Consider the following 57671-nt stretch of genomic DNA (forward strand, 5'->3'; position numbering starts at 1 on the left):
CAATGTCCGCGATCGCGGCGATATCGGTTACGGCCCAGGTCGGGTTGGCGATCGGCTCGACGATCACCAGCCGGGTGCGTCCCGGCTTCATGGCGGCGCGAACCGCCGCCGGATCGGTCGTATCGACCCGATCGACGGTCAGCCCGAATGCGTCCTTGAACGTCTCAAGCAGCGCCGCCGTGCCATAGTAAAGGTCGCGGCCGATCACGACATGGCCATTCTGGCCGGAGTCGTCGGGTCCGGCAATCGCCTGAATTACGGCGGAAATCGCCGCAAGGCCCGACGCAAAGGCGAGGCTTGCGGCCCCACCCTCCAGACCGGTCATCAGCGCTTCCACCGCGTCATAGGTCGGGTTATCAGGCCGGCTATAAACCCGTCCTGCCCCGATCAGCGCGTAATCGGCATCGCGGGCATAGGTCGTGCTGGCATGCATCGGCGGCACCACCGCCCCGGTCTGGGGATCGTGGCCGCCACCGGCCTGGGCCGCCAGCGTCGCCGGCCGCAGATCAGAGTTTCTTCTTGAGGATGTCATTGACCATCGCCGGATTTGCCTTGCCTTGGCTCGCCTTCATCACCTGACCGACGAAGAAGCCGAACAGCTTGTCCTTGCCGCCACGATATTGCTCGACCTTGTCGGCGTTGTTGGCGAGCACCTCGTCCACCACCGATTCGATGGCCCCGGTATCGGTCACCTGTTTCAGGCCTTTTTCCTCGACGATCGTGCCGGCGTCCTTGCCGGTTTCGAGCATCTCGGCGAAGACATCCTTGGCGATCCGGCCCGAAATCGTGTCGTCGGCCATCAGGTCGAGCAGGCCACCAAGTTGATCGGCGCTGATCGGGCTGTCCTGAATGTCGTGGCCACCCTTGTTCAGCGCGCCCAGCAATTCGGTGATCAGCCAGTTCGCCGCCTGCTTGGGGTCCCGCCCCTCGGCCACACGCTCGTAGAAATCAGCGCGCGAGGCCTCGGCGACCAGCACGCCAGCGTCATAGACCGACAGACCATAGTTCTCGATAAAGCGCAGTTTCTTGGGGTCGGGCAACTCCGGCAATGTCGCGCGGATGGTCTCGATAAAATCGACCTCGAGATCGAGCGGCAGCAGGTCGGGGTCGGGAAAATAGCGATAGTCGTGGGCTTCTTCCTTGCCGCGCATCGACCGGGTGGCACCCTTGCCCGGATCCCAAAGCCGGGTTTCCTGAACGATGCTGCCACCGTCTTCAAGGATCTCCACCTGTCGGGCGGCTTCGAATTCGATCGCCAACTGAACGGCGCGAATGGAGTTGACGTTCTTGACCTCTGCCCGCGTGCCGAATTCCGTCGTCCCCAGCGGCCGCACAGACACATTGACGTCGCAGCGCATGGAGCCTTCTTCCATGTTGCCGTCGCAAGTGCCGAGATAGCGCAGGATCGACCGCAGTTTGCGCAAATACGCAGCCGCATCTTCCGGTCCGCGCAAATCCGGCTCGCTGACGACCTCCATCAGAGCGACGCCGGTACGGTTGAGGTCGATGAAACTGCGCTTGGGATCCTGATCGTGCAGCGATTTGCCGGCGTCCTGCTCCAGATGCAGCCTGGTAATGCCCACCTCGCGCGTTGAACCGTCGGGCATGTCGAGGATGATCGTCCCCTCGCCCACGATCGGCTGCGAATACTGGCTGATCTGATAGCCCTGAGGCAGATCGGCATAGAAATAGTTCTTCCGGTCGAACACCGACCGGCGATTGATCTTGGCGTTCAGGCCCAGCCCCGTCTTCACTGCCTGCTCGACGCAATACCGGTTGATCACCGGCAGCATGCCGGGCATCGCCGCATCGACGAGGCTTACCTGTGTGTTCGGCTCCGCCCCGAAACGGGTCGATGCCCCGGAGAACAGCTTGGACTCCGAGATCACCTGTGCGTGAACTTCGAGCCCGATCACCATTTCCCAGGAGCCGGTTCTGCCTTCGATCACTGCCTGTGTCGTCATGACGTCAAATTCCCATCACTTCTCGCCGGGTCCGGGCAGCCGCAATCTGGCCGCGACCGGAAGCACCGGGATCTCTTATGCAGCCAGGCTCTCACGCGGCCAGAAAGGAACGGAAGCCCGCGGCGGATTCCAGCACGCCGCCGGCCGTCAGCACCGTCTGTTCGTCGAACGGCTTTCCGATCAGTTGCAGGCCGAGCGGCAATCCGTCCGAGCCCAATCCGGCCGGCACCGAAATGCCCGGCAGACCGGCGAGCGAGGCCGGGACCGTGAACACGTCGTTCAGATACATGGCCACCGGATCATCCTGCTTCTCGCCCTGAGCGAAGGCCGTCGACGGCGCCGTCGGCGTCAGCAGCACGTCGCATTTCTCGAACGCCTGGGCAAAATCTTGGGAGATCAGCGTGCGGAGCTTCTGTGCCTTGAGGTAATAGGCATCGTAATACCCGGCAGAGAGCACATAGGTCCCGATCATGACGCGGCGCTTGACCTCGCGCCCGAAGCCGGCTTCGCGGGTGTTCTCGTACATTTCCAGCAGGCTGCCGCCGGGAACGCGCTGGCCATAGCGAACGCCGTCATACCGGGCGAGATTGGACGAGGCCTCGGCGGGCGCGACAATGTAGTAGGTCGGCAGCGCGTATTTCGTATGGGGCAGACTGACATCGACCGTTTCGGCCCCGGCCTCGTGCAGCCACTCGATGCCCTGGCGCCACAGCCGGTCGATGTCCTCCGGCATGCCCTCGACGCGGTATTCGCGCGGGATACCGATCTTCATGCCGCGAATATCGCCGGTCAGCACCGATTCGAAATCCGGAACGGCCATGTCGACGGACGTGGAATCCCTGGGATCGAAGCCGCACATGGAATTCAGCATGATGGCCGAATCCCGCACCGTGCGGGTCATCGGCCCGGCCTGATCCAGCGACGACGCGAACGCCACGATGCCCCACCGCGAGCAGCGGCCATAAGTCGGCTTCATGCCGACGATGCCGCAGAAGCTGGCTGGCTGGCGGATCGAGCCGCCGGTGTCGGTGCCCGTGGCGCCAGCCACCAGCCCGGCCGCGACAGCCGCCGCCGAACCGCCTGACGACCCGCCCGGCACCATGACCTTGTCCGGGTCGTCAGCGCGCTTCCATGGGTTGGCCACCGGGCCGAAATGGCTGGTGATGTTCGCCGATCCCATGGCGAACTCGTCAAGGTTCAGCTTGCCCAGCATGACCGCGCCGTCACGCCAGAGATTGGCCGACACGCTGCTTTCATACTGCGGCACGAACCCTTCGAGGATGTGGGAACCGGCCGTTGTCTGCACGCCCTCGGTGCAGAACAGATCCTTGATCCCCAACGGAATGCCCTCAAGCGGTCCCGCCTCGCCGGTCTTGCGGCGGGCGTCGGAGGCGCGGGCCATATCCAGCGCCCGGTCCGGCGTTTCGGTGACAAAGGCATTATGGGCGCGGCCGGCCTCGATCGCGGCCAGATAGGCCTCGGTCAGGGCCACGGACGTGGTGTCGCCGGCCGCAAGCGCGTCGCGCGCCTCGGCGATCGACAGTCGGACGAGTTCACTCATTATTCCACCACCTTGGGAACCGCGAAGAAGCCGCCGACTTTTTCCGGCGCATTGGCCAGCACCTTGTCCTGGATGCCGCCGTCGGTGACCACGTCGTCGCGCTGTCTGAGCGTGTGCGGGGCGACGGATGTCATCGGCTCCACCCCGTCGGTGTTCACTTCGTTCAGTTGCTCGACGAAATCGAGCATCCGCGACAGTTCCTTGGCCATCGGCTCCAGTTCCTCCTCCGGGAGGCGGATCCGGGCCAGATGCGCGATGCGCGCGACTGTGGCCTTGTCCAGCGACATGATGTACGTCTCTCCGTCCGCTGCATGTAAAAGAAGCCCGTCTTCATAGTAGGCCGTCCACGATCGTCACGGCGCCGATCGCGACCGCCGAGCCCGGCCGAAACCGCCCCGGCAACCTGCTCGGCGACAGCATACCAATGACTGCGGGTCGTATTGGCTCGGAAAATGGCGCGGAAGGTAGCACCCGGCATGCCGCTTCGCAAGATTGAGGACATCCCCCCGCTTCTCCCCCCTGGCGGCCGTATCATGGCCCTGGATCTGGGCGAGCGCACCATCGGCATGGCCGTGTCCGACAGCGGCCTGATGCTGTCGACATCCGTCGGCACGATCCGCAGGCGCAAATTCGGCGTCGACGTCGCGGCCCTGTTCAAGGAAATGGACGAACGGTCGGTTGCCGCGCTCGTTGTCGGGTTGCCTGTCAACCTGGACGGAACGGAGGGGCCGCGCTGCGACGCCACACGTTCGTTCATCCACGAGTTGACGCTGCGGCGCGATCTGCCCGTCGCGCTCTGGGACGAACGCTGGTCGACGATGGCGGTCGAACGCGCCATGATCGCCGCCGACCGCACCCGCGCCAAGCGGGCGAAGCATATCGATACCGCCGCGGCGACCTATATCCTGCAGGGTGCGCTCGACGCCATGCGGGCGGCTCCAGCCGGTAACGACACCCCCGAATGACGGCGACCCTCACCGCGGCACTCGTCGCCCTGACGCCGATCTTTCTGCTGATTGCGCTGGGCTATGGCATCAGGCGGTCCGGCCTGGTGACCGATACCTTTTGGCCGGCGGCGGAAACTGTCACCTACTGGGTGTTCTTTCCGGCGCTGCTGATGGGCACGCTGGTGCGCAGCAACATCGTGCTGGCCGATCTGATCGGCATGGCCTTTGCCATGTCCCTGCCCATTCTGATCCTATCGGCAGGGCTTTTGGCACTGCGGCCGATGCTGCGCGGCCTGGACGGCCCGGCATTCACGTCTGTGCTGCAATCGGCGATTCGCCCGAATACCTATGTCGGTCTTGCAGCGGCGACGGCACTGTTTGGTCCGGACGGCCTGTCGCTGATCGCCATCGGCATCGCCATCGTCGTGCCGACGGTCAATATCATTGCCGTCTGGGTGCTGGAGCGATTCGGCAGTTCCCCTGCCCGGCGCGGCGGTGTACTGCGTGGTCTGGTGACAAACCCGATCATACTGGCCGTGGCCGGCGGATTGATCCTGAAACTGGGCGGCGTTTCGTTCGAGGGCCACCCGATAGCCGAGGCGACTGGCGCCTTCATCGGCATTCTCGGCCAGCCGGCGCTGCCGCTGGGGCTGCTGGCGGTCGGCGCCGGGCTCGACCCCCGCGCCGTGGGCCGGGCCGGTGCTCGTGTCGGCGCCTCGACCCTGCTGAAACTGGTCGCTGCACCGGCCCTCACCCTGGCCTGCGGATTGGCGATCGGGATCACGCCCCTGCAATTGCAGGTCGCCGTGCTTTACAATGGTCTGCCAGTGGCGGCATCCGCCTATGTGCTGGCCCGTCAGATGGGTGGAGACGCCCCGATGCTGGCGGGAACGATCACGGCAACAACCATGTTCGCGGCGATCACGATACCCTTCTGGATGGTACTGGTCCTGTGATACCACCCGCCGCAAATTGCCGGGCCGGGCCGACCAGGCCCGCACCACCAATGGGATGATGCGATGGGACCGCCCTTTCAGACCGCGACGTCACTGGCGCAGCCTCATCTTCTGGCGATCGAGGATCTGAGCGCCGGCGAGATCTCGCTGATCCTCGACACTGCCGACGGTCATGTCGACGCGATTCGCGCTCGCGAAAGCCGCCGCAGCCGGCTTGCCGGTCAGACGGTCATCAATCTGTTCTTCGAAAACTCCACCCGCACCCGGACATCGTTCGAATTGGCCGCCAAAAGGCTGGGGGCCGAGGTCGTGAACATGGATGTTGCCGTCAGTTCGATCAAAAAGGGCGAGACCCTGATCGATACGGCGATGACGCTGAACGCGATGCATCCCGATGCCCTGGTGGTGCGCCACCCCGACAGCGGCTCGGTGAAGCTGCTGGCCCGCAAGGTCGCCGCGAGCGTGATCAACGGCGGCGACGGCAGTCACGAGCATCCGACCCAGGCGCTGCTTGACGCGCTGACCATCCGCCGGCGCAAGGGGCGTCTGGACGGGCTGACCGTCACGATCTGCGGCGATATTCTGCACAGCAGGGTCGCGCGGTCGAACATCCACTTGCTGACGATCATGGGCGCCCGGGTGCGTGCGGTGGCGCCGCCGACGCTGTTGCCCGGCGCGCTCGACCGGCTGGGGGTGGAGGTCTTCACCGATATGACCGCCGGCCTGGCCGGGGCGGACATCGTCATGATGCTGCGTCTTCAGCAGGAGCGCATGCAGGGGTCCTACGTGCCCTCGACACGCGAGTATTTCCACTTTTTCGGTCTGACCTACGAGAAGCTGGCAGCGGCAAAGCCCGACGCGCTGATTCTGCACCCCGGCCCGATGAACCGGGGCGTGGAGATCGACAGTGCCGTCGCCGACGACATCAGCCGGTCGGCGATTCTCGACCAGGTTGAATTGGGCGTCGCCGTCCGCATGGCATGCCTTGAGTTGCTGCTGAACGGACGAAACATCAGCCCCGGTGGGCCGGAACAGGGCCCGGTGGAGGAAAATCGATGAGCGCCAACCGAACCAACGGCGCCGAAGCACCTGTCGCGCTCGTCAACGGGCGGGTAATAGATCCGGCAGCCCAGATCGATGCGCCCGGCGGCGTACTGAGCGCCGGCAGGCGGATCGTGGCGGCCGGACCGGATATACGCACCGACACCATCCCGGCCGAGGCGCGGGTGATCGATGTCGGCGGCGCCGTGATCGCGCCGGGTCTGGTGGATATGCGCGCGGCACTGGGCGAGCCGGGGCACGAGCACAAGGAAACGCTGGCGACCGCCAGCCGGGCAGCACTGGCCGGCGGCATCACGGCAATCGCGTGCCTGCCGAACACGATCCCGCCGCTCGACGACGCGCCGGCGATCGAGTTCATCGCCCGCCGCGCGCGCGAGAACAAGGGCGTAAAGGTCTTTCCCTATGCGACCGTAACACGGGGAGCGGAAGGCCGCGACCTGACCGAGATCGGCCTGCTGCGCGAAGCCGGCGCCGTCGCCTTCACCGACGGAACCCGGGCGGTGGCCGACCCGTTGGTCATGCGCCGTGCGCTGGCGTATGCCAAGGGATTTGGCGCCTTGATCGTGCAGCATCCCGAGGAACCGCGGCTGTCGCCATCCGGCGTGATGAACGCCGGCGAGATCGCGACCCGCCTCGGCCTTTCCGGGATCGCGCCCCAGGCCGAGGTGATGATGATCGAACGCGACCTGCGGCTGGTCGAGATGACCGGCGCGCGATACCATGCCGCCCATATCTCCACGGCAGAGTCGGTGCGCGTGATCGCTGCGGCCAAGGCGCGCGGCCTGCCCGTGACCTGCGATACCGCCCCACCCTATTTCGCACTGACAGAAGTCGATGTCGGCGACTACAAGACCTTTGCCCGCCTGTCCCCGCCGCTCAGGCGGTTCGAGGACCGGATCGCGATCGCCGAAGGGGTAGCCGACGGCACCATCGATGCGGTGGCATCCGACCATCAGCCCCAGGACGAGGACGCAAAACGGCTGCCCTTCGCCCATGCCGCCCCCGGCATGATCGGGCTGGAAACGCTGCTGGCGATCACGCTGCAACTTCATCACCAGAACGACATGCCGCTTCCGGCCATCGTGCGCCGACTTTCGACCGATCCAGCGGCAATTCTGGGCCTGCCGACCGGAAATCTTTCGCCCGGCACGCCGGCCGATATCACGGTCTTCGACCCCGATTCTCCGTGGAAGATCGAGGCTGACCGGCTGAAATCGAAATCGCGCAATACCCTGTTCGACGGCCGCCCCGTCATGGGGCGGGCGATCATGACCGTCGTCGACGGCCGCATCCTGCACGAGGAAGGCTTATGTTCCTGATCGACCCCATAAGCTGGTCTTTCGCCTGGCCCTATCTGGCCGCCGCCCTCGCCGGTGGTTACCTTTTAGGCTCCATCCCGTTCGGCATCGTCCTGACGTCGCTGGCCGGGCATAGCGACATCCGCCGCGAGGGCTCCGGGAATATCGGAGCGACCAACGTCCTGCGGGTGACGGGCAGCAGGCTGCTCGCAGCCGCGGTGCTGATTCTCGATGCCGGCAAGGGGGCCGCCGCTGTACTGGTGGCGGACTTCCTGTTCGGCCAGGAGATCGCAGTCGTCGCGGGCGTCGGCGCCATGGTCGGCCACATCTTTCCGGTGTGGATCCGATTCGCCGGCGGCAAGGGCGTGGCAACGGCGCTGGGCACGCTGCTGGCGATCGTCCCGGCTGTTGGCGCTCTTGCCTGTCTCACCTGGCTGCTGGTCGCAGCGACGACGCGCTATTCGTCGCTTGCGGCGATCGTGTCGCTGGTGCTGGCGCCGATCTATGCCTGGATACTGTCCTGGATTCCGGTGAACGGCGCCTATCTCGCCGATCCGCAGCTTCGGGATCTGGCGATCGTCATTGCCGTGCTGGTGCTGATCCGCCACGTCGGCAATATCGTCCGCCTGCTGCGCGGCACTGAGAGCCGCATCGGACAGAAATCAAAAGTCGGTCCCGGTTCCGAAACGTGACGCTACCCGTCTATTTCCCGTCCTGATCGTATCTTCGTCTTGAATATTGCCCGTATTGCGGGTATTCGCCATGCTCACGAATGCCGGCCCGGTCGGCCCCCCATTGTGACGCAAGGCGAAGACCCGACGATGAGTGCCAATCCGCAGAAGCTGCGTACATTGCCGCGAAACGAACGACTGGCGTGGCTGCGCCTCTGGCGGTCGGACAGGGTCGGGCCGATCACCTTCGATCATTTGCTGCGGCAATTCGGCACGGCCGAACGAGCCGTCGCACAGTTGCCGGAACACGCGCGCAATGCCGGGCTCAAACATGCCGGCGCCTGCACGAGAGCCGCCGCCGAGCGGGAACTTGACGCCGTGGAACGTCTGGGCGGCCGGATCGTCGCCATGCCGGAACAAGACTATCCGCCGATGCTGCGCCGGGTTGCGAACGCACCGCGAATGCTCACCATACTTGGCAACGCTCATGTCCTTCGCCGGCCGACGGTTGCGATCGTTGGCGCCCGCAATGCCTCGTCGAACGGGCTGAGCCAGGCCCGGCGCCTCGCGGGGGAGCTTTCCGATGCCGGCTATCTGGTCGCTTCGGGTCTGGCGCGGGGGATCGACACCGCCGCTCATCGCGGCGCCCTGACCGGTGGCACGGCCGCCGTCGTCGCCGGCGGTGCCGACGTAATCTATCCACCGGAAAACGAGGCACTGCATGCCCAGATCATCGACATGGGCGCCGTCATTGCCGAAATGCCGGTGGGACTCAAGCCCCAGGGCCGCCATTTCCCCCGGCGGAACAAGATCATCGCCGGCATGGCCGTGGGCACGGTCGTCGTCGAAGCTGCAACGCGCTCGGGTTCACTGATCACTGCAAAAGACGCCGTGGAAATCGGCCGCGAGGTTTTCGCCGTGCCCGGTTCTCCGCTCGATCCGCGCAGTGACGGCGCCAACGATCTGATCCGCAACGGCGCCACTCTGGCCCGCAATGCCGCAGACATACTGGAGGTGCTGGCACCGATGTCCGAGAACGGTCTGAACGACAATGCCCGCGACCTGTTGAGCGACCCGGTGGATGCCCTGCTGCCGCCATCGGACGATGCCGTTTTCGCCCGCGCCGTCGACCCTTCGGCTCTGGCCGATGTCCGCAAGACGGTCGCGTCGTTGCTGTCGCCGTCCCCGACGCCGGTTGACGAACTGATCAGAGACTGTCAATTCTCTGCAGCCGAAGTGCACACCGTGCTTTCCGAGATGGAACTGGCCGGCCGGGCGGAATTGTTGGCCGGTGCGCGGGTTATGTTGATAAAGGAACCGGATGTTTTCTGAATCCCCCAGAGCGATGACGATCCGGGTCGTCCACAACAGAAACGGGCGCTGATCATTGTCGGGCGAAAATCTCGTTATCGTTGAATCCCCGGCGAAAGCCAAAACGATCAACAAGTACCTCGGCAGCGGGTACAAGGTCCTGGCCAGCTATGGCCATGTCCGGGACCTGCCGCCGAAGGACGGGTCCGTGCGACCGGACGACGACTTCGCCATGGAGTGGGAACTCGGCGATCGGTCGAAGAAGCACGTCTCGGAAATCGCCGAAGCGGCGAAGGGCGCGGATATCGTCTATCTCGCGACTGACCCGGATCGCGAAGGCGAAGCAATTTCGTGGCACGTGCAGGAAGTCCTGCGGAGTCGGCGCGGCCTGGCCAAGACATCGTTCAAGCGGATCGTCTTCAACGAAATCACCTCCAGCGCCGTCAATGCGGCGATCGCAAATCCGCGCGAAGTGAACCAGGAGCTGGTCGAAGCCTATCTGGCCCGGCGCGCACTGGATTACCTCGTCGGCTTCACGCTGTCGCCGGTGCTGTGGCGCAAGCTGCCCGGCGCCAAGTCGGCCGGCCGCGTACAGTCAGTCGCCCTGCGGCTGATCTGCGAGCGCGAAGCCGAGATCGAGGACTTTCGGCCGCGCGAATACTGGAGCATCGAAACGCGCCACACTACGGTCGAGGGGCAGCCGTTCGGCGCCCGATTGACCCATGCCGACGGCAAGAAGCTCGACCGGTTCGATATACCGGACGAGAAAACGGCTACCGAACTGACGGAACGCCTGCGCGCCCAGAGTTTCGGCATCGCCAAGGTCGAGCGCAAGGAAGCCAAGCGCAACCCCTACCCACCATTCACGACCTCGACCCTGCAGCAGGAAGCATCCCGCAAACTGGGATTCTCCGCCAGCCAGACAATGCGCGTAGCGCAGCGCCTGTATGAGGGCATCTCCCTGGATGGCGAGACGGTCGGGCTGATCACCTATATGCGGACCGACGGCATCCAGTTGGCCCAGGAAGCCATCACCCAGACCCGGTCCGTCATCGCCAGGAGTTTCGGCGACAATTACGTCCCGTCCAGCCCGCGGGTCTATAAATCCAAGGCGAAAAATGCGCAGGAAGCGCACGAGGCGATCCGGCCAACGGATCCGGCGCGCAGCCCGGACAAGGTCCGGCGATTCCTCGATTCCGACCAGGCACGCCTCTACGATCTCATCTGGAAGCGCACGATCGCCTGCCAGATGGAAAGCGCCATCCTGGATCAGGTGGCCGTCGATCTGATCTCCGCCGACAAGTCATTGACGCTCCGTGCCACCGGATCGATCGTAAAATTCGACGGCTTTCTGCGCGTCTACACCGAAGACCGCGACGACCCCGCCGACGACGAAAAAGAGAACGACGAGCGCCGCCTGCCGCCGATGGCCGAAGGTCAGGACGCGCCGCTCAAGGCCGTCGACCCGAACCAGCATTTCACCCAGCCGCCCCCCCGATACACCGAAGCAAGCCTGGTGAAGCGGCTGGAGGAACTTGGCATCGGCCGCCCGTCGACCTATGCCAGCATCATCCAGGTGCTTCAGGACCGCGATTATGTGCGGATCGAGAAGAAGCGCTTCTATCCCGAAGATCGCGGCCGGATCGTCACCGCCTTCCTGCAGAGCTATTTCCACCGCTATGTGGAATATGACTTCACCGCGTCCATGGAAGAGCGTCTGGACGATATCTCGGGCGGGCATATCGACTGGAAAACGGTTCTACGAGAATTCTGGGTCGAATTTCACCGGGCGATCGAACAGACCAAGGACCTGAAAGTCTCGGACGTCATCGATGCCCTGGATCGCGATCTCGGCCCCCATTTCTTCCCTCCACAGGAGAATGGCGCGGATCCGCGCCGCTGCCCGAGCTGTGCCGACGGTCGGCTCGGTCTGAAACTGGCGCGGACGGGCGCCTTCATCGGCTGCTCCAACTATCCCGATTGCAGATTCACCCGGCCGCTGGAAGTCGTCGATGCCGAAAAGATCGCCGAGGGCGAGGCGTTCCCGCGTCATGTCGGTACAGACCCGGAATCGGGCCTCGACGTCACGGTTCGCAAGGGCCCGTTCGGCTTTTATCTGCAACTCGGCGAAGCAACCGAAGATCAGAAGCCCAAGCGCGCGTCGCTGCCGAAAAACTACGAGCCGCTGACCGTCGATCTGGAAACCGCGCTGGCCCTGCTGGCCCTGCCGCGCACCGTCGGCAACCATCCCGAAGATCAGAAGACGATTTCGGCCGGTATCGGCCGCTTCGGACCTTATGTCCGTCACGCAGGCACCTACAAATCGATTCCCGCTGACGAAGATGTCCTGACCATCGGGATGAATCGCGCGGTCCAGCTTCTGTCCGAGGCGACTCCCCGCAAGCAGGCCGAACCGTTGCGCGAACTGGGCGCCCATCCCGAGGATGGCGAACCCGTCGGGATCTTCAAGGGCCGCTATGGGCCCTATGTGAAGCATGGCAAGGTCATGGCATCGCTGCCCAAAGGCACTGAGCCCGATGAGCTGACAATGGATTCCGCCGTTACCCTGATTGAGGCCAAACGGGCATCGGCTGGCAAGGGCAAGGCAACGAAGTCGAAAGCAGCCAAAACGGGGACTGCGAAAACGGGGACGGCCAAAAAGGCCGGAACCAGAACGGCAGCGACCAAGACGGCGGCGACCAAGACGGCGGCGACCAAGACGGCGGCGACCAAGACGGGGGCCGCCAAGAAGCCTGCGGCAAAGAAAGCGGCTGGCGCGAAAGCGGGAAACGTAAAAACCGCAGCCAGCAAAACGGGGGCCTCGACAGCCGGCACCAAAAGCGCCACCTCCAAAAAGACGGCAGCGAAACCGGGTCCGGCCCAGGCTGGTGGCGATGCGGTCAGCGCCGACACCGAAGAGAGCTAAGCATCATCGAGAGTTCCCGGGAGAACGGACGGCACAGGTCGCTTTTCGGCTTCCCGACAGATTAGGATTACCGTTTTGACAACCGACGGGAACGGATTCCCGACACGCGAGCAGATCATCGACTTCGTCACCCGAAGCAACGAGCCGGTAACGAAGCGTGAGATCGCACGCGCCTTCAATATCCGGGGCGACGACCGGCGAACGCTGAAGGCGACGCTCAAGGAAATGGAGCGCGATGGATCGCTGGACCGAACCCGCGGCAAAGCGCTGTCGACACCCGGGCAACTGCCACCGGTCCTCGTCGCTCTGGTGGAATCAATTGACGCCGACGGGGAATTGATCGCCCGGCCGATGACATGGAACCAGGAAGGCCCTCCGCCGCGCATATTCCTGTCGCCGGACGGACGCGGCCACGCGCGGCTTTCCAAAGGCGACAAGGCGCTGATACGCATCCGCGAGTTGGAACCGCCCCCGGAAAATGGCGACTCTACCGACGAGACCCCCCTCTACGAAGGCAGTGTGATCCGGATTCTGGCGGATTCACAGGCATCGCGCGACGTGGTCGGCATATTTCACGCCTCGCGCGAGGGTGGCCGGATATCACCTGCGACGCGCGGACGGGCCGACGATCTTGCCGTATCCGAGCGCGACCGATTGGGGGCCGAGGACGGCGATATCGTCGTCGCCGAAATCCCGACAAGTGGTGGCATGGGGCGGGAACCAGGTCGTCGGCCGCGACAGGCGATTGTCCGCGAACGGCTCGGCCACCGCGATGACCCGGCGGCAATAACAGAGATCGCGATACGATCGGCGGAGATTCCCACGGCGTTTCCCGACGCCGCGCTCCGACAGGCCTCGGATAGCGCCGTTCCACCGCTGGAGGGCCGGACCGACCTGCGGACCCTGCCTCTGGTGACGATCGACGGTGCTGACGCGCGCGACTTCGATGATGCCGTTCATGCCTGTCCGGACGACAAGCCGGACAATCCCGACGGTTGGCTCATCACGGTGGCAATCGCCGACGTCGCCGCCTATGTTCCCGCCGGTTCGCCACTGGATACCGAAGCGTTCAACCGTGGCAACAGCTGCTATTTCCCCAACCGGGTGGTCCCGATGCTGCCGGAGGCGCTGTCGAACGGCGTCTGCTCACTGGTACCCGGCGAAGACCGTGCCTGCATCGCCGTACGCATGCGCATCGCTTCCAGCGGCAGATTGCTGGACCATCGCTTCATGCGCGGGCTGATGCGATCTCAGGCCCGCCTGACCTACGAACAGGTCCAGTCGGCCCGAAACGGCCTGCCGGACGACACGACATCATCGCTGGGGGAAAGCGTGATCGATCCGCTCTACGGAGCATTCAGCGCGCTGGCCGCCGCGCGTGATGCGCGTGGAACGCTCGATCTCGACCTTCCCGAACATGTCGTCAGCATTGTCGAGGATGGACCAGCCGCCGGTACCGTTGCCGGTATTGGTCTGCGCGCGCGTCTCGACAGCCATAAGCTGATCGAGGAATTCATGATCGCGGCGAACGTCGCGGCGGCAGAGACGCTGGTCGGCAAGCGCGTGCCGTGCCTGTTCCGGGTACACGACAGTCCCGACCAGACACGTCTGGAGGCATTGCGCGAGTTTCTGCAGCCTCTTGGCTATTCTCTCAAGGCGGGACCGGTTGAACGGCCGGGGGCTTTTGCCCATATACTTTCACAGGCGTCGGGCCGGCCCGAAGCCGATGTCGTCAACCAGATGATCCTTCGCAGTCAGGCGCAGGCCAATTACAGTCCCGACAATATCGGCCATTTCGGCCTCGCCCTGCCCCAATACGCCCATTTCACGTCGCCGATCCGCCGCTATGCCGATTTGACCGTCCACCGGGGTCTGATCCGGGCGTTGGGCCTGGGCCCGGACGGAGCGCCCGACGCAGAACTGGAGCGTCTGGAACCCATCGGCGAGCACATTTCACTCACCGAACGGCGTGCTGCGCAAGCGGAACGCGATGCCGTGGATCGCTTTGTCGCCGCCTATCTCGGCGACCGGGTCGGCACCGAATTTGCCGGCCGCATATCCGGCGTCACCCGATTCGGCCTGTTCGTTTCGCTGCAGGATACCGGCGCGGATGGGCTCGTACCGATTTCGACTCTGCCTGACGACTACTACGATCATGATGAGCACGCTCACGCCTTGATCGGCCGACGATGGGGACTGATATTCCGTTTGGGTGCCTCGGTGAAGGTCAAGCTGGTCGAGGCCGACCCGATGACGGGTTCGACGCTCTTTTCGCTGATGGATGCCAAGGAAGGGGCGGACCCGTTCGAGGGGGTCCTGCCGACCCCGTCGCGCCATGCTCCCGCTGGCCGCCGGGCTGCGACAAAAAGGCCGATCAAGCGCAGCGCGAGTCGCACGAAACGGCAACCCGGAAAACGTCGAAAACCGTAGTGTGAACCGCGTGAGGCGGCAAATGCGCGGCCAATCCGCGATTCGGCACGATAACGTGCACGGGCGGCAACTGGCGGCCATGGGCGGTTCGCCATCCGGTCGCGTCCCGGGCCGTCGATTTTCGGTCCCGTCGAATTACGAGACCACTTAACCTTTTGCAGCTAAGATACTAAACTTATTATTGGATGGTTCAACGCGAACCGCCCCTACAGATGGGTTGAGCACCGTGGCCAAGCATCGACTATTCGCCGGCCTCCTCGCTGCTTTCGCTCTTAGCGGTTGCATGGGGATTGCCGACCGCAGCGGCCTGTCGGCGGCGTCCATGCAACGCGCCGACCGAGATTATGGTTCTGCCGCAGTGGCGTCTGCGGACGGTCGTGTCTACGGCGACGTGTTCGAGGTCGGGTACCAGCAGATCCGGGATATCTATGTCCGGGACGTCGATCTCGGCGTTCTGACATTCGACGGTTTGCGAGGACTTGCCGATCTCGATGACCGCATTTCCGCCGACCGGGTGGACGGTTCGATCCGGGTTCGGGTCGCGGGCGAAGAGGTCGGCGATTACGAGACGGCACGGACGGAATCTCCCCATGATTGGGCCCGGGTGACGACCAGCGCCATCGACGCCCTGCGGTCCGTCTCCATCGACTTGCGTGACGCCTCGGCCGACGAAATCTACAGCGCCGTCTTTAACGCGATCACCGACGATCTCGACCCCTATTCGCGCTATGTCGATCCCGGACAAGCGCGCAGCGAGCGGGCACGCCGGGATGGCTATGGCGGCATCGGCGTCGTCCTTGATATCGATGTCGACGGACATCCGGTCGCTCAGGAAATATTTCCAGACAGTCCGGCAGAGCGCGCGGGGATGATCGCAGGATCACGCTTCGTCGCCGTCGACGGCCGGCCGGTGTCGGGTCTTGAAATCAACGATCTCGGCGATGCTCTGCGTGGCCGCGTCAATACCGCGGTTCGCGTGACGATGGCGCTTCCTCAGGGTGGGGAACGAGACTACACCCTGCGCCGCGAGCGGGTCATACCAAACGTCATCGAAGCCCGGATTGAGCAGGACATTCTCGTGCTGTCGGTCAGCCGGTTCAACGCCGCTACCGCGGCGCAGCTTGCCGACGAGATAGTGGACGGCATGCGAACCCTCGGTCCAGCCGCCAAGGGGGTTGTCCTTGATCTGCGGGGCAATCCGGGCGGGCTGCTCGATCAGTCGATCATCGTCGCCGACATGTTCCTGCCCCGTGGCGAGATCATCCAGACGCGCGGCCGCCATCCCAACAGCTTCCAATACTATCCGGCCGAATCGCATGACATACTCAGCGGACTGCCGATGGTCGTGCTGGTCGATGGCCGGTCCGCATCCGGCGCCGAAGTCGTGGCGGCGGCGCTCCAGGACAGCGGCCGTGCGGTTGTCATCGGTGCGGCTTCGTACGGTAAGGGCAGCGTCCAGACGGTTACCCGGTTGCCCAATGACGGAGAATTATTCCTGACATGGAGCGAGATTTACACGCCGCTGGGCTATACGCTTAATCAGCAGGGCGTTCTGCCGACGATATGCACCGCTGGTGTGACACCTGATGCCGGCGAGGTTCTGGACCGGTTCCGACGCGGCGAAATGGCGGCTCCGGCCGGATTGGCGACATGGCGGCTGGAAGCATCGACCGATCGTCAGGCATTGGATCGGCTGCGCAATTTGTGCCCCTGGCAGAGCCAGGATGCGTCGATCGACCTGAACCTGGCCAAGCTGCTGTTGCTCGATACGGAAATGTACGATCGAGCGCTGGCATCTACGATGAGCGTTGTGCGCGAGACAGGTTGGGCCGCGACCCAAACCGTCGATACGGCCACGCCATAGGGCCGTTGGCTCGAATGGCTTGACACTGTGGACGAGCGCGGTATTTTCCGCGCACGCGACAAAGGCATCCGAAGGGCCCCTTTAAGTGGCGGGCCGCGAGGACGGTTTCAAATCATAGGTGTCGTCCGGTCGCAGGATCGGACAGACGCGGCAATTCCGGGATCGGACAACCGATACCGGCAAACGATAGTGGGAAGTCATGGCTAAATCGAACACGATCAAGATCCGTCTCGTCAGCACAGCGGATACCGGTTATTTTTACGTCACCAAGAAGAACCCCCGCAACATTACGGAAAAGCTGACCTTGCGGAAGTTCGACCCCGTGGCGCGCAAGCACGTCGAATTCAAGGAAGCGAAGATCAAGTAGCCTCCGGGGTTTCCCGGATCCGATGGTCCGGATTCCGGGGCGGTTTTCTGAATGAAATTGGCGCCGCACAACCGATGGTTCGTCCAGAGCGCCGGTGTGTGGCGCTTTCTGTTTGGCTGCACCAATTTGCCCTGGAGCGCCCGAATGGAACATGTCGCCCGGCATCTTGTAATCACCGGTCGCGTTCAGGGGGTCTGGTACCGCGGTTGGACGACGGAAACCGCAGAGGGGCTTGGACTGTCCGGCTGGGTGAGGAACCGCTCTGACGGATCGGTCGAGGCGGTCATTGCCGGTCCACGTGAAGCCGTCGATGCCATGATCGAGCAGTGCCGCGAGGGCCCGCCGCTCGCTCGGGTCGTCGACGTAACGGTCGCCCCGACAGCCGAACCCGCGACCGCCGGTTTCGAACAGCGGCCTACCGTATAGCGTCTCTGGCTACCCCGGCCGGGTGAACCCCGCTTGCTTTTCGCACGGTTGACGTTGCGGCGCCCGGTCCCGCGCCAGCAGCGCGTTACTTCGTGACCGCGTAGAGCGCGGGAACTGGGGATGGTGGAAACGGTCCCCCGAGCGTCCCCGAGCCGGCGGTCCCCCGAGCGTCCCCGAGCCGGCTGCCTCAGCGCTCGGCGGCGGACAACGCAGGTCCCGACACCCAGCGGCGGCAATGGCCGCGCAGTTCCAAAGCGAACCGCTCAGCGCTGAACAGCCTTGCGCGCCCGGCCAAATGTGCTCTCACCTCGTCGCGCAGGTCCGGATCCTGCGCCAGAGCGGCCAGACGCGCCACTGCCTGATCGTCATCCCCATAGGTCAACCGCGGATCGCCGACGATCTCGCACGGGCCGCCCGATGCATGGACCACTGTCAGGCAGCCCATGCGTATGCCCTCGGCGACGGCTATCCCGAAATGCTCATCGATCATCAGATGCAGGGCATACCGGCACCGCCCAATCAAGCCTATGAGTTCTTCGCGCGTCGATCCGACATGCAGATGAACCCAGTCGGAGTCGGCATGAGCCGCCCCTTTGACCCGTTCCAGATACGCCTCATTCGCCGGCAATCCGCACAGATGCAGCGAAAGCGGGTATCCGGCCTCACGCACCCGGCGCACGATGTCGATCGCTTCCAGGGTCCGCTTTTCCGGCGAGAAGCGGCCGACCACCACGACCGCATCCTCGCGATCCTCCCAGGAGCGTCCGGTCGTTTCAATCGGCACCGGCGGATAGAGGGTCACCGGGCGCCGGCCGTATGCCCGGCGGAATATGGCGCCTGTCCAGTCGGAGTTGACGAGACTGAGGTTCTCGGATTGCCGGCCCTGATCGAAGCGACCGATGCGCATGGCCATCCGGCGATAGAGTGCAACTGCCCTGGCCGAATGATACCAACGCAATTCGGCCTCGGGCCGGGGCAATGCGATCCACGGATAATGCACGTACTGAATTATGGGTCGGCCGACATCCATTTCATTGGCGGTCGAAACCACTATGGCGGGCTCGTGCGCGGCGATCCAGGACCGGGCAACCCGCATCAGGAACATCGATTTCAACAAAGAGCCGCGCGTCGGCAATAGGCCTGCCAGCATCAGGAGCGGCTTTGCGACGGTCACGACGTCGATCTGCGGCATCTCTGCGAGCCGGGTGCCATAGTTGCGGTCGAGATCGGCCAGCGGCCGCGGCCGCCAACTCAGCACAGTGACGTCGAAGTCGGCCGCCAGCGCCTGTACCGCCCACAGCCCGACCATCAGCCCTCCGCCGGTTTCCCTCAGATCGCCGATGATGATCAATGCGCGGCTCATCAGTTTCCCTTTTGGGCAAGATGCTGCAGAAGTGCCGGCCGTGCCACGCGATCCCAAACATCCGGCCAGGTTTCGGCCCGTGGGCTTTCAGGCGAAAGGATTTTGGGCGGCGGTTCCCCCGGCAGCGTCGGCAGCGCCCGCAGGTGTCGCCGCAGCCCTGCGCTGTCGGAGAACAGCCCGACCCGCGCCAGATGGGCCACACCCTGACGCAGGACGGGCCCATAATCGAACGCCAGCACAGGCATGCCGGCCGCTTCCATATCCACGATCTTCATCGGAAAATCCAGCTTCGATGACGATGTGTGCAGGCAGATGCCGACCGAAGCGAGGTGCAGCATGCGTTCATAGTCGTCCTCGGCCAGCCATCCGGTGGCAACGCGCAGTCCTGGCCGCCGCAGCATTGACACCCGGCGCTCGAAGGCGGCTCGGCCAGGCCCTTTCCCGGTGATGATGACGGCGAGGCCGTTGCCGTCCTGCATTTCCAGTTCGGCCAGCGCGTCGATCAGCATCTCCATGTCCTCGTCCAGCCCCCAGCTGGTCGGGCTGACGGCGAGGTGCCATCGGCGATCCGGGGGGCGCTCGGGGTCAAGTCCCTCACCGCCCAGCTGGCGGATCAGATCGTCGATGGCGACCGCCGACACTTCGCGCGGAGGATCGGTGGGCTGGTGGGCCGGGCGATCCGGCAGCACGAGAATTTCGCGGTCGAACCGCGCATGCAGGTGATCGGCCATGGCAGCAGTGACAGCGAATTGAAGGGTCGCCCGACGGCCGATCCAGCTTTCCACCGCCGATAGCCCGCGCACCACCAGATGTCGGCGGCCGACCGACAGTGCCGCCATTGACGCGGAAAGATTGTGCCAGTCGATCGCCACCGGAATACCGCGACGGCGCGCCATAGCGACGGCCATGGCGACGGCGGGTACGACCGGCGGCACGGCGGCCAGAACCATATCCGCACCGTTCATCGCCCGCCGGAGAACGCCGCCGAGGCGCCATGCCGTGGCGCAGAAGCGTCCGGCAGCGCCAATCAGCCGTCCCGACCGGGAAGACCGGACGGTTCTGGCCCGTCCGGCGCCGCCAATGGCCGTGACCGCGACTTTCGGGTGAGCAAAGGGGAACGCAATGGCGTCGCCGTGGCCAACAACCCTGACCTCGGCGCCGGCCGCCACAAACATTTGGCACTGCGCGACCATACGCGGCGATTGCTCCAATGGACCGGGCACAAGCAGTACGACAGTCTTGCCCTCGAAGTCGCGTTTGGCCCATGGTGCGCTGCTCACCGTTCCCAGTTCTCGCTTGTTCCGGAATTTATTTGATGCGTCAGTTGATTGTCGGTCTGGCCGGTGGTTACACGGCCGGGCACGTCATGCCAATGATTGCGGTCGCGGAGGCCTGGCAACGATCCTACCCCGAAGACCGCGTGCATTTCTATGGCTCAGGCAGCGAGATCGAAACATTGCTCATGGACCAGCTTCGCATGCCGCTGGAGATTCTGCCGGCGGCCCCGGCTTTCGGCACGACCCGCCTGGGAAAATTGAAGGCCTACGGCACGGCCATCAGGGCGGGACTCGCCGGACGATCCAGCCTGCGGGACAAAGGCGTCGATCTGATGATCTCGTTCGGCGGATACGCCGCCGCTGGGGCCGGCATGGCCGCCGCCAGTCTCGGCATACCGCTGACGGTGTTCGAGGCGAATGCCATCCCCGGCCGGACGAATACCCTGCTCAGCCGCGCCGCGCGGCTCAAGATCGTCGCGATGCGCGAAGCGACGAGCCACGCCCGCTGGCGCAATGCGTCGATTCTGGGCCTGCCCCGGCGCAGCGGGCACTGCCCCAGACCGGAGAACGAGTGCCGCCACGACCGGCGGCCGCGACTGCTGGTGACCGGCGGAACCCTGGGCAGCGACACGCTGAACCAGGCGGTGCCGGCCGCCATCGCCCATCTCGCCCGGAACGCCAATGTCGTCGATGTCGTCCATCAATCCGGTCTCGGCAACAAGGAGACGGTCGCTGCTGCTTATCGGCGGTTCGGCATCGACGCGACAGTGTTCGATTTCGACCTCGCGATCTGGGACCGATGGTGCTGGGCCGATGCGGTCTTGTGCACAGCCGGTGCTGGCACACTCTCCGACGCCGTGGCCAGTGGTGTGCCGACCATTGCCGTCCCGGTCGTCGACGTCGCCGATGGACATCAGGAAGCCAACGCGAAAGCCATCGCGGCGCATGACAACATCGCCGTTCTGCACGAACCGGAACTCATCTCCGAAACGATCGCAAGCCGCCTGACGGCACTATTGCGGGCGCCGCGCACCCCAGGTCCTCCCGGTTCGGATGCCGCGGCACGAATGGTCGAAGCAGTTCGCGCCGGATGCGTGCGGCGAAAGATCACCAGAACCGGTCTGTCATGAAATCAGAACAGCTATCCGCTCCGCAGCGATGACGGCTTCTCTGCGCCCCGTGCTGCCGATCCTGCTGGCACTGCTGCTGATTGCCGCTGCGGGCGGGGGTGTGCGGTACTTCCACTACACTCTGCCATATGCCGAGATCTGGGCTGAAGGTGAGTCCGGCCCGGATTTACCTGCCACACAGGACGAACGGGCCGACGCCTATCGTGCCGCCTATGGTTTTCGGGACGAGGCCGGGCGGTGGACGTCGCTGCCGGTCGGCCATGACTCATACTATTTTATGCGGATGGCGCGGCGGATCGCGGCGACGGGCACGCCCTGCACGCCGGGTCTTGACGGTTGCCACGACGATCTCGCCAGCGCACCGACCGGTCGGCCAGTGCTGGACGCCTGGTCGCCGCATCCTCATGCCATTGCCGGTGTGCACCGGCTATGGACGGCGATCGATCCGGCACGGCCGATTCTGGATTCCGCCCGCGTGCATGCCTGGCTGATGATGACGCTGGGCGGCCTGACGGCATTTTTCCTGGTACGATCCGCGGTCGGGCGCGGCTTTCCCGGCTGGGCGGGCGGCGTCACCGCCGCGATTGGCCTGTGCCTCAATCCGTTGATCATTCAGCGCACGTTCGGCGCTGATGACGATGTCTGGATCCTGGCGCTGATGCTGGCGGGCGGGCTTTGCGCCGTGCGGGCCTTTGACCCGGCAGGAGCGGGAATCCGCCGTGCTGCATGGGCCGCCAGCGCCGGCGCCATGGCGGGAACGCTATCTCTGGCCTGGGGCGGCTGGCCGTTTCTGGCCGTCGTCATGACCGGACTGGGCCTGACGGCGATGGTATGGCCGTTCATCAGGCCCCGCCCGTTGAGGGCGTGGCGCGAGGGAGCATGCGCAGTGCTGCTCGTCGCGGCGATGATTCTGGTAATGGGCGCGATTGCAGCGGTGCAAATCACGGCCGACGACCTGCGCGCATTTCTGGCCATTGCGGCGAACACGGTCGGCACGGGCGCTGAGCCGCCGCCGGTGGACGCCACACCCGTGCCCGATGCCTTCGCCAGCGTTGCGGAATTGACAGAACCGGCGTGGAGCGACATTGCCCGGACGATCGGCTGGGTCATGGGCGGGCTGGCCGTGGTCGGTCTCGCGGCCGCGGCGTGGAAGATCGTTCGGCGCATCGGAGGCTGGTTTCCGGCCGCCTGGATTCTGCCCGTCGTCTGGCTGCTTGCCGGGCTTTCCCTGGCCGGTGATGCCGAACGGTTCGGCATTCTGCTTTTTCCGCCCGTAGCGATTCTTTCCGGGGCCGGATTGGCGGTGGTGCTGTCGTTGCTCGCCGGGGCCCAGCGTAACCGGGGCGCGACACAGACCAGACCGGCGATCGCCGCGACGGCCATGACCTGCATCGTGGTCCTGGTCCCGGTCCTCGTCTGGGGGGCGGCTGTCTGGCGCGGGATAGAGACCGTCTCCGGCAACCGGCCCGCCCTGGACCAGCGATGGGTGTCGGTGTTCTCGCAGCTCCGGGACGACAGTGCCGAGGATGCCGTTCTCATCGGATGGTGGGATGTCGGGCATTGGGCGACGTTCTGGGCGGAAAGGGCCACGGTCCTTGATGGCGCCACCATCGGCAGCCCCCGCACGCCGGCCGTCGCGCGGCTGCTGGGCGCCGACGCCGATGGTCCGATCGGCGCACTGGTTGCGTCCTCGGCATGCCCTGATGGCGAAAACCCGATCGGCTGCGGCACGCGCGAACTGTATCTGCTGACCTCGTCTGACCTGCTTTCCATCGACGGCTGGATGATCGCGGGCTTCTGGGATGCCGAGCGGGCCCGCCTGCTGGATTCGTTCGCCGCCGGGGATCGGACCCAGAACCATTCGCCGGAGATGCAGTCGGAAATGGCCGGCGTCACGTCCCGGCGGCAGCGAGCGCTGTTCGCCGCACCCCAGGCGCGCATCTGGTCGCGCGACTGGCACGACTGCACCGTCGATGAAAACGGGCGCTATGACTGTGGTCTCGATATCGGCAGCGCCGATGGCTGGCGGCTGGTGTCGTTCCGGTTCGATCCCGCCGCGCCGGAAGAGTCGCATCTGATATTGCAGCCGCCAGAGTCGGGCGATGGGACCTCGGGCGATCGGACCACGGCGCGCCCGGCGATGCTGCGGGTCGCCACGGCATCGTCTTTGATCGAGTTCCATGCCACACCGGGGTCCACGAGGCCGGGAGTGCTGGTGGACACGGCCGAACAGCGGGTTTTTGTCGGCATGCAGCCGTTGCTCAAGTCACTGGTCGCGCGGCTGGTGCTTCTGGATGGCCGATTCGACGATCACAGGGCCACATCCGTCGCCCAAAGCACGGGGCTGGAGGGGGGCACCGTGCGGGCATGGCGCCTGAGACTGCCTGAATCCCCGGACGAATCGTTGGACGAAACGGGCCCCAACTGACCGGATGGCATGCGCGCCGGCATCAGGGAAAACCCGTGACCCTCACCCTCCCCGGCGCCCTGCCACACCACATCCCAACGACCCGGCCGGCCACCCCGGCTGCGCACCAGTTCCAGCCGCCAGGCCGAGTATCCGACGCCGGGCACGGGGCCCAGCGGCGTCATCTCGGGCAGGGACGACAGGCTCGTCACCAGCCACCGGGTATGGGCCGCGATCGGCACCGCACCGGCATCGCTGCCGTCATTGCGGGTCAGCCGGCGGCGCAACAGCAGTGCCGGCGTGCTTCCGGCTTCCGCCGCCAGTTGCAGGCGGCGGCTGGCGGTCAGATCCACACCGTCGCATTCGGCCACGACAGCGGCGGCGGCGGCGGAACGAAGCGCCTCCTCCAGCGCCCATAAAAGCGCCTTGCCGCGCGCCTTGACCCGGATCAGGGCATTCGCCGCCAGTCCGAACGGCGCGAGCGCCGGGGCAAACAGATCGTCATGGGGCCCGACCCAGATCACGATCCGGCTCCGGCCGATTTCTTTTGCCGCGCCCGCCTCTCCGGCGCCGACGAACCGGCCCGCCAGCGCCAGCGCAAAGCCCATCGCCGCGCCGTCCCCCCGTCCGTCCACCGGGCCCGCCACCTCGTGCAAGCCGACGCGGCTGATTCCGCCGCCGGGAAGGCTCTCGTCGATCGCCGACAGGCCGAGCGGGCAAACACCATGCCGCCCGCTGTCGGCTTCGCCGTGTTCGAGATGGCGGATACGCGCCCGCAACGCGGCGATCGTGCCCGTTTCAGCACCCTTCTCCTGCGCGTTTTTTGCCGCTGCCATCGAGTCTCCACCACTTTCCCGTTCCGCGAGGTGGAGTTTACGTTCTCTTTTTGTTCTATTCAAGACTCCCCTGCGTGGATAGTCGCCAATCACGGATCAGGAGGACGAATGAATATCCGCGACCATGCGGATTTCCCGCAGCGGCTTCACGATTGCGGTTGATTCCTGGTACAGCGGGTGCGCCTTGAAGGCCGCCAGGGCGTCCTCGTCATCGAATTCGCCATAGACGACGACATCGGTGGTATCATCGACCCCGTCGAGTTCCAGATTGCGCGCAATCTCGACCCGCCGCGCATGGGGAATCCGGGTCAAGCGGCCCAGACCGTCCAGAATGGTCGGCAGGTCGGACTTATCCGCCGCCGAGAAGAATACGATATGCCGGATCACCAGAGACCGTCCGCTCAAAGCTGCAGGAATAGAGGCGACCCACGCCGCCTGAATTTTTCTCGACCAAACCTACTCATGCCGCGCAAAACCGCAAGCGATACGAACCGCCTACAGCAACTCCGTCGCAAGCCCGAAGCCGGTCAGTTCCTCGTCGGTCAGATAATACATCGACAGGGGCGGCGTCTCCAGGGCGTGAACCCAGACTCCCGGATCGACGCCGGACCGCTCGAACAGCCGGATCACGGCCCCGTTCAGCCGCTGCACGTCGTAAACGGCCAGATCGGTACCGAAAAGACCGCCGGTATCCTCGACGCCCTCGTCGGCCAGAAAGATCTGATGTACCCCGACCCAGGCATCGGCCGACACCAGACGCTGCCGGCCCGCCGCCAGAACGACCGGACAGGTCGAGGCGCAAAGCCCGTCCCCCGTGACGATCGTCGTCAGTTCGCGTTCGTGGATCACGTCGGCCAGTGTCATGCCTTCCTGCAGCGCGCCACCCGGCGAATTCAGCACCAGGGCTTCGATGTCGGGATGGGCGTTGAGGAACCGTTCCACCTCTCCCGCCGTGCCGGGCAGAATGGCCCCGGCGGCAAGCGCGGTCACCATGCCGGCCACGGGCACGGTGCGTTCCACCGTCATGCGCCCCCGCACCGGTTCCATCGGCGGGCCGGACGGCAGATCCATGCCGGCGGCATCGTCGCGAATGCGGCGCGGCCACAGGCGCGGCGAATAGGGCCGGACCTGATCGCCCGGCGTCGGCGCCGCGGTCGGATTGCCGACGGCGTCCCCGTTTCCGGGCATTTGCCCCCCGCCCGGCGACAGGGCGCCGCTTTCCACGACGTCGAGGACAAGCACCAGCGCCGCCATGCCGAACGCGCCGCGAATGATCCAGCGCGCCCCTTCCCGAGACCGGGTCGCCGCCGCCCAGCGCAACAACCGGCCGCCGCTGGCATTATCCGTTGGGGTGTTCGACTGTGTCTCCGTGTCTGCCATCGCGGTTCGCCGCCTATTCCGCCGCCCGGCGGTCGGCGCCAGTTCCCGTGTCCCGGATGTCGGGCGTAGAAGGGGCATCGGTACCCGCCGAAGCATCCGTCGCAGCGATGGCATCGTCCTGCCCGGCCTGATCGGCATCCACCGCCCGGTTCGCGGACGGCCGGCGTTCCAGCGCATCCAGGGCGGCGATGGCCAAACGCATGTCGCGCAGCGTTATGCTGTCATCCGGCGGCATCTGGTCTTCCTGATTGCGGATGGCGCCGTGAACGACCATCAGCACCAGAACCAGCACGCCGGGCAACAGGTCAATCGCGATCGCGCCCGCCCAGCTCGGCACGAAGGCGCCGGCATAGCGGATGACCGCTTCGGCCGGTGATAGTGGCGTGAAGCGGAACGGCGCCACCGCCGGGCGGTCGAGTATGTCACCCGCCGCCGTGCTCAGAGCTGCGGATGTTTCCGATATCGTGCGCTGCACTTCCTCCAGCACCAGTGCCTGACGGTCGCGCAAGCCGCCCTCGCCATCTCCCACGGCCGGGCGGATGAACGAGCGCGCCAGATCCCGTGCCTGACGCTGTACGGCCGGTGCGACGGATGTCTGCGTCAGGGCGGAAATGACACCGGTCAGGCCGACCGCTTCGTCGGCATAGGCAATCGTCCGGCTCTGAATATCGCCCCGGCCGGAGACCAGTTCCCGCATGCGGTTCAGGTGGCGGCCGCCCTGACGATACAGACTGTCGGTTTCGCCGGCGGCCGACGATATCTGGTCGCCGAGACTGGCCAGCGACGTGGCCGTCTGGTCGAGATACTGCACCACCGTGCCCCGGCCCGCCGTGCCGGTCAGGGTGCCTTCGGCCTGCTCGCGCTCCGCCAGATCGCGGAACCGCCGCTCGGCGATGCGGATGTCCGGCAGCAGGGATTGCGCGGCAATCGCGTTCTCGTGGCTTTCCTCAAGCCGGGATTGATAGGATTCGGTCGTCACCGCCAGATGCTGCGACACAGCCGCCGATCCGGCGAGTGCTGCCGCGTTCAGCCAGCTCGACATGGCGATGATGGCCACCGAGCCGATCGCCATGGCGACGAACAGCCCCATCCGGGCGGCGCTGCCCCGCATCCGGGGCAGAAACCGCATGATGTATTCCCAGAAGACGAAGATACCGACCGCAACCGCGCCGGCATAGGCGAAGCACGCAAAGATGCTCAGCAGCGTGTCGCCCTCGATCAGACCGCGAACGCCAATATAGGTATAGATGCCGCTCGCGGTCGCCAGGACGGCCAGGGCCGCCGTGGTGATCGGTTCAAGAGAAGAAATGCCGTGGCGCAACTCCCGGCTCATACCGTCGCCTTCCGATCCATCAATATCCCGAGCCTCACGCCCTGCATGCCAACAGTAGCAGAATTAGGGCGCGGCGGGGTCAATCCTGATGGCCGCACGGGTGCGATCAGGCGATTGCCGGTGCCGGGTCCCAGGCCGGAGCAGTTGCCGGGTCGACCAGACGCCCGCCGCCGCGCAGATTGCCGATCTCGGCCATTTCGTCGGTGGACAACGCAAAGTCGAATATATCGAAGTTGGAGCGGATATTGGCCGGGGTACCGCTTTTCGGGATAGCGGCGACGCCGTCCTGCTGGATGTGCCAGCGCAGCGTCACCTGCGACGCCGTCTTGCCGTGGCGTTCGCCGATCCGTTTCAGCACCGCATTGTCCTGCACCGATCCGCGCGCCAGCGGACAGTACGAGGTGATCAGAATGTCGTGGGCACGGGCATAGTCCAGCACAGGTGTCTGGTTCAGAAACGGATGATATTCGACCTGATTGCAAAAAACCGGCGCCCCGATCTTTTCGACCGCCTCGCGCATCAGGGCTACCGGAAAATTGCTGACGCCGAACCGGCGGATCTTGCCCGCCGCCTGGGCTTCCTGCATGGCAGCCAGGGTGTCAGCCAGCGGAATTTCCGGATTGGGCCAGTGCACCAGATACAGATCCAGATAGTCGGTTCGCAACTTGTCCAGGCTCTGGGCCAGCGCGCGGCCGAGATCGTCGGGGCGGAGATTGTTCGGCCAGACCTTGGTGGTCAGGAAGATGTCTTCGCGCGGAACCGATCCGCTGGCCAGACCGGCGCCGACCTCGGCTTCGTTGCCGTACATTTCGGCCGTGTCGATGTGCCGATAGCCGACATCCAGCGCCGTTGCGACGGCGCGGGTCGCGTCCTCGCCCGTCAGTTTGAAGGTGCCGAAGCCCAGGGCCGGCACTTCGACGCCCTGAATAGTGTGGGTAATCATGGAACTCTCCCGATTTCGGTTACAATCGTCGGCGCATCGTAACCTTGTCGGGAGCGCACGCAAAATCAACAACCATCGCAAGGCGGTGGCTGTCGTGTCAGGTCAGGACTGATGGTTCAGCAGTCCGGCAATCTCGTCCTTCAAGGCCATCCGCTTTTTGCGCATTTCCTTCTCGACGTCCTCGGCAACCGGTTCAACGCCCGTCTCCATGCGGTGAATCTCGCGATTGACCTCGTGATACTGGTCGAACAGCTTGCGGAAGTGGCCGTCACTCTCCTTGAGCCGATGAATGGCGTCGGTCTTGTCGGGGAACTCTTCTGCGAGTTCGTGGGGAACGTGGCTCATGGCGGAATCCTTTTCTGATCCTTGGTTCAGGTGGCGTAACCTGCCCCCGGCATGTGGGGACGTCGTTGATCCAGGTCAAAGGGGATCCAGGTCAAAGGCGATCCAGGTCAAAGGGGACCGGATCAAACGGGGCGGTCGCGATCCTCGGCCAGCACCTTTTCCATGGCGGCGACGGCGAATTCCGCGGCATCGGCGAACGGCGTCAGGATGATGTCGGCCCCTTGGCGTTTGAGCGCGTCGGAATCCGTCGGGGTGTGCATGGCCAGCGCAATGCGGCCGTGGAAGCCCTGACTGCGCAGCCCATGGAGCAAAGCCATCCGCGGATCGGCGTCGGTCAGACCGCCGGTCGTCCGCGGCACTGCGGCAATGACCGCCCGTACCCGGCTCAAGGGTAGATGACTGGCGAATTCGGGATCGGTAGCATCGCCGAAACAGCCCTTGTGACCGGCCTTGCGCCATGCCCTGAGCGCTTCGGGATCGAAGTCGACGCCCAGGATCCGATAGCCGTGCGCGGCCAGCCGGTCGCCGATCTCGCGGCCATAGCGGCCCAGCCCGAACAGGATGAAATCGTAGTTTCCGTGGCTGGCGGCCGCATCCTCGCCGCCCTCCTCGCGGAACGCATGGCGGCGCTCGAACGGTGTCAGCCACCGTTCGAGGAAGCCGTAAAGATGGTGGGAATAGGTGATCATATAGGTCGACAACGCGATCGTCACCAGACCGACCAGCGTGACGAGGCCGAGCGATTCCTCCGTCACGTGGCCGATGGTCACGCCCATTGCCATGAAGATGAGCGAGAATTCGCTGATCTGTGCCACGGTCAACCCGGCCAGAAAACCGGTGCGCTTGCGATAGCCCATATAGCTCATGATCGCGAGCACGATCAGCGGATTGCCGACCAGCACGAAGACCGACAACACCAGAGCAGGCGCGACCTGACCGCCCAGAGTGCCAAGATCCATCGACAGGCCGAGGCTGAGAAAAAAGAACAGCAACAGGAAGTCGCGCAGGCTGCCGAGCCGCGATCCGATGGCGTCTCGATACTGCGTCGTCGCCAGCGATACGCCCGCCAAAAGGCCGCCGAGTTCCTTGCCGAAACCCATGAGGTCGCCGATGGAGGCAAATCCCGCCGCCCAGCCGACGGCGAATATCACCATCAGTTCCGGCGAGCGGGACACCATCCGCATCACCGGTTCGGCAACCCAGCGAATAAAAGCGGCGACGAACGCCATTGCGGCAATGCCATAGAGGATCACGCCAAGCACATCGCCGGCGCCACCGTCGCCGGCAACGCCGACGCCCAGCGCCGACAGCGTGACCATGGCCAGTACGACCACGATATCCTGAACGATCAGGAACCCAAGCGCGATGCGGCCGTGCAGGCTGTCGATCTCTCGCTTGTCGGATAGCAGCTTGACGATGATGATGGTGCTGGAGAAGGTCAGGGCAATCGAGACATAAATGGCGGTAAGCCAGTCGATCCCCAACGCAACACAGATCGCGAACCCGAACACCGCCGTGAACGTCACCTGCCCCAGCCCGGTCGCGAGGGCCACAGGGCCCAGGGTCCGCACCAGACTCATATCCAGCTTCAGGCCGACCAGAAACAACAGCACCGCGATGCTGATTTCCGACAGCAGGTGAATGTACTCCGTCGATTGGGCGATCCCCAGAACGCCGGGACCAGCGATCACGCCAACCGCGATGAACGACACCACGAGAGGCTGGCGCAACATCAGCCCGACCAGCCCGATGGCGGACGCCAGCAGGACCAGGGCCGCGATCTCATAGAACGTATTGTCGATTGGCATGTGACCGTCGATCGTTGAGGTGGGGTCGTCGGGGAAAGGCGATGTCAGACGCTGTGACTGCCGTCGATACCATGTTAATGCGGCCGGAAATCTGATTTCGGTCAATGCCGCTGGAGAAATCCGTATGCCCTATACGCTATATTATTCGCCGGACTCGGCCAACATCATCATCCGGACGGCGCTTGAAGAACTTGGCGTTCCCTACAACGCCACATTCGTTGACCGGGCGGCATCGCAGCACCGGGAAAGCGCCTATCTGTCGCTGAACCCACAGGGGCTGCTGCCGGTGCTGACGACGCCCGAACAGGACGAACCGCTGTTCGAAACCGGCGCGATCCTGATATACCTCGCCGACCGGCACGCCGGGCTGCTGCCGACCGACCCCAGGGCGCGCGGACGCTGCCTGAAATGGCTGTTCTTCCTGTCCAATACCGTTCACGCGGAATTGCGCACACGGTTCTATACCGACCGCTATGTCGAGAACGCCGCCGCCATTCCATCGCTTCGCAGCGGACTTGCCGCGCGGTTCGAAGGCCATCTGGAAATCCTCGACCGCGAAATCGCACGTCACGGCCAGATGTGGTTGACGGGCGAGACGATGACGATCTGCGATATCTATCTCGGACCGCTGATCCGCTGGGCGCAACTCTATCCAACGAGAGACGCGATCGCGCCATCGACGATCACCGCCCTGCCCCATCTGCGGGCCCTGCTCGAAACACTCGCCGCCCGCCCGGCCGTCGCCCGAGCATTCGCCGCGGAAAACCTGACCGGCCACCCCTTTATCGACCCGGTGCCTGGATTTCGATAGGCGTCGGGGCACCCGATCGGCCGCTTCTCGGGAACCGGGTGGCAATACCGACTTTGAACCCTCACATGGCGTGTACGAGGTGTCGTGGCACACGTTGGCACGGCACACCGAAACGGCATGGAGGCATTCACCATGAACGCCGACACTACCAACACCCGCGAGGCCGTCCTCTATCGGATGGTCATGGACGACCATGTCTGTCCGTTCGGGCTCAAGGCTCGCGATCTGTTGCGCCGCGAGGGATATTCCGTCGATGACCATTGGCTGACCACCCGCGACGAGACCGACGCCTTCCAGGCCGAACACGATGTCGAGACGACGCCGCAGGTATTCATCGGCGGTGAACGGATCGGCGGCTATGACGAGGTGAAGCGACATTTCGGCAAACCGGTCATCGACCCCAAGGCCGTGAGTTATACGCCGGTGATTGCCGTTTTCTCCGTCACCGCCCTGATGGCGCTTGCCGCCAGCTGGGCGATGTATGGCGATCTGTTGACCGTCCGGGCTGCCGAATGGTTCATCGCGTTCAGCATGTGCGTGCTCGCGATCCTGAAGTTGCGGGACGTCGAGAGCTTTTCGAACATGTTCCTCGGCTATGACCTGTTGGCCCAGCGTGCGGTACCCTATGCCTATTTCTATCCGTTCGGCGAGGCATTCGCCGGGATCCTGATGATCTCCGGCGCCCTGCTGTGGCTGGCGGTGCCGGTCGCGCTGTTCATCGGCACCGTCGGCGCGGTATCCGTCTTCAAGGCTGTCTATATCGACAAGCGCGAACTGGAATGCGCCTGCGTCGGTGGTGACAGCAATGTTCCGCTCGGCTTCATCTCGTTGACCGAGAACCTGATGATGATCGCCATGGGCATCTGGATGACCCTGAAAGCAGTGATGTAACGCGGCGTTGTGCTCGCGCTATCGGCCGGCAAGTCCGTCGCGGATGTCCAGAAGGTCGGTGGCCGCCGCCAGCAATCGCAGCCTATCCCCCCAGCCCAGGCTGCCGTCGAACCCGGCATGTCCCAGAGACGCGGCCGTGACCACGCGGCTGTCGGGTGTCCCCAGCGCCTCGGCCAGCCGAGTGCTCTCCGGGGCGGGTACCAGCGGGTCGTCGCGTCCGTGCACCAGGATCATTCGCACCCGCTGGGCCGGTCCCTGGCGGTGGGCTGGCGACAAAGCGTACAAATCCTCGCGCATGCCGGCGGGCAATCGGCCGATCAGGGTCGGCACGGCCTGCGGGTCGTCGTTGACCAGTAGGTTGTAGATGGCGGCGGCCTCCGGCCCCAGGGCGTCGACCGCTTTGCCCGCGTCGTCTTCCAACCGCCGGGCGGCGATCTCGCGCAGGCGGTCGGCGTCGGCGGCGTCGTCGACCCGGTCCGCATTGGCCAAAGCGTACCGCCAGACAGCACGCTGGTCGACTGGCCCCCTCTGCCACTCCCCGTCCGGATCGCGGTACATGCCGGTTGTCAGATAACCGATCGCCGTTTCGATATCGTAGTAGCCGCCAACGCCGAAGATGGCCGCCGTCAAGGGCGCGATATCCGGCTGCGTCGCCGCCAACACCGCCGGTCCCAGAGCATAGGACACGCCGGCCAATATCACACGCCCTGTATCGGGGCGATCGGTGACGGTCTCCACGACGGCCGCCAGAACATCGGGGTCGCTGCGGTCGGCAACCAGATCCGCAGTCCCCGGCAGTTCAGGGATGACGACCTCGAAGCCGACGCGCGCGAGACTGCGGGCAAGGGTGCGCAGACGCGGGTCGTCCAGGCCATCCGGCGCCAGACCCGGCACCAGGATCATCGTACCACGGATCCGGCCACTGTCCCCCGGCTGCACGACCAGCACGTCGAGCGCCCTACCATCGCCCAGGTTCGTTCGGGTAAGGTTTTCCTCCGGCGCCGGTTCGCGCACCTTCAGGGCCGATGGCCGCTCACCCGCCTGAATATCCTCCAGCAGCAGTCGCGCTTCCTGTTGCTGACGGGTACACCCTGTCACGACCAGCATCACCAGAATGAGCACGAAAGCCAGGCGCAGCCCGCCGGCAGGGCGGCATCCGCAATCCAACGGCTGCCGTGCCGAAATCATGTGACGAGTTCCAGCCTCACCAGCACGCGCAACCCCCGCGTCGGAACGTTTCGGGCAGAAACCCGACCACCCATCGCCTCGACATACCGCCGCACGATCCACAATCCGATGCCGAAATGATTGCCCGGATCGGCACGCTCGCCTGGCTGGATGCCGGGCCCGCCGCCGGTCGGCCGGTCAGAGTAATAGCGATCGAAAATATGCGGCAGCTTCTCCGGGTCGACGCCGGGTCCATCGTCGGTGACGGTCATTACGGCTGTTCCACCGTCCCGTTGCAGCGCGATGTCGACCCTGCCCCCTTCCGGCGAGAAACTCACGGCGTTGTCCACCACATTCTCCACGACGGTTTCGAGCATCTCCTCGTCCCCCAGGACGCAGAGCGAGTCGGCGATCTTTATCGAGAACGAGACCCGGTGCCGGGTCTCCAGGGCGCCGAAACCTTCCATCGACCGCGACAGCAGCCGTGAAAGATCGATGCGCTCCCGATCCGGTTCGACCGTGTCGGCGCTGGACTGGTCGGCGTGGCGGGCCAGCGATACCAGCGTATCGAGCCGGGCAACCGCCTGCTCGACCAATTCGACCGACCGCACCGCCCGGGGCTGCTCGCCCGCCAGACGCCGCAATGGCTCAAGCGATTGACGGATGATGCCGATCGGGGTCTTGAAGGCGTGGGCGTTGTCCTCTGCAGCGCGCCGGATGCTTTCGGCGGAATCGCGCAGTCGGCTGACCAGCCGGTCGAACTCGTGTGCGACATCGTGCAGTTCCGGAACCGTGTTCTGCGCGGCGAACGAGGGCGCCTCGGACGCGGCTTCCGCCCCGCGCTGTCCGTCGGTGCGCTGGATCTGGCGGGCGATGCGCCCGAAACGGCGCAGATTGCTCAGGATCGCCACGAATATCGCCGTTACCAGCAGCGCCATGGTCAGATAGACAGCGCCAGCCACGCGGACCTCCGGCGTCATCCAATAGGGTTGGCCGATGGACGTCTCCAGATACGAATCCGTCGAATGCGAGGTGACGAGCGCCCAGCAACCTTGAGACGAGCGAACCGGCGTAATCGAGGTCAGGATTTCCACGTTCGAAGGTGTCCGCCTTTCCCGCTCGGCCGTGTCCGGGGCTTGGGGATCGGGGACATGCCCGTTTGGAACATTGGCCAGTTGGTCGGCGATGCTCGTATCCAGGCCGTCCGGCGTTTCCAGCGGCGGAACCTCCGGGCTGGCAGTCTCCGGCTCTTCGTCGTCGGGCCGCGGAATCCTGAGCGCGATCGGCAGATTTCCGCTGCAGGTCTCGGCCAACCGCGACAGAATCCCCCTTTCGATCAGTTCAGTGCGCTCGAACTCCAGCGCCGACGTCGGAACGGACGGCGCGGCGGCGACGTAGAAGAAATCGCGCGCCGTTCCCTCGCCGGGGCTGAGCAGCAGCTTCACGCCGGTGTCCGGCCCGATCAACCCGGCAAGAAATTCGTTCAGGTCAGCGGGGATGCCGTTTTCCCGTTCCAGACGGGCGTGCAGTGCCGCGCCGATGATGGCGCCTTCCCGTTGGGAGCTTTCAAGCAACAGGTTCCGCTTCTCCGCATCGGCTGCTCTGAGCTGCTGATAAAGAAAGAACGGAACGGCTGCAAAGATGATCAGCACGAAAACAAGACGCACGACCAATGACGTCGCGAGCCACCGAACGACACCGAATTTCTGATCGGTGGGCAATCCGGCGGCCGCATCGTCATCGGAAGTCAGTTTTGCCATCTATAGCCAAATCCGGGATAGTTCTCGATTGCCTCGAACGACTCGTCGATCGCCTTGAATTTCTGGCGGATCCGCTTGATGAAAGCACGAACATTCGTCCGGTATCCGACATCACCATAGCCGGCCACGAAGCCTTCACCCCGAACCTGATCATAGATCTCGCGATATGTCGTGTCGGTACCGGGGTTGCCGGCGAGAAGCGCGACGATCTTGTATTCGGTCAAGGTCAGGTCGACCTCCACATTCTTCCACATGGCGCGGCAATGATCGGAAAACAGTTCCAGATCGCCGACGCGGATGGTTGCATCGTCGCCCGGTTCACGCCCGGTGTCCGCTTCGGCGGTGGCGGGAAATTTCCGCCCACCGACGATCAGGTGTATGCGGCGCAAAAGAATGGGGAAATTGCGCGATTTTTCGACGAAATCGATGGCCCCGCCGGCCAGAGCCGCTTCTTCATAAATCTGATCGTTCAATACGGTCAGGAAAATCACCGGATCGTCGAATCCTTCCGCGCGCATGGCATTGAGCACATCAATGCCATCCATGCCCGGCATCCGCCAATCCAGCAGGACGACATCGGCCGTGCCCCCGTCCCGGAACCAGGCCATCGCCTCCTCGCCGGAAGGCAGGCAGGTAACGGACATGCCGGCATCTTCCAGGTTGCCGGTCAACGCCTCCTGGAAAGCCGGATCATCATCGATGAACGCAATCCGGCACACCTCAGCCGACGGCATCGGAGACCGTTGCTCCTTGCCGCTCTCGTGTAAATCGACTGGCGCATTCGCGTCTGGCATCGATATCGTCCCCCGTCAGGTCATACGATAGAACTCGAAAATCTCGGGTCGCGAGTTCCATGAAGAAGTAAACCTGTAGAACACAGTCGCCCTGTCGATAGTTCCATTCTATCCCCGGTGGTCGTGGCGCCACCATGACCGGGTTGCCGATGCGTTCACGTACAGCAGCCTCTGATGCGCCGATTATTTGTTCCAGTTGCCGGATGGCGACAATGCCCTGCGCGATCGTTTCCAGGTCGGTGCGGGTATCGCCGTTTTCCTCATCGTCGGTGTCGCCAATGCCAGAAACCGAGGTGTCGACCGGCACCTCTGCCGTTGGTGCGCCGCTCCCCATCGATGCCGAAGGCGCTGATCTGGTGACCCTGACGGCCGGCACGGGCCCGCTTGGTGGTGCCGGCCTGTTTGGCGGTTGCAGTGCCAATGATTCGATCGCCCCCGGAACATCCGTAAATCCGACGGATCCAAACTGCGGCATACAGCCAACGAGAACTGTCGCCAGGGCAGCGCCAGCCGCCATTTTGATCGATTTTCGACGATGGCGCATCATATTACAGAACTCCGGATACGGATCCCGATAGCGGACCCCGCCTGACAGCAGGCGGTAATTTTTTCCCGCAACCTTTCTGGCGGCACAGGATATTTTGATAGCAAACTAACTAATGAGAACGATGCCACATTTATGGTTAACAAATTCTTAGCAAGCACCACTGTGCGGATACTGCGGGGCCTGGAGACCTGAACCGATCAATTTCCGGATGTTGTGAACGGCTGCCGGACCTTGATCAACCCCTTCATCTCCGAAGGGTCGATGACCTCCCCCTTCCGCAGGATTTCCAGCGAGCCTTTTCTGGCCAGATTGGTGATCTGCTGGCGCACTGCATTCAGATATTTGCGCCAGATGTCGGGAGCGTCACCCGGCTTGCGCCGGCGGTCCGCAAATCGGCGGGCAATGGCGTCGGGCGCGACTGCCGCCCCACCGGCTGTCGCGGCCAGGATCTCCTGAACAATCGGGTCGTTGACATTGGCCAGTTCCGTATCCGCCTGCATCGGCGCGCGGTCGTCAGACATCGTTTCAGCCTCTCTCGAATTTTGAAGCCTAAGCCGTTGCATGAGGACAATAGCAGAGGCGTTTGATATTAAACAGATATCGGCATCGCAAACGGCCCGACGCACCGTGCCGGGATTGTCGCGTCCCGCCCGGTTCAATCAGCAGGATCGCAAACTATCAGGCGAAGCTTACAAGAATCGGGCGCCGATGTGACATTACTGTGGTACAGCCGCACCATCTGCGCCGCCGCCGGACGCAAAGGAATGTCCACGATAAACTAATGGCCCATACGTGCAAGGATCAGAGCCACTTCCGTCCACCGGTCGCAGCGCACCGTCATGACCTTCACGGTCTCGCGCCCCGGGGACACATCGGCGTTTGCATCGGCGGCATCGACCAGTTCGCGGCCTTTGACGACCGAACGCAGACCGTCGGGGCTTTCAACAATCACCACATCGGCGCCGGAAAATTCGAGATCCGTAACACGCGCCTCGTCTTCCGGCCGCCCGGCTCCGGCTTTCTTCGGCGGCCGGTCACCCGCAGCCCCTTGATCGGTCATTAAAACTGTCCCTCGATCTGCCGTGGTTCACACGCTGGCCCGACCTAGTCGGTGCGGCCGTATTGGTCGTCGAAGCGGACGATATCGTCTTCGCCGAGATATGCACCTGATTGCACCTCGATCAGGTTCAGCGGAACCTTGCCCGGATTTTCCAACCGGTGGGTGCAGCCCAGGGGAAGGTAGATCGACTCGTTCTCGCGGACCATGATCTTTTCGTCGTCTCGCGTTACCATGGCCGTACCGTTGACGACGACCCAATGTTCGGCCCGATGATAGTGTTTTTGCAATGAAAGCTGCGCGCCCGGCGTAACAGTGATCCGTTTGACCTGAAACCTTTCCCCCCGGTGCACTGACTGGTAGAAGCCCCAGGGCCGATAGACGCGGTGCGACACCGACCCTTCGGGCCGACCCTGCCGGTTGAGCCCCTCGACGATCTTCTTCACGTCCTGCACCCGATCGCGCGAGGCCACCAGGACCGCATCATCCGTCACGACCACGACGAGATCGTCAACGCCCACCAAAGCCGTCAGAATTTGCGGCGACTTGACAAAGTTGTTCCGGCTGTCCTGCGACAGCACGTCGCCGTCGAGGACATTTCCGTCGCCATCCTTGTCGCCGAGATCCCAAAGCGACGACCACGACCCCACATCCGACCAGCCGGGATCAACGGGTACCACAACGGCCTTGTCCGTGCGTTCCATAACCGCATAATCGATCGACACTCCCGGCGAGCGGGCGAATCCCTCACCAAGGCGGGTGAAGTCCAGATCGCTATGCGCCTGGGCGATCGCCGTCCGGCATGCCGCCAGAATTTCTGGCTCGAACCGACCCAGCTCGCCGAGAAACGTGTCGGCTCTGAACAGAAAGATCCCGCTGTTCCAGTAATAGTCGCCGCTTGCAAGGAACCCTGTCGCTGTCTCGATGTCGGGCTTCTCGGTGAACGACGCGACATGGAAGGCCCGGCCGCTCGCGTCTGCCTTGCCCCCGGCATCGCCCGCGCCCTGCAGCCCGGTACCGCCGGCGTTCCCCTCCGCCACCGACCCGGCGCGGATATAGCCATAGCCGGTTTCCGGGTGTGACGGGTGGATGCCGAATGTGACCAGCCTGCCGTCCGCCGCCGCCGGTATGCCGGTGGCCACGGCATCGAGGAAGGCCGGCACGTCCCGGATGACATGGTCGGCCGGCGTCAGGAGCATCAGGGCTTCAGGGTCCGCTTGCGCCAATGTCATGGCGGCAATTGCGGCGGCGGGCGCGGAGTTGCGGCCCGCCGGTTCCAGGATGATGGCGTCCGGATCGATACCAGCATTACGGAGCTGCTCGGCGATGAGAAACCGGTGTTCCTGGTTACAAACGACGATCGGCGCCGAGAATGACGCATCGTCATCTATGCGGCCGCTGACCCGGCGCACCGTCTGCTGGATCAGCGATTCATCCCCGAACAGGGACAGCAGTTGTTTGGGATAGGCGGATCGGGACAGTGGCCAGAGCCTCGTTCCCGCCCCCCCGGAAAGAACAACCGGTGCAATCTTTCTGATCTGATTCCGCATGCAGGATATTCCCGAACTTCCGGCCGAAACTGCCGGGCTTTGTTGCGGTTCACGATGATCCGGTCGGCGCTGCTCCTGATCATCAGTTAGAAGACAAACGATTTCCGTTGACACAATTCAGTAACATAACCGTCTCAGTCCGAATATCGAACCCACAAGCTTCCCGAAGTCGACGATCCTGAAAACTGGATATACACAGTGTCACGGCGGCCGTTTGGCATCGACGAGTTCTGGTCGAGATGCGGCGATTTGTTCACACAGCCCCGATGCCCGGCATCCCGTGGCCGAGTCGCGGCGCATTGGCGAAACCCAACCCAAGTAATTCCGTAACATCCTGTTATTAAATCATAATTTAAAAATGCCCAATTTTTAGGCAACCAGTTGGAAGCCAAGGGCACAGCCATACCACAATTCGTCTCCACAGAGTTATCCACAGCAATGTGGGATTTTCTGCCGACGCTGCCGTCCGGTTCTCGTCACCACCACGCGTCCGAATCCAAACCTCGGCCGTCGGCCCTCGCTTTGGCCGCGCGGCTGTGATACACCGCCGTCGTCCATTCCGGCAAGCGGCGGGTGCGGGTGCCGACCGGGCACAATCCGTGCGAACCGGACATGTTTCGGGTCCGAGATCGTCCCGGGCCGGCGCCGCCCCTTCCCGCCGAGGTTGTTCCCGGCACGGAACGGTAAAACGAGAAACTTCGATATGAGTACGTCAATGGTTGCCAATCCATCGGAAGGACAGTCCCTCGTGGCGGCGCGTGAAGCCAACCACCTGCGGGAGGAGACGGAACGGCGCAGAACCTTCGCCATCATCTCCCACCCCGATGCCGGCAAGACGACCCTCACGGAAAAACTGCTGCTTCTGGGCGGCGCGATCCATCTGGCCGGACAGGTCAAGGCGCGCGGCGAACGCCGCCGGGCGCGGTCGGACTGGATGGCGATCGAACAACAGCGCGGCATTTCCGTTACCACGTCCGTCATGACCTTCGATTATGACGGCATCACTTACAATCTTCTCGACACGCCGGGCCACGAGGACTTTTCCGAAGATACGTATCGCACGCTTACCGCCGTTGACAGCGCGATCATGGTCATCGACGCCGCCAAGGGCATCGAAACGCAGACGCGAAAGCTGTTCGAGGTCTGCCGGATGCGCGATCTTCCGATCACGACATTCGTGAACAAGATGGACCGCGAAGGCCGCGACCCGTTTGAACTCATGGACGAAATCGCCGACACATTGCAGCTGGAGACCACTCCGGCGTCGTGGCCGGTGGGCCAGGGCATCGATTTCAAGGGCTGCTATGACCTTCGCGCCGACCGAATGCTGCTGATCGGCAAAGGCGAAACGGCCAACGATCACAAGACCGGCCCATCCATCGCCGATCCCGCCCTGCGCGAACGCATTGGCGACGAACTCTACGATCAGCTTGCCGAAAATGCCGAACTCGTCAAAGGCGCCTGCCCGACCTTCGATCCCGAAGCCTATCGCGCCGGGAACATGACGCCGGTCTATTTCGGCTCGGCACTCAAGGATTTCGGTGTTCGCGAAGTTCTGGACGGCGTTGGCGCCCATGCTCCGGCGCCGCGGCCGCAGCCAACGACCACCCGCGTTGTTGATCCGAACGAAGAAAAAGTGACCGGGTTCGTCTTCAAGGTCCAGGCCAATATGGACAAGAACCATCGGGACCGGGTGGCCTTCATGCGGCTCTGCTCCGGAAGATTCAAACGGGGCATGAAACTCAAGCAACCACGTACCGGCAAAACCCACCAGATATACAACCCCATCCTGTTCTTTGCGCAAAGCCGCGAACTGGCCGAAGAAGCGTTCCCCGGCGACATCATCGGTGTGCCCAACCACGGCACCTTGCGCGTCGGCGACACCCTGACAGAAACCGAAACGCTGCGCTTTACCGGCATCCCCGACTTCGCGCCGGAAATCCTTCAGCGTGTCAGGCTCGACGACCCGCTGAAGGCCAAACAATTGCGCTCGGCGCTGGAAGATATGGCCGAAGAAGGCGTCACCCAGGTGTTCAAGCCGATGATCGGATCACAGTGGGTTGTCGGCGTCGTAGGCCAACTTCAGCTGGATGTTCTGGCGACCCGCATCGCCGCCGAATACAATGTCAAGGCCGGGTTTGAATCAGCCCCCTATGTGACGGCCCGCTGGGTCGGCGGTGATGCCAAAGAGGTTCGCGAGTTCGCGGAAAAGAACCGGGGATCGATGGCAGAAGACCGTGACGGCAATCCGGTCTATATGGCCCGAAACAACTGGGACCTGAACCACGTCCAGCAAACGAACCCGGACCTCGTTTTCTCCACCACCAGGGAACGTGCCTGACAGGCCGTGCCAGCGTCATGATCGTCGAGTGATGCGCCGGCACGACTCCGCAAGAAGCCTTCTTCTGCGCATGCTTCCGTCTCGTCAATGGGCGACAGACTGACAGATTGCGGGTACATTGCCGGGGCAGGGTCAGAAGCAGGCGGAGACGGAGATGCGCAAGCTCATTGCCTGGAACATCCGCGGTTCGGGCACGCCCCTTTTTCAGGCAGGCTGGTCCAGCAAGCCGATGACCCTGCTCGAAGCGCGCTCACGAACGGCGGCGTCATTTTGCGCTATGCATCAAATCCGTAAGCCGCATCGGCGGGCAAACCTGACATTCCGCGGGCGCTGAAGGGTCTTAACCATCAGGACCGGTATTCACGACCAAACGGTTTCCGCTCCGGTCGAATACTGCATAAGCGGTAAGGTCACGCCCTTGGAGCACATCGCCTGCCATTTTCTCAAGTAGCGGATTGGCATCGTCGCCGGTGGGTGCTTTACCGCCTTTGTTTTCTACGGTCGATGCCATTATCATATCCCATGGATGACCAACGCCATCGGCCTCGTCCATAAGTGCCTTGCGGCTGACCCTGGAAGTGAGTTCGATATCGTTGACCATAACCGGGGTCAAAGTCCCGCTGGATTTGTCCGTCGCGACTTGGTCAGACATTTCAACCTTGAGCAGCACGAGCAGCAGGCGTTGGGGAACCTCGCTTCGCAGACCTTCGGCGATCATGGCGTCGAAATCGTTGTCATACATCCGTTTCTCCACAGCGTCGGTGACCGCTACTTTTTCTCCGACCGTTCCTGAATAGAACATGTCGGACTATCGTGTGCCAACCGGTGTTGCTCGGAGCGCGTTGGCAAATGGCACCACTGGCTGATCCGGCGGATTTTTACGACGGTCCACCGTCAACGTGCCCCCTCAAATCCGGCGACCGATCGCGCCTCGGCATTGTCCCGGTTGAACGGATCTGCATGCGCCCAGACGCGGTTTTCGTTCATCGACGCGATCAAGGCGCCGTAGCGTTCGGGACCCCAGAGTCCATCGTAGTCCATGACAACGATCCGCTCGGCGAACGACACCGCAAGGGCGATATGATCCAGGGCGCCCGGCTCTTCGGTTCGCACCAGACGCAGAAATTCAGGCGGCGTTCCCATCGCCCGCAACAGGTAGTACTGCGCCACCGCGAAGTCTTCGCAATCGCCATATCCCACCTCAGCCGTCTGCCCTGGCGTTTTCCAGTCATCCTCGCCCTGCTGGTGCTCGACGTCTTCCCTGTAGGCAACCTGCTGCAGCACGAACCGGTTAACCATTAGTACCCGGTCGCGCAATGGCAGGGATCGGCCCTGTTGGATCACCGAACGCCATTGTGCCGTAGGGCAGGCGCTGCCGGGACAGGCAATCGGTACGGTCTCGGCCAGAATCATTCCCCAATATGTGTCAACCTCCGGCGGTCCGACATCCAGTTCGGGATCGCCGCCAAAGAAGTCCGACGCGGCCCAGGCGCCCCTGGAATTGGTATCTGGACTGGCATCGGGGGCCGAGACAATGGCGCTGGCGGCCCGCAGACCGCCGGGCGACCCCGCCGACGGTTGTGCATAAGTCTGGGTATAACCCCGGGTATAATCGGGAGAATAACTCTGGGAATAAAGCGGATCGATCGAAGCCGCCGGAGGGGTGTCACAGCCGAGCAACAGGAAAACCAGCCCCATCGCCGCCGTGGTACGCCAGCGCAATGCCGGCGCGAAGCCGCGGCGCGATCCGCTGCGGTCGGCTGGCGGCACAAATGCCCGGCTGGCTTTCCGGGTTCCGGCTGACGGCTCTCGCACATACATGATCGTCGCTTTCGTTGCTCGCGGGCCCCGGTGTCCGACAGTAGAGGCCTGACCGATTGCCTTGACTGAAATACAATGACAGAATTTTGTTTAAAGCATGCTAATCGGATTGTGTGGGCGGCATTCCTCGGAGATCAGAATGACAAGGGTCCTTTCAGGCTTTTCTGTCGTGGCTGCGGTCACGATCCTGGGGGTGGGCATTGCTTCGGCCTCGAACGCTTTGCAAATCGTCAATCAGGAAGTGCTGTCCGATCGAGATCGCCCCGAGGTCTGCATGGTCGCCGACCGGTCCTTCGCTGCGAATAACGGGGTCGTCTGGACCGACTATCTCCGCATCGAGCCTCAACCCGTCGGTTTCGACGTCCGCAGCCAGGACAACAGGCTCTGCGCGACCGGGCTGGCGCACGGGACCACTTATAGCATCGAACTGAGGGACGGCGCCCCGGCAGCCGACGGTACGGTACTGGCGTCTTCGGTCGACATCGAAGCCTATATCGCCGATCGAACGCCAACGGCGCGCTTCGACTCCGACGGGCACATTCTGCCGCTGGGGCTGGGGCGCGGCATTCCGCTGACCACGGTCAATGCCGACCAGGCTTCGCTCCGCCTATTGCGTATCGATCCGCGCAATATCCCCACCGTCAGCGACGAATGGATCCTTTACGGCGACCTGAACCGCTGGTCGGTCGAGGCGATCGCCGAGGAAGACGGAGAAACCGTCTGGGCCGGCTCGATGTCCGTGGATCAGACAGAACGCAACCGCCCGGCATCGACCATCGTCCCGGTCGGAGACATACTGGAGGATTTCTCGCCGGGGCTGTACCTGCTCACCGCCAGCATCGACGACAACCAGGAGGCGGATTGGGTTCCGGTGGCAACCCAATGGTTCGTCGCGACGGACACCGGGCTGACGACGATGGCATCCGATGCCGGTCTGCATGTCGCCGCCACCTCGCTGCGGAACAACACCCCACTGTCTGACATCGAACTGACGCTGGTCGCCCGCAACAACAGGGTCCTCGGCACCGCAACGACTGACGCCAATGGCATGGCGCAGTTCGCACCCGGGCTGATGCGCGGTACCGGCGGCGCCGAGCCGGGTATGCTCCACGCCCTGAACGGCGAAACGGATTTTGCCTTTCTCGACCTGCGCATCTCCGGGCACGACCTTCTGGACCGGGGCGGCGACGGCCGCCTGGCCCCCGCCGACCTTGACGGCTTCGCCTTCACCGACCGCGGCCTCTATCGCCCGGGAGAGCCGATCATATTGTCCGTTCTCCTGCGCGATCCCGCCGGCCGTGCCGTCACCGGATTGCCGCTGACGGTCACGACGATCAACCCCGTTCGCAACGAATTCGACCAGCGGATCGTTCACGATACCGATGGCGGCTATCGGGTGGCGATCGACCTGCCGGCAACCGCGCCGACGGGCGGCTGGACCCTCGAAGTCGCCGTTGGCGACGACGGACCGGTGGTTGCCGAAGCCAACGTGTTCGTTTCCGATTTTGTCCCGCCCCAGATCGATGTGGACGTCGACGCCCGGCGGATTGTCGCCAGCGACGGCGCATCGGCCATCGAGGCCGACATCCGGGCCGACTTCTTCTTCGGCGCGCCGGCCTCCGATCTTTCCGGATTGGTGGAGGTACTGGTTCAAGCGGCGGAGACACCCTTCCCGGCCTACCCGGACTTCCGTTTCGGGCTGGAGCAAGTACCGTTTCTGCCAGAGCAGGAAGAACCGGCGACGATTCTGCTGGACGCCGATGGCCGCGCCACGGCGACCATATTTCACCGACCGCGGCCGCTGGCTGATCGCCCGCTGGAGGCGGTCGTCACCGCCTGGGTAGACGAACCCGGCGGCCGCTCCGCCCGCGACCGGACCACGGTTCCCCTCCGCGAGGCGCCGCTTTATGTCGGCATCCGTCCCGACCGCGAGGGCGCGTGGGACATCGATGACGTCGCGGGCTTTTCGATCCTGGCGGTCGACACCGACGGCGCGCCGATGACCGGCGTCGAGATTACCTATGACCTCTATCGCGAGCAATACGACTACGTCTGGTATCGCGAATATGGTAGCTGGTACGCCGAGCAACTGGTCACCGATACGCGGGTGGGCGGCGACACCGTCACGACTGGCGCTGACGGCATGGCGCGGGTGGACGAAGCAGTCGATTGGGGCCGCTATCGGATCGAGGCCCATCCCGCCCCCTCTACCTCTGCCACCATGGCCGCTGAAGGCACCGAAACCAGCGTCCGCTTCGCCGCCGGCTATTGGGGAACCGGCGAGGACCAGGAGAACGCGGACAACGTCACGGTATCCCTCAGCAGCGATGATTACCGCCCCGGCGACATCGCCGAGGTGCTGATCGAAACGCCCTATCCCGAAGCCGAACTGATCGTCGCCGTTGCCGACAGGTCCATCCATAGCTTCCAGCGCGTGTCAGCGCCCGACGGCACCGCTCGCCTCGAAATACCGGTTTCCGACGATTGGGAGAACGGCGCCTATGTCCTGGTGACCGCCATCGCGTCGGCCGACAGCGTGTCGGGCCCGCTGCCGCGCCGTGCCGTCGGCCTGCGCTGGATCGGCCTGGACCCCGCGCCCGCGACGCTGAACTTGGCACTCGACGCGCCGGATATGGTCCGACCGCAAACCGAGGTGCCTGTATCCCTGGCATTGACCGATTCCAACGGCGATCCGGCTGGCGGTCATGTCATCCTCGCCGCTGTGGACGACGCCGTTCTCGGCCTGACCGATCACAGCGTCCCGGACCCGCTCGGCCACGCCTTCGGCCAGCGCCGGGCCGCCGTTGCCATACGCGATTTGTTCGGCAACCTTATCGATCCGACCGGCGACAGGGTGGGAACACTGCGCACCGGCGGCGACTGGGCGCTGGACGACCCCGAAGGCCTGCCCGATCCGTCGATCGAGGTGGCGGCCTGGGTGTCGGAAATCCTGACCGCCGATGCCGACGGCCGCATCGAAGCGACGCTGCCGGTTCCGGATTTCAACGGACGCCTCCGGCTTACGGCCGTGGCGTGGTCGCCCGACCGTCTCGGCGCCGCCGACAGCGATATGACCGTGCGGGCGCCGGTCGTCGCCAATCTGGTTCTGCCCCGTTTCCTGGCCGTCGGCGACCGTGCCGAGGCGACCCTTCAGCTTCGAAACCTGGACGGCCCGGCGGGCGACTACTCGTTGACCCTGGACAGCGACGGCGCGGTCGCCCTGAAGGGCCCCGACGCCCGAACCCTTTCATTGGGCGAAGGCGAGGTCTGGACCGACACCCTGGAATTGCGGGCGGATCTGATCGGCAATACGACGATATCGTTGCGCCTGGAGGGACCGGACGGGCTGCTGATCGAACGCCACCGCAGCCTTGGCGTGCGTTCCGCTCATCCACCGGAAACCCGCTCCCTCCTCAGTGAGATCCCGGTTGGTGGCGGCCTTACGCTCAGCGACGACATCACCGCCGGCTTTCTGCCGGACACCACGCGCGTGACGCAGGTTCTGGGCAGCGGGCCGACCATTGACATCCCTGCCCTGACCGCTCAACTCGCGGATTATCCGTTCGCCTGCATCGAACAGACGACGAGCCGCGCCTTCCCGCTGCTGGTCCTTGCCGACGGCCCGTTTGCACCCGCGCTGGCCGGCCTGGAAACGCCGCGACAGGCCGTCCAGCAGGCGATCTTCCGGGTGGCGGCGCAGCAATCATCGACCGGCGCCTTTTCGCTTTGGGGTGCGGGGGGACCGGAATCGCTCTGGCTGACAGCCTATGTGTCGGACTTTCTGCTTGAAGCAGCGAAGCGCGATTTCACCGTGCCCGGCGCACCGCTGTCGGCGGCCCTGTCGTGGATCGAGCAGCAAACCGCCAATGTAGCCTCCGATAGTGATATCCTCGATGCCCAGCTCTACGGCCTCTACGTGCTGACCATGGCCGGAAGGGACACGCTGGCCGATCTTCGCTATATCTTCGAGGCCCGGCTCGATCAGATGCAGCCGGGCGTCGGCCTGGCCGCATTGGCGGCCGCACTGGCCGAACAGGGCGACCGGACCCGGGCAGCGCAGGTCATTGATCGCGCGACAGCCCCGGAAATCGAATTCGCGCCGTCAACGGCGTCCCACGCCTCTCGCAGGGACTATGGCTCGCCGTTGCGCGATCAGGCGGCACTGGTCGCCCTGACGGTGGGTGAATCCGACATGCCGGACGGCACGCTCGATGCGCTCTGGGCCGACATCGCCGCCGATATCAGCGATAATCCCTACCCCAATACCCAGGAACTGGCCTGGAGCCTCCGCGCCGCTTCCGCCGCCATGGCCGATCAGGGTCCGCTATCGGTTACCATCGGATCGGAATCGGTTGTGGATCGATTGACGCCAATTACGCGCACTGTCGATCCCGACCTTCTCCGTCAGGGCTTTCGGATCGAGAACCGGGGAGAAGCCCCTGTGAGCCACCGGCTGACCATCCGGGGCCTGCCCAAAGCCGCACCGTCGGCCACACAAGCCGGCGCCACCCTCTACCGCGATTTCTATTCGACCGACGGCACACCGGTTGACTTCGACGGCATGAGCCGCGGCCAGACGGTGGTCATGGTACTGAGCGGACAGGCGGATAGCGATCGGATCCGCGATCTGGTCGTGGCGCAGTGGCTGCCGGCCGGCTGGGAGGCCGAAGACCTGCGCCTCACCGGCGACACCATCGGCTCGATCTATCCATGGATCGGAAGGGTCACACCGACGGTCAGCGTCGATATCCGCGACGACCGGGTCGTTGCCGCCCCCGATCCGTATTACGCCCCGGACAACCCCGCAGAAGCCGGATTCCGGCTGGCTTTCCTGCTCCGCGCGGTGACGCCGGGAACCTATACCCTGCCGGGCGCCTATGTTGAGGATATGTACGACCCCGCAGTGCACGCCCGACTCGCGGGAACCACAATCGTGGTGGAGTAGCGACGACTGTCTCGTGCGGCGGCTGAGAATTGGCGAGGGTGGCAACGCGCGACGCTCCTGATCGTCCCGACACCGGTCCTACGGGATTCACAGATTGTCGGTGCAGCGCCAACTGTACTTGTTAAGCCGAAATCCGCTTTTCATTCCCTCCCCGGAGGCGCGAAGCGCCATCCGGGGTCCACACGCGCCGCGAGAGCGTTGGCAGTATGGGCCCCGGATCTGCGAAGCACCATTTCATGGTGCATCGCGTCCGGGGCGGGGGAATTTTTTGGGCGCTGTCCCGTTGTCCATTCGCCAGGAAACGAAAAGCGCCCGGGACGATCAGGGTGGGGAAAGCACCATCCACCGTAATCGATCTCGATGTGTGAATCTCGTAGAGGCAGCCCCAGGGAGTTCCAAGGACGTCAGGCGCGCGACGTCAGATGTCGTCGAGGCCGTCGGCGACGACGCAGTTGCGGCCCTTGTGTTTGGCCGCATACAACGCCTTATCTGCCCGTTCGATCAGCGCTTCCGGGCGTGCGCCGGCGTCATGGACCGACGCGACGCCGAGGCTGACGGAAACGTCGAGTTGCCCGACCGGCGCGTTGACCTTGAAGGGCTCGTTGGCGATACGCATACGCAACCGCTCCGCCACGAAGGACGCGGCCTCCAGCGGCGCTTCCGGCATTATGATAACGAATTCCTCGCCGCCCATCCGCGCCACCATGTCGAAATTGCGAAGGTTCCGGCTGACGCGATCGGCGATTTCCTTGAGCACTTCGTCGCCCACAGCGTGGCCGTACGTGTCATTGACGATCTTGAAATGGTCGATATCGAAAAGGATCGCGGAAACCGGTTTGCGGGTCTCGGATATGCGCTGGATGATCCGTTCAAGATGTGTGGTCAGATAGCGGCGATTGAACAGCCCGGTCAGGCTGTCGGTCAGCGCCATCGACAGGCTTTCCTCGTAATTCTGGCGCAGGCGGTCCTGATAGCGCTTCCGGCGAATCTGGGTTCGGACTCGGGCCAGCAGCTCGCTCCGCTCGATCGGCTTGACCAGATAATCGTTCGCGCCGAGTTCCAGGCCCTTGGCGGTACGGTCGAGATCGCCGTCATCAGCCAATAACAGAATGGGTATCTGACGGCTGCGTTCCTGGCTGCGAATCTGGGAACAAAGGCGAAGTCCGTCCTCGTCGATCAAGGTCAGGCTGATGATGATCAGATCGAACATGTCCGCGGACAGCGTCTGAAGGCCCTCCACACCCGTCTCCACAAGTGTGAGATTGTGATCCTGCTGCGCCAGGGTCGTTTCGATCCGATCACGATCCATGGCACTGTCTTCGATGACCAGGATCCCGGCACGGGTTCCGTCTTCTTCGATTTCGCAGGGACCACGCTCGATGACGCCAAGTTCGTTGCTGGTGCTCTCCCGTGCCCGCCACTCGTCCATCATCATTTTCAGCCGCGTCAGCGAGCGGACGCGGGAAAACAACGCCGTATCATTGACCGGCTTGGTCAGAAAATCATCTGCGCCGACTTCCAGCCCCCGAACCTTGTCGGCCGTATCGCTGAGCGCCGTTACCATGACCACCGGCAGATGCTGGGTCGCCGGATTCGCCTTGAGCTTTTCGCACACCTCGAAACCGTCCATGCCGGGCATCATAACATCCAGAAGTATGATGTCGGGTTGCTCGGCCTCGGCTTTTTCGAGGGCCTGATAACCATCGGACGCGGTCAATACATCGAAATACTCACGCGTAAGCTTTGCTTCGAGTAGCTTGACATTGGCCGATACGTCATCGACGACCAGAACCCGTGCCGACATCGCTTACCCTAACCCAGATATTTTTGAACGGTCTCAAGGAATTTCGAAACGGAGATCGGTTTGGCTATGTAGTCTTCACAGCCTCCTTCCCGTATTTTCTCCTCGTCGCCGCGCATAGCGAAAGCGGTCACGGCAACCACCGGTATGGACTTCAGGTTGTCATCCTCTTTGATCCACTTGGTAACTTCCAGACCGGACACTTCCGGCAACTGAATATCCATCAGAATCAAATCCGGCTTTTCTTTTCTGGTAATTTTCAGCGCCTCCATACCGTCCTTGGTCTGAAGGGTCGTATATCCATGCGCTTCGAGCAAGTCGTTGAATAACTTCATATTGAGTTCATTGTCTTCAACGATCAAAACCGTCTTTGACATATTGTTTTTTCCTCGGCAAAGGCGAATAGGTAGATCAGGTGATTATACGCTGACTTTTGTCAGGTAACAATGACTGCCACAGACACTTATATTCTGGCAGTCACCGTGGCAAATAAGGCGTAGAAATTATCGCTGGCTGAACCCGGCGCCCCCTCGGTAGTCGGATCGGGTGGAATATTGACTGTCATCGGTCGCTATCCCCACTCAAGATACACGCCATAGCATCGACCTCCCCCTCCGGGCGGAGAACCAGTCTCCCGAAGATAGCCCGATCGGAAATCGAACCACCATGCGCACCATCTGTCACCCCTAAGGGTTTTCCGTTAACATCATATGATCAACCCGTTCTTATCTCATGATAGCCGTACCATGTCGATCAATGACAATTGGTTAACATCCCTGTGCCGGGATTGCGATTCCACAGCCGATCACGACGGTCGGCTACCCGCACGATGCCCGCATTGCGGATCGCCCCGTCTTGTGGCGCACCGCGAATTGAAGACCCTGACGATTGCCCACCTGGACTGCGACGCCTTTTATGCTGCCGTCGAAAAGCGCGATGACCCCACGATTGCGCAGCGCCCGGTCATTGTCGGCGGCGGCCGTCGCGGGGTCGTCACCTCTGCCTGCTATATCGCCCGGATGTCGGAGGTACGGTCGGCCATGCCGATGTTCAAGGCACTCGAAGCGTGCCCCGATGCCATCGTCGTCCGGCCGGATATGGCGAAGTACAAGTCAACCGGCCGCGCGATTCGCTCAATACTCGAAGCTGCAACGCCGCTGGTCGAGCCGCTGTCCATCGATGAGGCGTTCCTGGACCTGAGCGGCACCGAGCGCCTGCACGGCGCATGTCCGGCGGTCGTCTCGGCGAGGCTGGTGCGCCGGATCGAAGCTGAAACCGGCATTTCCGTGTCCGTTGGCCTAAGCCACAACAAGCTTCTGGCGAAAATGGCGTCGGACCTGGACAAGCCGCGCGGTTTCGCGATCATCGGCCGCGCTGAGACGCTGGATTTTCTGGGCCCCCGGCGCGTCTCGGATTTGTGGGGCGTCGGTCAGGCCCTGGCCCGCAAGCTGGCATCCGACAATATCAGGACGATCGCCGACCTGCGCCTTCGCGATCCAGCGCGGCTGGTGGCCCGCTATGGCTCGGTCGGAACGCGACTGGCGGCCTTCTCAATGGGCCGCGACGATCGCGCGGTCTCTCCGGGACGCGCGGCCAAATCGATTTCAGCCGAACAGACATTCGACCGTGACATCAACGACATCGACGCCCTGCTCGACCGGTTGTGGCCACTTTCGGAAAAAGTCGCCCGGCGGCTGGTGACCCTTGACCTCTGCGGCCGCACCGTCGTCCTGAAACTGAAAACCGGATCCTTCCGTACGGTAACCCGCAACCGGCGGCTCCACTCGCCGACGCAACTGGCCGGACGGCTGTTCGACACGGCCTCGGCAATGGCGCGCGAAGCCGCCGCCGGCAGCGGATTCCGGCTGATCGGAGTCGGCGTATCGGAATTGGCGCCCGGCTGTGACGCCGATCCGGCCGATCTCGCCGATCCGGGCCTGGCAAAGCGAAAATCCGTCGAATCGGCCATGACGGCGATCCGCGGAAAGCTCGGCGATCGAGCGATCGTCACCGGTCGGTCGCTGCCGAAATAGGCGATGTCGGCAAGCGGGACGTGGCGGGCCTATCCCTCGCAGGACGGCTCGGGAAGGCGCTCCAGTTCCGTCAGCGTGGCGTCGACGACGAAATCGCCATAGTCCAGTGCGAGCCGGTCGGCGACACCGTTCCCGAACAGCCGCATCGTCGTTTGGAACTCCGGCGACATGAGTTCCGCATCCGACGAGAAATGGGCCAGGACGATGCGCCAGGCTTCGGCTTCACGAAGGCTGTCATCGATTCTTTCATCGGTTTCGGATCCGGTTTCAGGTCCGGCTTGCAGCCCGGCGGCAGAAACCGTCGCGCTGATGTCGAAAGCGCTGCCCTTCTGTTCCCAATCCATCTCGGTGCCATCGAACACGGTGGCCGCATAGAACGGTTCGCCCGCTGCGGCGCGCTCGATCAGCTCGACCGTGTGCGCGACCGGAAAGATGATACCGGCCGGCAAGGTCTCGCTGCCCTCTGTCGGGGAACGGTACTCCACGGCAACTCGCCCCTCACCCCCGTCATTTCCGTCGCGCCGGGTAGCGGTTCCACGCAGGGTCTGGCTACCGGTCACATCGGAATCCTGTGCCAGCCGGAAGCTGAACGACGATCCGTCGAAAGCCTCCCACGTGGCATAGGTGGACGCGATCTCGATCGCACCGCCCATTCGGTCATAGAGCACCATGTCGACGGTTTGCGCGATCGTCCAGCCTTCGCAATCATGCGACCACTCAGCGGACATCGTGCCGGAAATGCTCTCCAACCCGCCGCGCGCGCCGGACTCGGCCAGCGAAAACTCGTATAAGGTCCGGTGAGAGGCCAGCCCTCCGGGGCCACCGACCCCGCTGTTCGGGGTGTCGGCGACCACATCGGCGATCGGCGCACCGGTCAGCAACAGCGCCGCCGCCAGCCCCACGCCGCCAAGCGGCCGCTTCCAGTCGATTGCCGGGTTCGGGCGCCCGCTCGCGTGAAATACGATTGTCATGATCCCCTCGCTTCAAAGGCCGTGCAGGACATACGCTTGGCGGTTAGACTCATCCAGACGTCAACACAATCATCGAATAACGGCACCAACATGGAAAGCGACGCCGAAATGACGGAAAATGCAGCCGAAAGCCGGCCCCGGCCGCGGGTTCTGGTAACGCGCAGGTTACCCGCGGATGTGGAGGCCCGGCTGCGGACCGAGTTCTCGCCCCTGCTATACGAAGATGGCGGCCCGATCGGCCTCGACAAGATCGCCGCCGAAGCGGAAAAGGCAGACGCGCTGTTGATCACCGGCAGCGAGAAGATGACCGGGGACGCCTTTGCCGCGCTGCCGAAATCGATCAGGATCGTTGCGACGCTGTCCGTCGGCACCGACCATATCGATCTGGACGCGGCTCGCAAGCTCGGCTTCGTCGTTACCAACACCCCCGACGTCCTGACCGACGCGACCGCGGATATCACGCTGCTGGTCATGCTGGGCGCCGCAAGGCGGGCCTATGAGGGGCAGAAGATCCTGCGCGAAGGGCGTTGGACGGGCTGGGCGCCGACCCAGTTTCTGGGCACCGATCTGAGGGGCAAGCGCCTGGGCGTTCTGGGCATGGGACGGATCGGCCAGGCGGTCGCCGCCCGTGCCCGCGCATTCGGCATGAAGATCCACTATCACAACCGCCGCCCGGTCGCCGAGGCCGAAGCCCTGGCAGCCACCTATCACGACACCGTTGAATCGCTGCTGCGCGTATCGGATGTCCTGTCGCTCAACTGCCCCGGCACTCCGGAGACCCATCACCTGATCAACGATCGGACCATCGACATGATGCCGCCGAACGCCATTCTGGTGAACACGGCGCGCGGCAGCGTCGTCGATGACGAAGCACTGATCCGGGCCCTGAAATCGGGTCGGCTGCAGTCGGCCGGGCTGGACGTTTTCGAGGGCGAGCCCAAGGTCAATCCCGGCTACTTCGACATCGATAACTGCTACATCCTGCCACACATGGGCAGCGCGACGGTCGAGACACGCAACGCCATGGGCTTCTGCTGCCTCGACAACATCGCGGCCTATTTCAGCGGACAGGAACCGCCGGCCCGGGTCGCCTGACGAGTCACGACAGGTCGGCGCAGGCTCAGCCCTCCGCCGGCTTCTTCGCGGTGGTCGGCGGGGGCGCCGGCCGGATATGCAGTTCGCGCAGCCGCGCGTCGTCCACCGCGTTGGGGGCGCCCATCATCAGATCCTCCGCACGCTGGTTGAGCGGGAAGGCAATGACCTCGCGGATATTCGGCACATCGGCCAGCAGCATGACAATGCGGTCAATACCCGGCGCCGAGCCACCATGGGGCGGAGCGCCGAATTTCATCGCCGACAGCATGCCGCCGAACCGCTCTTCGAGCACCTCGGCCGGGTATCCGGCAATATCGAAGGCCTTGTACATGATGTCGGCGCGGTGGTTCCGGATCGCACCGGACGACAGTTCCACGCCGTTGCAGACGATGTCGTACTGGAAGGCCTTGATCGTCAGCGGATCCTGGTTTTCCAGCGCCTCCAGCCCGCCCTGCGGCATCGAGAACGGGTTGTGGCTGAAATCGACCCGGCCGGTATCCTCGTTCAGCTCGAACATCGGGAAGTCGACGATCCAGCAGAAATCGAAACGGTTGTGGTCGATCAGCTCCATTTCCTCGCCGATGCGGGTCCGGGCCAGCCCGGCCATCCGCGCAGCCTGCGTCGGCTGATCGCAAACGAAGAACACCGCATCGCCGTCCTCAAGCCCGGCGATCTCGCGCAGCGCCGCCTGGGCGGCCTCGGGCACGAATTTTGCGATCGGTCCCTTGCCTTGCCCGTCGGCGAACAGGATATAGCCGAGCCCAGGCGCGCCCTGATCCTGCGCCCACGCATTCAGCTTGTCGAAGAACGACCGCGGCCGGTCGCCGACTGCCGGCGCCCGGATGGCCCGCACGACGCCGCCCTTTTCGATGGTCGAGCGGAACGCCTTGAAGGCGACGTCCTCGCGCTGGAAAATCTCCGTAACATCGGTAATCACCAGCGGGTTGCGCAGATCCGGCTTGTCGGAGCCGTATTTCAGCATCGCCTCGTCATAGGGAATACGGGGGAACGGGGGCGGCGTCACCGGACGACGGCTGCCGGTGAAACCGGCGAACTCCTCGAACACACCGTGCAGGACGGGCTCGATCGCCGCGAACACATCGTCCTGGGTCACGAAGCTCATCTCGAAATCGAGCTGATAGAACTCACCCGGCGACCGGTCGGCGCGGCTGTCCTCGTCGCGGAAACATGGCGCGATCTGGAAATATTTGTCGAACCCGGCCATCATCAACAGCTGCTTGAACTGCTGCGGCGCCTGGGGCAGCGCGTAGAATTTGCCGGGATGCAGCCTGGACGGGACCAGAAAGTCGCGCGCGCCTTCCGGGCTCGATGCCGTCAGGATGGGGGTCTGGAACTCGTTGAAGCCCTGCTCGATCATGCGCCGGCGAATCGACGAAATGATCTCGCTGCGCAGCCAGATATTACGCTGCATCTTGATCCGGCGGAGGTCCAGATAGCGGTGGCGAAGGCGGATTTCCTCGCCCGCATCCGCATCGCTGTTGACCTGCAGCGGCACCTGGTCCGCCGCCGACTGCAGCACCACGTCACGGATCCGCAACTCGACCCGGCCGGTGGGGTTGTTCTCGTTGATGGTATCCTCGGTCCGGCGCACGACCTCGCCCGTCACCGTCACGACGCTTTCCAGACGATAGCTTTCGGCCATTTCCATCAGGGCCGCATCGCTGCCCGTCTTGTCGCCCATATCGATCACGCATTGCGTGATGCCGAAATGATCGCGCAGATCAACGAAGAGCAACCCGCCATGGTCGCGCTTGCGGTGGATCCAGCCGGAAAGGCGCACGGTTTCTCCGGCGTCGGTATCGCGGAGGTCGCCACAAGTATGGGTGCGGAACGGATGCATCACTATGAACTGCTTTCGTGACAATAGGGACGGGCTGAAATAGGCGAACGAATCCGCCGTCGCAAGACGGGCCGAAACGCCCGCGAAAACCACACCGAACGGGCCTCAATGTCAAGCATCGCCAGCGCCATGCGGCCCCGAGCCACGCGCATTGTCCGAATGCCCCGCCCCGGAATACCCCAGCGCCCCGGAGATCGCCGACGCCGTGGCCAGAACATCGCCGCTGAACGCCCGCAGCCGGGTAACGGTGAGCCGTTGCCGGGGACCGGAGATGCCGACGCCCGCCACCGCCTGTCCGGTGGCGTCGAAGATCGGCGCGGCCAGCCCGCACACGCTCTCGCGCCATTCACCGCGATTGATCGCATAGCCCTGGCGGCGAATCCGGTCCAGCTCCGCCGCGAAGGCCGTGGGGTCGGTAATGCTGTGCGGCGTGTGGGCGTACAGATAGCGGGAAATCTGCTCCGCCCCCATCGGCGCCTGAAAGGCAAGCAGCGCCTTGCCGGTGGCGACGCACGATGCCGGCGCGCGCCCGCCGACGCGGGAATAGGCCCGCACCGGCTGCGGGCTGTCAATCTTCTGGACATAGACGACGTCGGTATCGTCGAGGACGGACAGGTGGACTGTCTCCTCTGATTTCTCCGCCAGGGCTTGAATGAAGGGACCGGCGACACTCGCGACGTCGATCCGGCCAATCACCGCGTTCCCCAGCTCGAATACCTTCAAGCTGCAGTCATATCGACCGTCCGGGCATTGGCGGGCGTATCCGGCCGCGACCAGCGTCTGCAGCGTGCGATGCGCGTTGCTGCGGGTCAGGCCGGTGGCCTGTGCCAGATCGCTGACTCCCCGCGGCGACGGGCCGCGGGCCAGAACTTCCAGCAAAGTCAGCCCCTTGATCAATGTCTTGTCCATGACGGGTCACCCTCGGGTCTCGACCGTTCTTGACACATGAACGCGCATATGCCCAAAATATAGGACATTGTCCTGAATATTAGAACACCTGAAAAACCGGACCAACGCAAGTCAGGAAACAGCCCCGTGACGTCACCCCTCCACGGAATCCGCGTGATCGAATTCTGCAATGTTGCCGCCGGCCCATTCTGCGGCATGTTGCTGGCCGACATGGGCGCGGACGTGATCAAGGTCGAAAACCCGAAGGGCGGCGACAGCCTTCGCAGCTGGCCGCCGCTGAACGAGGGCTTCAGCGAGAATTTTGCCTCTCTGAACCGCAACAAGCGTTCGGTCGCCCTGAACCTGAAAGACCCTGAGGATTGCGAGCGGACACTGGCCCTGATGCGCGACGCCCATGTGGTGATTGAAAACAATCGCCCCGGTGTGATGGATCGTCTGGGGCTGGGCTTCGAGGCAGTCCACAAGGACAACCCGTCGCTGATCTATTGCTCGATCTCGGCCTATGGCCAATCGGGACCGCGCGCGCAGGAAGGCGGCTTCGACCTGACGGTCCAGGCCATGGCCGGCATCATGAGCGTGACCGGCGAAGCCGATGGCGGTCCGGTCAAATGCGGGGTGCCGGTCGCTGATTTCTCGTCGGGGCTCTATGCGGCGTTCTCGATCTGCGCGGCCCTGCGCGGTGTGGCCGCGGGCGGTCCGGGAACGCATATCG

At 63.8% G+C, this 57671-nt stretch carries 48 protein-coding genes (2 of these 48 only partly in view); 21 read left to right on the plus strand and 27 right to left on the minus strand.

Annotated features, from left to right (window positions below; translation table 11 throughout):
* The 4 genes from ABZ728_RS13295 to gatC all read right to left on the minus strand — a co-directional run.
* On the minus strand, positions 1 to 532 hold the 5' end (the start) of the coding sequence (locus ABZ728_RS13295; protein ID WP_366656652.1) for a PLP-dependent aspartate aminotransferase family protein. 680 nt of this gene lie to the left of the window's left edge; 532 of the gene's 1212 nt are visible here — the first part of the coding sequence; its start codon is at positions 530 to 532; the stop codon falls past the left edge of the window.
* Positions 507 to 1964 (minus strand): Asp-tRNA(Asn)/Glu-tRNA(Gln) amidotransferase subunit GatB, encoded by a 1458-nt coding sequence (gene gatB, locus ABZ728_RS13300; protein ID WP_366656653.1) that lies wholly within the window; start codon positions 1962 to 1964, stop codon positions 507 to 509. Before gatB ends, ABZ728_RS13295 begins: the two co-directional genes overlap by 26 nt.
* Positions 1965 to 2055: 91 nt before the next feature.
* Complete coding sequence (gatA, locus tag ABZ728_RS13305) at positions 2056 to 3525, minus strand: Asp-tRNA(Asn)/Glu-tRNA(Gln) amidotransferase subunit GatA (protein WP_366656654.1); 1470 nt, start codon at positions 3523 to 3525, stop codon at positions 2056 to 2058.
* Entirely contained in the window at positions 3525 to 3812 is a 288-nt protein-coding gene (gene gatC / locus ABZ728_RS13310; RefSeq protein ID WP_366656655.1) for an Asp-tRNA(Asn)/Glu-tRNA(Gln) amidotransferase subunit GatC, read from the minus strand. The genes gatA and gatC overlap by 1 nt, the downstream gene beginning before the upstream one ends.
* 189 nt (positions 3813 to 4001) lie before the next feature.
* On the opposite strand from gatC, the gene ruvX reads away from it, so the two are divergent.
* From ruvX to ABZ728_RS13365, 11 genes are all read left to right on the plus strand, one after another.
* Positions 4002 to 4490, plus strand: a complete 489-nt coding sequence (ruvX, locus tag ABZ728_RS13315) for a Holliday junction resolvase RuvX (RefSeq protein ID WP_366656656.1) — start codon at positions 4002 to 4004, stop codon at positions 4488 to 4490.
* The gene (locus ABZ728_RS13320; RefSeq protein WP_366656658.1) at positions 4487 to 5428 is read left to right on the plus strand and encodes an AEC family transporter; all 942 of its coding nucleotides are present in this window, start codon (positions 4487 to 4489) and stop codon (positions 5426 to 5428) included. Before ruvX ends, ABZ728_RS13320 begins: the two co-directional genes overlap by 4 nt.
* Before the next feature lie 63 nt (positions 5429 to 5491).
* Positions 5492 to 6487: an aspartate carbamoyltransferase catalytic subunit gene (locus ABZ728_RS13325; RefSeq protein ID WP_366656659.1), complete on the plus strand. Its 996-nt coding sequence runs from the start codon at positions 5492 to 5494 to the stop codon at positions 6485 to 6487.
* A complete protein-coding gene (gene pyrC, locus ABZ728_RS13330) occupies positions 6484 to 7809 on the plus strand; it encodes a dihydroorotase (RefSeq protein ID WP_366656660.1) in 1326 nt (441 codons plus the stop codon). Before ABZ728_RS13325 ends, pyrC begins: the two co-directional genes overlap by 4 nt.
* Positions 7800 to 8480, plus strand: a complete 681-nt coding sequence (plsY, locus tag ABZ728_RS13335) for a glycerol-3-phosphate 1-O-acyltransferase PlsY (RefSeq protein WP_366656661.1) — start codon at positions 7800 to 7802, stop codon at positions 8478 to 8480. The genes pyrC and plsY overlap by 10 nt, the downstream gene beginning before the upstream one ends.
* A gap of 129 nt (positions 8481 to 8609) precedes the next feature.
* On the plus strand, positions 8610 to 9791 hold the full coding sequence (gene dprA / locus ABZ728_RS13340) for a DNA-processing protein DprA (protein ID WP_366656662.1): 1182 nt from the start codon (positions 8610 to 8612) through the stop codon (positions 9789 to 9791).
* A 55-nt stretch (positions 9792 to 9846) separates the two neighbouring features.
* Positions 9847 to 12696: a type I DNA topoisomerase gene (gene topA / locus ABZ728_RS13345; protein WP_366656663.1), complete on the plus strand. Its 2850-nt coding sequence runs from the start codon at positions 9847 to 9849 to the stop codon at positions 12694 to 12696.
* A gap of 75 nt (positions 12697 to 12771) precedes the next feature.
* Positions 12772 to 15126 carry a ribonuclease R gene (gene rnr / locus ABZ728_RS13350; protein WP_366656664.1) on the plus strand — a complete coding sequence of 785 codons (2355 nt, stop codon included), beginning with the start codon at positions 12772 to 12774 and terminating at the stop codon, positions 15124 to 15126.
* A 226-nt stretch (positions 15127 to 15352) separates the two neighbouring features.
* Positions 15353 to 16990 (plus strand): S41 family peptidase, encoded by a 1638-nt coding sequence (locus ABZ728_RS13355; protein WP_366656665.1) that lies wholly within the window; start codon positions 15353 to 15355, stop codon positions 16988 to 16990.
* Positions 16991 to 17189: 199 nt separating this feature from the next.
* Positions 17190 to 17357 (plus strand): 50S ribosomal protein L33, encoded by a 168-nt coding sequence (gene rpmG / locus ABZ728_RS13360; RefSeq protein WP_366656666.1) that lies wholly within the window; start codon positions 17190 to 17192, stop codon positions 17355 to 17357.
* Between the two features lie 144 nt (positions 17358 to 17501).
* Positions 17502 to 17783 carry an acylphosphatase gene (locus tag ABZ728_RS13365; protein ID WP_366656770.1) on the plus strand — a complete coding sequence of 94 codons (282 nt, stop codon included), beginning with the start codon at positions 17502 to 17504 and terminating at the stop codon, positions 17781 to 17783.
* 187 nt (positions 17784 to 17970) lie between these two features.
* On the opposite strand, the gene ABZ728_RS13370 is transcribed toward ABZ728_RS13365, so the two are convergent.
* Entirely contained in the window at positions 17971 to 19146 is a 1176-nt protein-coding gene (locus ABZ728_RS13370) for a glycosyltransferase (protein WP_366656667.1), read from the minus strand.
* On the minus strand, positions 19146 to 20426 hold the full coding sequence (locus ABZ728_RS13375) for a glycosyltransferase (RefSeq protein ID WP_366656668.1): 1281 nt from the start codon (positions 20424 to 20426) through the stop codon (positions 19146 to 19148). The genes ABZ728_RS13370 and ABZ728_RS13375 overlap by 1 nt, the downstream gene beginning before the upstream one ends.
* A gap of 35 nt (positions 20427 to 20461) precedes the next feature.
* Here ABZ728_RS13375 and ABZ728_RS13380 point away from each other — a divergent pair, with 35 nt between their 5' ends.
* Together ABZ728_RS13380 and ABZ728_RS13385 are read left to right on the plus strand one after the other, a co-directional pair.
* On the plus strand, positions 20462 to 21553 hold the full coding sequence (locus ABZ728_RS13380) for a glycosyltransferase (protein ID WP_366656669.1): 1092 nt from the start codon (positions 20462 to 20464) through the stop codon (positions 21551 to 21553).
* A gap of 28 nt (positions 21554 to 21581) precedes the next feature.
* Positions 21582 to 23981 carry an STT3 domain-containing protein gene (locus ABZ728_RS13385; RefSeq protein ID WP_366656671.1) on the plus strand — a complete coding sequence of 800 codons (2400 nt, stop codon included), beginning with the start codon at positions 21582 to 21584 and terminating at the stop codon, positions 23979 to 23981.
* On the opposite strand, the gene ABZ728_RS13390 is transcribed toward ABZ728_RS13385, so the two are convergent.
* The 7 genes from ABZ728_RS13390 to ABZ728_RS13420 form a co-directional block, all read right to left on the minus strand.
* Positions 23864 to 24796 (minus strand): hypothetical protein, encoded by a 933-nt coding sequence (locus ABZ728_RS13390; RefSeq protein ID WP_366656672.1) that lies wholly within the window; start codon positions 24794 to 24796, stop codon positions 23864 to 23866. The two genes, ABZ728_RS13385 and ABZ728_RS13390, sit on opposite strands and share 118 nt — an antisense overlap.
* Before the next feature lie 96 nt (positions 24797 to 24892).
* Positions 24893 to 25183, minus strand: coding sequence for a Dabb family protein (locus ABZ728_RS13395; protein ID WP_366656673.1), 291 nt, complete (start codon positions 25181 to 25183; stop codon positions 24893 to 24895).
* A 108-nt stretch (positions 25184 to 25291) separates the two neighbouring features.
* Positions 25292 to 26176 carry an ATP-dependent Clp protease proteolytic subunit gene (locus ABZ728_RS13400; protein ID WP_366656674.1) on the minus strand — a complete coding sequence of 295 codons (885 nt, stop codon included), beginning with the start codon at positions 26174 to 26176 and terminating at the stop codon, positions 25292 to 25294.
* 13 nt (positions 26177 to 26189) lie between these two features.
* Positions 26190 to 27509 (minus strand): hypothetical protein, encoded by a 1320-nt coding sequence (locus ABZ728_RS13405; RefSeq protein WP_366656675.1) that lies wholly within the window; start codon positions 27507 to 27509, stop codon positions 26190 to 26192.
* A 106-nt stretch (positions 27510 to 27615) separates the two neighbouring features.
* A complete protein-coding gene (locus tag ABZ728_RS13410) occupies positions 27616 to 28452 on the minus strand; it encodes an aldo/keto reductase (protein WP_366656676.1) in 837 nt (278 codons plus the stop codon).
* A gap of 102 nt (positions 28453 to 28554) precedes the next feature.
* The gene (locus tag ABZ728_RS13415) at positions 28555 to 28797 is read right to left on the minus strand and encodes a DUF465 domain-containing protein (protein ID WP_366656677.1); all 243 of its coding nucleotides are present in this window, start codon (positions 28795 to 28797) and stop codon (positions 28555 to 28557) included.
* Positions 28798 to 28919: 122 nt separating this feature from the next.
* Positions 28920 to 30605 (minus strand): cation:proton antiporter, encoded by a 1686-nt coding sequence (locus ABZ728_RS13420; RefSeq protein ID WP_366656678.1) that lies wholly within the window; start codon positions 30603 to 30605, stop codon positions 28920 to 28922.
* A 124-nt stretch (positions 30606 to 30729) separates the two neighbouring features.
* Here ABZ728_RS13420 and ABZ728_RS13425 point away from each other — a divergent pair, with 124 nt between their 5' ends.
* Both ABZ728_RS13425 and ABZ728_RS13430 read left to right on the plus strand, forming a co-directional pair.
* Positions 30730 to 31416 (plus strand): glutathione S-transferase family protein, encoded by a 687-nt coding sequence (locus ABZ728_RS13425; protein WP_366656679.1) that lies wholly within the window; start codon positions 30730 to 30732, stop codon positions 31414 to 31416.
* A 132-nt stretch (positions 31417 to 31548) separates the two neighbouring features.
* Positions 31549 to 32307: a MauE/DoxX family redox-associated membrane protein gene (locus ABZ728_RS13430; protein ID WP_366656680.1), complete on the plus strand. Its 759-nt coding sequence runs from the start codon at positions 31549 to 31551 to the stop codon at positions 32305 to 32307.
* An 18-nt stretch (positions 32308 to 32325) separates the two neighbouring features.
* On the opposite strand, the gene ABZ728_RS13435 is transcribed toward ABZ728_RS13430, so the two are convergent.
* From ABZ728_RS13435 to ABZ728_RS13465, 7 genes are all read right to left on the minus strand, one after another.
* Positions 32326 to 33495, minus strand: a complete 1170-nt coding sequence (locus ABZ728_RS13435; protein WP_366656681.1) for an alpha/beta hydrolase — start codon at positions 33493 to 33495, stop codon at positions 32326 to 32328.
* Positions 33492 to 35234 (minus strand): HAMP domain-containing sensor histidine kinase, encoded by a 1743-nt coding sequence (locus ABZ728_RS13440; protein ID WP_366656682.1) that lies wholly within the window; start codon positions 35232 to 35234, stop codon positions 33492 to 33494. The genes ABZ728_RS13435 and ABZ728_RS13440 overlap by 4 nt, the downstream gene beginning before the upstream one ends.
* Positions 35222 to 35968, minus strand: a complete 747-nt coding sequence (locus tag ABZ728_RS13445; protein WP_366656684.1) for a response regulator transcription factor — start codon at positions 35966 to 35968, stop codon at positions 35222 to 35224. The genes ABZ728_RS13440 and ABZ728_RS13445 overlap by 13 nt, the downstream gene beginning before the upstream one ends.
* Entirely contained in the window at positions 35955 to 36335 is a 381-nt protein-coding gene (locus tag ABZ728_RS13450; RefSeq protein ID WP_366656685.1) for a hypothetical protein, read from the minus strand. Before ABZ728_RS13450 ends, ABZ728_RS13445 begins: the two co-directional genes overlap by 14 nt.
* Before the next feature lie 437 nt (positions 36336 to 36772).
* On the minus strand, positions 36773 to 37096 hold the full coding sequence (locus tag ABZ728_RS13455) for a DUF3253 domain-containing protein (protein WP_366656686.1): 324 nt from the start codon (positions 37094 to 37096) through the stop codon (positions 36773 to 36775).
* Between the two features lie 257 nt (positions 37097 to 37353).
* A complete protein-coding gene (locus tag ABZ728_RS13460) occupies positions 37354 to 37635 on the minus strand; it encodes a hypothetical protein (RefSeq protein WP_366656687.1) in 282 nt (93 codons plus the stop codon).
* A gap of 44 nt (positions 37636 to 37679) precedes the next feature.
* Positions 37680 to 39182: a mannose-1-phosphate guanylyltransferase/mannose-6-phosphate isomerase gene (locus ABZ728_RS13465; protein ID WP_366656688.1), complete on the minus strand. Its 1503-nt coding sequence runs from the start codon at positions 39180 to 39182 to the stop codon at positions 37680 to 37682.
* 703 nt (positions 39183 to 39885) lie between these two features.
* Here ABZ728_RS13465 and ABZ728_RS13470 point away from each other — a divergent pair.
* A complete protein-coding gene (locus ABZ728_RS13470; protein ID WP_366656689.1) occupies positions 39886 to 41523 on the plus strand; it encodes a peptide chain release factor 3 in 1638 nt (545 codons plus the stop codon).
* 154 nt (positions 41524 to 41677) lie between these two features.
* On the plus strand, positions 41678 to 41857 hold the full coding sequence (locus tag ABZ728_RS13475; RefSeq protein WP_366656690.1) for a hypothetical protein: 180 nt from the start codon (positions 41678 to 41680) through the stop codon (positions 41855 to 41857).
* A gap of 6 nt (positions 41858 to 41863) precedes the next feature.
* On the opposite strand, the gene ABZ728_RS13480 is transcribed toward ABZ728_RS13475, so the two are convergent.
* Complete coding sequence (locus ABZ728_RS13480; RefSeq protein WP_366656691.1) at positions 41864 to 42325, minus strand: hypothetical protein; 462 nt, start codon at positions 42323 to 42325, stop codon at positions 41864 to 41866.
* Positions 42326 to 42417: 92 nt separating this feature from the next.
* Positions 42418 to 43344 (minus strand): transglutaminase-like cysteine peptidase, encoded by a 927-nt coding sequence (locus ABZ728_RS13485; RefSeq protein ID WP_366656692.1) that lies wholly within the window; start codon positions 43342 to 43344, stop codon positions 42418 to 42420.
* Between the two features lie 139 nt (positions 43345 to 43483).
* On the opposite strand from ABZ728_RS13485, the gene ABZ728_RS13490 reads away from it, so the two are divergent.
* Positions 43484 to 48289: an alpha-2-macroglobulin gene (locus ABZ728_RS13490; RefSeq protein ID WP_366656693.1), complete on the plus strand. Its 4806-nt coding sequence runs from the start codon at positions 43484 to 43486 to the stop codon at positions 48287 to 48289.
* A 418-nt stretch (positions 48290 to 48707) separates the two neighbouring features.
* Here ABZ728_RS13490 and ABZ728_RS13495 read toward each other — a convergent pair whose 3' ends face one another.
* Both ABZ728_RS13495 and ABZ728_RS13500 read right to left on the minus strand, forming a co-directional pair.
* Positions 48708 to 50093 carry a PleD family two-component system response regulator gene (locus ABZ728_RS13495; RefSeq protein ID WP_366656694.1) on the minus strand — a complete coding sequence of 462 codons (1386 nt, stop codon included), beginning with the start codon at positions 50091 to 50093 and terminating at the stop codon, positions 48708 to 48710.
* A gap of 8 nt (positions 50094 to 50101) precedes the next feature.
* Positions 50102 to 50467, minus strand: coding sequence for a response regulator (locus ABZ728_RS13500; RefSeq protein ID WP_366656695.1), 366 nt, complete (start codon positions 50465 to 50467; stop codon positions 50102 to 50104).
* 369 nt (positions 50468 to 50836) lie between these two features.
* On the opposite strand from ABZ728_RS13500, the gene ABZ728_RS13505 reads away from it, so the two are divergent.
* Positions 50837 to 52123 carry a DNA polymerase IV gene (locus tag ABZ728_RS13505; RefSeq protein WP_366656696.1) on the plus strand — a complete coding sequence of 429 codons (1287 nt, stop codon included), beginning with the start codon at positions 50837 to 50839 and terminating at the stop codon, positions 52121 to 52123.
* A gap of 29 nt (positions 52124 to 52152) precedes the next feature.
* Here the strand turns inward: ABZ728_RS13505 and ABZ728_RS13510 are convergent, their stop codons facing one another.
* Complete coding sequence (locus tag ABZ728_RS13510; protein ID WP_366656697.1) at positions 52153 to 53094, minus strand: DUF1849 family protein; 942 nt, start codon at positions 53092 to 53094, stop codon at positions 52153 to 52155.
* A 108-nt stretch (positions 53095 to 53202) separates the two neighbouring features.
* Between ABZ728_RS13510 and ABZ728_RS13515 the strand changes: the two genes are divergently transcribed.
* Positions 53203 to 54189 carry a D-glycerate dehydrogenase gene (locus ABZ728_RS13515; RefSeq protein ID WP_366656698.1) on the plus strand — a complete coding sequence of 329 codons (987 nt, stop codon included), beginning with the start codon at positions 53203 to 53205 and terminating at the stop codon, positions 54187 to 54189.
* A 25-nt stretch (positions 54190 to 54214) separates the two neighbouring features.
* Here the strand turns inward: ABZ728_RS13515 and aspS are convergent, their stop codons facing one another.
* Together aspS and ABZ728_RS13525 are read right to left on the minus strand one after the other, a co-directional pair.
* Entirely contained in the window at positions 54215 to 56050 is a 1836-nt protein-coding gene (aspS, locus tag ABZ728_RS13520; protein WP_366656772.1) for an aspartate--tRNA ligase, read from the minus strand.
* A 111-nt stretch (positions 56051 to 56161) separates the two neighbouring features.
* Positions 56162 to 56959: an IclR family transcriptional regulator gene (locus tag ABZ728_RS13525; RefSeq protein WP_366656699.1), complete on the minus strand. Its 798-nt coding sequence runs from the start codon at positions 56957 to 56959 to the stop codon at positions 56162 to 56164.
* 126 nt (positions 56960 to 57085) lie between these two features.
* On the opposite strand from ABZ728_RS13525, the gene ABZ728_RS13530 reads away from it, so the two are divergent.
* Positions 57086 to 57671, plus strand: the 5' portion of a protein-coding gene (locus tag ABZ728_RS13530; RefSeq protein WP_366656700.1) for a CoA transferase. The gene runs 566 nt beyond the window's last position; 586 of the gene's 1152 nt are visible here — the first part of the coding sequence; it begins with the start codon at positions 57086 to 57088; its stop codon lies beyond the right edge, outside the window.

It is taken from the genome of Fodinicurvata sp. EGI_FJ10296, assembly GCF_040712075.1.
Classification (GTDB): Bacteria; Pseudomonadota; Alphaproteobacteria; order DSM-16000; family Inquilinaceae; genus JBFCVL01.

Coding starts and splice junctions, on each gene's coding strand:
- pyrC (WP_366656660.1), top strand. CDS start 6,484: ATGAGCGCCAACCGAACCAACGGCGCCGAAGCACCTGTCGCGCTCGTC.
- dprA (WP_366656662.1), top strand. CDS start 8,610: ATGAGTGCCAATCCGCAGAAGCTGCGTACATTGCCGCGAAACGAACGA.
- rpmG (WP_366656666.1), top strand. CDS start 17,190: ATGGCTAAATCGAACACGATCAAGATCCGTCTCGTCAGCACAGCGGAT.
- ABZ728_RS13390 (WP_366656672.1), bottom strand. CDS start 24,796: ATGGCAGCGGCAAAAAACGCGCAGGAGAAGGGTGCTGAAACGGGCACG.
- ABZ728_RS13460 (WP_366656687.1), bottom strand. CDS start 37,635: ATGACCGATCAAGGGGCTGCGGGTGACCGGCCGCCGAAGAAAGCCGGA.
- ABZ728_RS13385 (WP_366656671.1), top strand. CDS start 21,582: ATGACGGCTTCTCTGCGCCCCGTGCTGCCGATCCTGCTGGCACTGCTG.
- ABZ728_RS13440 (WP_366656682.1), bottom strand. CDS start 35,234: ATGGCAAAACTGACTTCCGATGACGATGCGGCCGCCGGATTGCCCACC.
- ABZ728_RS13365 (WP_366656770.1), top strand. CDS start 17,502: ATGGAACATGTCGCCCGGCATCTTGTAATCACCGGTCGCGTTCAGGGG.
- ABZ728_RS13515 (WP_366656698.1), top strand. CDS start 53,203: ATGACGGAAAATGCAGCCGAAAGCCGGCCCCGGCCGCGGGTTCTGGTA.
- ABZ728_RS13500 (WP_366656695.1), bottom strand. CDS start 50,467: ATGTCAAAGACGGTTTTGATCGTTGAAGACAATGAACTCAATATGAAG.
- ABZ728_RS13420 (WP_366656678.1), bottom strand. CDS start 30,605: ATGCCAATCGACAATACGTTCTATGAGATCGCGGCCCTGGTCCTGCTG.
- ABZ728_RS13475 (WP_366656690.1), top strand. CDS start 41,678: ATGCGCAAGCTCATTGCCTGGAACATCCGCGGTTCGGGCACGCCCCTT.
- ABZ728_RS13485 (WP_366656692.1), bottom strand. CDS start 43,344: ATGTATGTGCGAGAGCCGTCAGCCGGAACCCGGAAAGCCAGCCGGGCA.
- ABZ728_RS13405 (WP_366656675.1), bottom strand. CDS start 27,509: ATGAGCCGGGAGTTGCGCCACGGCATTTCTTCTCTTGAACCGATCACC.
- ABZ728_RS13480 (WP_366656691.1), bottom strand. CDS start 42,325: ATGTTCTATTCAGGAACGGTCGGAGAAAAAGTAGCGGTCACCGACGCT.
- ABZ728_RS13380 (WP_366656669.1), top strand. CDS start 20,462: ATGCGTCAGTTGATTGTCGGTCTGGCCGGTGGTTACACGGCCGGGCAC.
- ABZ728_RS13430 (WP_366656680.1), top strand. CDS start 31,549: ATGAACGCCGACACTACCAACACCCGCGAGGCCGTCCTCTATCGGATG.
- aspS (WP_366656772.1), bottom strand. CDS start 56,050: ATGCATCCGTTCCGCACCCATACTTGTGGCGACCTCCGCGATACCGAC.
- ABZ728_RS13400 (WP_366656674.1), bottom strand. CDS start 26,176: ATGGCAGACACGGAGACACAGTCGAACACCCCAACGGATAATGCCAGC.
- ABZ728_RS13320 (WP_366656658.1), top strand. CDS start 4,487: ATGACGGCGACCCTCACCGCGGCACTCGTCGCCCTGACGCCGATCTTT.
- ABZ728_RS13470 (WP_366656689.1), top strand. CDS start 39,886: ATGAGTACGTCAATGGTTGCCAATCCATCGGAAGGACAGTCCCTCGTG.
- ABZ728_RS13510 (WP_366656697.1), bottom strand. CDS start 53,094: ATGACAATCGTATTTCACGCGAGCGGGCGCCCGAACCCGGCAATCGAC.
- ABZ728_RS13455 (WP_366656686.1), bottom strand. CDS start 37,096: ATGTCTGACGACCGCGCGCCGATGCAGGCGGATACGGAACTGGCCAAT.
- ABZ728_RS13495 (WP_366656694.1), bottom strand. CDS start 50,093: ATGTCGGCACGGGTTCTGGTCGTCGATGACGTATCGGCCAATGTCAAG.
- gatA (WP_366656654.1), bottom strand. CDS start 3,525: ATGAGTGAACTCGTCCGACTGTCGATCGCCGAGGCGCGCGACGCGCTT.
- ABZ728_RS13415 (WP_366656677.1), bottom strand. CDS start 28,797: ATGAGCCACGTTCCCCACGAACTCGCAGAAGAGTTCCCCGACAAGACC.
- ABZ728_RS13325 (WP_366656659.1), top strand. CDS start 5,492: ATGGGACCGCCCTTTCAGACCGCGACGTCACTGGCGCAGCCTCATCTT.
- ABZ728_RS13465 (WP_366656688.1), bottom strand. CDS start 39,182: ATGCGGAATCAGATCAGAAAGATTGCACCGGTTGTTCTTTCCGGGGGG.
- ruvX (WP_366656656.1), top strand. CDS start 4,002: ATGCCGCTTCGCAAGATTGAGGACATCCCCCCGCTTCTCCCCCCTGGC.
- ABZ728_RS13525 (WP_366656699.1), bottom strand. CDS start 56,959: ATGGACAAGACATTGATCAAGGGGCTGACTTTGCTGGAAGTTCTGGCC.
- plsY (WP_366656661.1), top strand. CDS start 7,800: ATGTTCCTGATCGACCCCATAAGCTGGTCTTTCGCCTGGCCCTATCTG.
- ABZ728_RS13370 (WP_366656667.1), bottom strand. CDS start 19,146: ATGAGCCGCGCATTGATCATCATCGGCGATCTGAGGGAAACCGGCGGA.
- ABZ728_RS13435 (WP_366656681.1), bottom strand. CDS start 33,495: ATGATTTCGGCACGGCAGCCGTTGGATTGCGGATGCCGCCCTGCCGGC.
- gatC (WP_366656655.1), bottom strand. CDS start 3,812: ATGTCGCTGGACAAGGCCACAGTCGCGCGCATCGCGCATCTGGCCCGG.
- ABZ728_RS13490 (WP_366656693.1), top strand. CDS start 43,484: ATGACAAGGGTCCTTTCAGGCTTTTCTGTCGTGGCTGCGGTCACGATC.
- ABZ728_RS13505 (WP_366656696.1), top strand. CDS start 50,837: ATGTCGATCAATGACAATTGGTTAACATCCCTGTGCCGGGATTGCGAT.
- ABZ728_RS13445 (WP_366656684.1), bottom strand. CDS start 35,968: ATGCCGTCGGCTGAGGTGTGCCGGATTGCGTTCATCGATGATGATCCG.
- ABZ728_RS13410 (WP_366656676.1), bottom strand. CDS start 28,452: ATGATTACCCACACTATTCAGGGCGTCGAAGTGCCGGCCCTGGGCTTC.
- gatB (WP_366656653.1), bottom strand. CDS start 1,964: ATGACGACACAGGCAGTGATCGAAGGCAGAACCGGCTCCTGGGAAATG.
- ABZ728_RS13425 (WP_366656679.1), top strand. CDS start 30,730: ATGCCCTATACGCTATATTATTCGCCGGACTCGGCCAACATCATCATC.